Genomic DNA, 42,690 nt, shown 5'->3' with positions numbered 1-42,690 from the left:
AGATCCTAGAATCAAGCAACGGAGTAATGAGGGTTTCGGGTTATCCCGAACTCAGGTTAAATAGCTAAATTACAGGAATATAAATTATAAAAGTATTTAGCAAATACTAATTCACAAATATTTTCAAATTAAAAGTTATCTAAATCATTGTCAGAGTATGTAGTACCCACAAATGCAGGAGTAGCCGCAGATTGCTTCTCAATCAGTTCTAGCAGAGCATTATTGCAGCGTTCTGCAATTTCTGGATATTTATTGGCATACCATTCTAGTGATGTTACAGCACAAGAATCGCTAATATCAAAGCCAAGTTTCATCAATTCTTCGGTTTCTTTCACAGCAAGATTAAAAATTGCGTCAAGGTCAACGAAAGGTTCAGGCATATTTTAAATCCTTAGTTTCAATCCCTAATAGGGATTTTAATTAATTGGAACCATTAATTCTGCTAGTTGTCCGCACTTGTTATTGGTTTCAATCCCTAATAGGGATTTTAATTAATTGGAACTTTGACGAAAAAAGTTGCAGAGGTTCCGCCTTGGGTTTCAATCCCTAATAGGGATTTTAATTAATTGGAACCTATAAAGGTGAAATAGAATGCATAGAAGTACATAGTTTCAATCCCTAATAGGGATTTTAATTAATTGGAACAATCCATCATGGTGCCGAATAGCTGGCAAAAAACGTTTCAATCCCTAATAGGGATTTTAATTAATTGGAACCGTCCACAGTTGAAAGCATTGATATATTTGGTTTTCAAGGTACAGTTGCGTCAACTTGAATAAAATATAGCATTTTCAGGCTGAATGTGTTTGGGCAAAGCAATACATTATGGCTTAAATCAATTTATATCAAAGCTTACAGAGTTTGCGTCAACCTCGACCTTTGGCATTTACACTTCGTTTTGATGTCGCATTGTATCTAAATTATTGCTCGGCTAAGCGTTGAATATGGGCAATAATTTCCTCTTTGTTGATGGTTGACTCTGGTGGTACAAGCCAGTTTGGGTAAAGATACACTTTATGATTTAACTTATTTGTTTTGCGCTTGTCTAGAACCCTTCCCCAATGGTCAGGGAAAATGAACCATCTAGTACTCAGCCTATTTGGAGGAGTCGGAGGAATAGCACCCCATGCAAGCCGAGTTGCTGAACAATACCAAATAATGGCAGATGAGGGGTTAAACCATTGCTTGCTTTCAACTTCGCCACACATCCAGCCTCGATACCCTACAGGAAGAACACGAGGATCTTCAACCCGACTAGCTACACTTTTGACTGATATCCAAAATAACTTACGCTGATTATCGGTACTGTATACAGGAATGTCTTCATCTGTACCAAATTCGGTAATGATAGACTCTCTAACATTAATACCTCGATTGCGTAAACCTATACGAACTATCTCAACTGCATGTTTTCCTTCAGCTAATAATTTTTCCCAATCAGATAAGGACATAATTAAAATAAAATTATTCTGATAATTTAAAATAGCATTAATTAGTAAACCATGTTATTCCCTCTTATTTAATTGTTGCTTATGGCTTTATTAAGCTAGTCGGTATTTAAATAATTACTTAATAAATAATTTATACATCTGTGTAGTGTAATCAAATATCTGTATATGCATTTAGTAAAATAGAAAATATTTTTGATGATAGTAGAGGAAAATATATTGCTGAAATGTGCATTTAGAAAATGAGCCTTAGACCTTGTATATTCTCTTTTTTCGCTGGTTCAGGGTTTCTTGATTTAGGTTTTGAAAGTAGTGGTTTTAATATTGTTTATGTCAGTGAAATTTTTTCCCCATTTATCACTGCATATCGCTATTCACGAGAGATTCTGAACCTACCATTGCCTGAATATGGATATCATGAAGCAGAAGCAGCAGATGTAACTAAACTTCTTAAAGGAAAACAAGCACAACGCCTTTGGGAATTAGTCCAAGATTGCCGCAAATCTAATATTATTGGCTTTATTGGTGGACCGCCTTGCCCTGATTTCTCTATTGGAGGAAAAAATCAAGGATATTTAGGAGATAATGGTAAACTTTCAGCCTCCTATATTGAATTAATTTGTCGGAATCTACCAGATTTCTTCTTATTTGAGAATGTCAAAGGTTTGTGGAGAACAAAAAAACACCGTTTATTTTTTGACTCTTTGAAGCAACAGTTAAAACAAGCAGACTATATATTAACAGAGCGATTAATTAATTCTATTGAATACGGTGTACCGCAGGATAGGCAAAGAATTATTCTTCTTGGATTCCACAATCGCTTAATTAAGGAAATAGGCATCAAAATTGGTAGTGAAATATTACTACCTGAAAACCTATTTCCTTGGGGAAATCATATTTTATATCCTCAAGAAAAAGTCTTTGCTTACCCTTGGCGAAAGTGCGAACCTTTTCAAGAAAATTCTGTAATTCCTTGTCCTGAAGATATTCCTCAAGAGCTTACAGTTGAATACTGGTTTAGAAAAAATGATGTGTCGCAACATCCGAATGCGGAACAATATTTTCAACCAAGAGCAGGTATTAGGAAATTCGCTTCGGTTGATGAAGGTGATGATTCTAAAAAATCTTTCAAACGGTTGCACAGATGGCGCTACTCACCAACTGCTTGTTATGGTAATAATGAAGTACATTTACATCCCTACAAAGTAAGAAGAATTTCTGTGGCGGAAGCTTTAGCGATCCAATCTTTACCTGTAAATTTTATACTTCCAGAAAATATGTCACTCACCAATATGTTTAAAACTATTGGCAATGGTGTGCCATATTTAGCATCAAAGGCATTAGCTCAAAGTATTCTTAACTTTTTAGCAACTGGTATCTGAAATTCTGGTGATCTGAATAAGGTTAAAAGTTTCTAAGGCTAACTAAACTACGTACGTGATTTGGGGCTACCTGCAAAGCCGACATCTCAGACCTATTCTCCAACCCAGTTTTCAGAATAAACTCGTAATAAATATGGTTTAATATATATATAAGAAATGTTTTAATTTTTTATAAAGATTAATAATCAATAACTGGCAAAAGGCACGATGGCAGCAGACTATCCAGACATTGATATTGCGCCATTTATCGATCACGCCCTGTTAACGCCAACGGCTACCCCAGAGCAGGTTGAGCAATGGTGTGAAGAAGCAGACAGATTTCATTTTGCGGCGGTTTGCCTATCTCCCGCCTATGTGAAGCAAGCAGCGGAACTCCTCCACGGTAAAAACCCAAAAGTCTGTGCAGTGATTGGCTTTCCTACAGGGGCGACTACTTCAGCAGTAAAGCTGTATGAGGCTCAAGAAGCAGTAGAAAATGGTGCCACTGAACTGGATGTGGTGATCAACTTGGGCTGGTTGAAGGCTGGCAAAACTGAAGAAGTCCACCGGGAAATTGCTGAAATTTGTGAAGAATCCGGGCAACCTGTTAAGGTAATTTTAGAAACTAACCTGTTGACGGATGCGGAAAAGAAACTGGCAGCAGAAATCTCTATGGAAGCAGGGGCTGCATTCTTAAAAACCAGTACAGGTTGGAATGGGGGTGTAACGGTGGCAGATGTGCGACTTTTGAAGGAGATCGCACGAGAAAGGGTAGGAATTAAGGCCTCAGGCGGTATTCGTACCATTAATCAAGCCTTAGAATTAATCGTGGCGGGTGCTACTAGATTAGGCACATCTCGCGGTATCGATTTAATCCGCGAGCGCAATAACCCGGAAAAGGTGGAATAGTCATTTGTACTCAGATCAATAACTCATGACTTGCGACTAATGTACGGGCGGTTTAAACGAAATATCGCGTCTGCCCTTAGATATGCGGGTTTAACCCGCTCCTACGGACTCTTGGCTAATGAGTAGAACTTATCAAGTAACTGGAATTAATCTTAAAGCCCAGGCGCTGGGAGAATCAGATAAAATAGTAACAATTTTGACACGAGAGTTCGGTTTAATCCGAGCAGTTGCCCCAGGGGCACGCAAGCATAATTCTAGCCTGGGTGGTAGGAGTGGGATGTTTGTAGTGAATGAACTACTGATTTCTAAAGGGCGATCGCTCGATAAAATTACACAAGCGCAAACAATCAAAACTTATCCAGGTCTAACTAAAGATCTAGGTAAATTAGCTGCTAGTCAATATTTAGCTGAAATAGTTCTATGTCAAGCTTTAAGCGAACAACCCCAAGAAGAACTTTATGAGTTGCTCAATGAACACCTCAATCGGTTGGAGGCATTATCTAGTACCGAAGCAAGTATTTTAGCTCATCTATCTCATGGAGTGTTTCACCTTTTAGCTTTAGCAGGACTCACACCTCAGGTACAAGTCTGTTGTCTAACGCAACGTCCCCTGATACCAAATTTTACAGACCCCAACTGGCAGGTAGGATTTAGCGTCTCTGCTGGTGGAACAGTTTGCTTGGATACTTGGGAAGACTTACGAAAACAAAGAGATAAGGAGAGAAAAATCAATTCTTCTGTTCCGCGATCGCCTCATTCTCCTACAACCTCAGCCTCTCCCATCTCTGGCTACCAAACAGTTGTGCATCGGCAAGAAATACCTGTGATTTCTAATCGCTTGAATGCTACAGAACTTGAGATACTCCAGCAGCTGTCGCAACCAGAGATAATGCTTATTAATGCAGTCAAAGATGATGGCTGGTTATCTGTTGAGCAAATTCTGCGCCAGTATGCTCAGTATCATTTGGGTCGTCCAATTCGCTCCGCCACTTTAATTGATTCTTATTTTGCTGCTAACCATGATGCAACCGTCTGATTTGGATAAAAAAATCTTGCCTTTGTCACCGAGCTACGCCAAAAAACAGAGTAGAGCATCAGATTCTACAGCACCTAGTCACTTGAGTGCTGTTCCTAAGCCTCGACCTAGTCAAATCAATAACCACGAAATGTCCTCAAAAGACATTTCTCAAAGTAATAAAAATTGGACATCGGAAAAATCAAACTCTCATGCCACTGAGGAACCTGGCAAACAATTAGCAGATACATCAACCAAGACTGAGGCTAATGGCCAAGCAGCTATTACCTCAGAAAAAGATCTGCCAGGTGTCAATGGGCCTAACTCAGGGGCAGAACAAGAATTAAGTGATGTGGCCCAGAAGGGGTTTTTACCTGTATTAAAAAACCCTAATTTCCTGGCTCTTTGGGGTGGTCAAGTTTTTTGCCAGCTAGCAGATAAAGTTTATCTGGTGCTAATGATTGGCTTAATTAATACTCAGTTTCAAGCTAGTCATCAAAGCATTAGTGGTTGGGTATCAGCTTTAATGATGGCTTTTACAATTCCCGCAGTGCTATTTGGTTCCGTGGCAGGTGTATTTGTAGATCGCTGGTCAAAAAAGACGGTGCTAGTAGCAACAAATGTTTGGCGGGGAATTTTGGTGTTGGCAATTCCCCTACTCTTATGGTTGACTCATGATTGGAAACCAGTAGGAATGTTGCCAGTAGGTTTTTTGATCATTTTAGGTGTGACTTTTTTAGTGTCCACGCTGACGCAGTTTTTTGCACCAGCAGAACAAACAGCCATTCCCTTGGTGGTGGAAGAACAACATCTACTCTCGGCGAACTCCTTGTACACAACAACCATGATGGCCTCAGTGATTGTTGGCTTTGCTGTTGGAGAACCACTGTTAGCGATCGCCGATCAACTATGGCTGCAACTGGGTGCAAGTGGGGGATTGGGTAAGGAAATCGTGGTCGGTGGTAGTTATGCGATCGCTGGGTTGATTTTAGGCTTTCTAGTAACTAACGAAAAACCCCACGACTCAGCAACAGAATTTCCTCATGTTTTCTCTGACCTGCGGGATGGACTACGCTACCTCAAAGACAATCATCGTGTTCGCAGTGCTTTAGTCCAACTGATCATATTGTTTTCCATCTTTGCAGCATTAACTGTTCTAGCAGTGCGGATGGCAGAAATAATTCCTAACTTGAAACCCTCTCAATTCGGCTTTTTACTAGCAGCTGGTGGTGTTGGTATAGCTGCTGGGGCGACAATTCTTGGTCAGTTTGGTCAACGCTTCTCTTACACTGGGCTAAGTCTGTGTGGTTGTATAGGTATGGCAGCTTCGCTGATTGGTTTATCCATATTTACAACACAGTTATGGATTGTCCTTTTGTTAATAGCACTGTTGGGCGTGTTTGGTTCACTAGTGGGTATACCTATGCAAACTGCAATCCAAACAGAAACCCCAGCAGAAATGCGGGGTAAAGTCTTTGGTCTACAAAACAATGTGATTAATATCGCCCTTTCGTTACCCTTAGCATTAGCTGGTGTTGCAGAAACATTTATTGGATTACAAGCAGTCTTTTTGGCATTAGCTGTAATTGTCTTTTTTGGAGGTATCTTTACTTGGTATAACTCTCATCGGTAATGATTAATCATTAGTTTGTCATAATTAATCATTTACTGAAAGCTGAAGTTTTCGTGGTAGACTTAACTGAGCCTTAAATCACCATAGGCTCAATTACGGGATCGTTGTGAATCCTGGCTAAATGAGTTTTTATTAACTCACATCTATTAACCATCCTTACTAGAATCACTAAAGCCATAAATAAGCTACTGTTGCTTTACAAAATTGAAAAAGTTGATAATTTAGTCTTTTCATATGTTTGGAATGTTAGCTTTATTCCCATGTCATTTACTACTTAAATAAAGCTTATATTTGGCTATTTTAGAAGGATAAAAGTATCAAGTTTGATAATAACTAAAAAAATGGAGTTTGATAATAACTAAACAGGTAGTGATGATAAGAAGTTAAAAGCAAAACCATAAAGGAAAGATAACTAAATATTAAACCCGCTGTTCTTATAACTAAATAAAGAATGCGTATAGCCTGGATTGGAAAAAAATCACCCTTTTGCGGCAACGTCACCTACAGCCGAGAAATTACAAATGCCTTGCTAGACCGAGGGCATGAAGTTAGCTTTCTCCACTTTGCCCAAGAAGAATCTGAACCTGACAACTGGCCAAAATTCCAAGAAGTTCCCTTACCCTTCATTTACAAGTCCCAGGTTTACACAATTCCCACTTTCAAAGCAACCAAAGTATTAACTGATTCGTTGCGGGAAATCAAACCAGATATCGTCCACGCTTCCTTGACTTTATCTCCCTTGGACTTTATTCTTCCAGAGATTTGTGAGCAACTGAATTTGCCCTTAATTGCTACTTTCCATACGCCATTTGCAGGCAAGGGGGCAAAACTCATCTCTGGAACACAACTTTTGGCCTATCAGCTGTACGCACCTTTTTTGGTTAACTACGATCGCGTCATTGTATTTTCCCAAATTCAGCGAGAGTTATTGGCACGGATGGGCGTACGGGAAGAAAATGTCGCCGTCATTCCCAATGGAGTAGATACTACTAAATATTCTCCTGGACCTTCTCAAATCAAAGCAGAATTTCAAGCCGAACGCCTATTTGTCTATCAAGGTCGGATTGCTCCAGAAAAAAATGTCGAACCTCTTCTGCGCGCTTGGAAGCAGTCGGCAATGGAAATCGATAGCAAGTTGCTAATTGTTGGTGACGGGCCTTTGAAGCCTTCTTTACAACCATTTTATGGTGCAGATGAAGGCATTATTTGGTTAGGATTTATTGCCGATGAAAATCGACGTATCGAAATTTTACGAGGAGCAGATGTCTTCATTTTGCCTTCATTGGTAGAAGGGCTATCTTTATCTCTGTTAGAAGCAATGGCATCTGGGTTAGCTTGTTTAGCTACAGATGTGGGTGCAGATGGAGAAGTGTTAGAAAAAGGAGCAGGAGTAGTTTTAAATACTAAGACAGTGCGATCGCAATTACGAACCCTCTTACCACTATTCCAAGACCATCCTGAGTTAACAACTGTGTTGGGGCAGAAAGCCAGAAAGCGTGTACTAGAGCGCTATACCCTCAGTAATAATATTACTCATCTCGAACAGTTATATCGCGAAGTCTTACTACAGCGACCTCTACCGCTAAGTCATAGATTATAAGCAAAGGCTCTACTCTAAATTTTAGTTAGCTGCGCTGAATCTTAGATCATACAAGGGTGCAGCTATACTGCTGAACTTGGCTAATTTAAGTGCATATTCATCATTTACAGATGCTTTCTGGTAAATGTACTATCAAGTATAGATATGCCAACTGCTGGCGTTTGGCTTGCAAAAACTGAATAAATTCTTAAACGAACTTCCTTGCACAATAAAAGAGCTAACTCTTTTCCACAGGGACTTTCAACGTTTGTTGAATCGCTCTTACTGGGTAAAATTGTCAAAGAGGCTGGCGAAGCGAGCTTGAGGCGTTGACTCCTAATTTTTAACTTACATCAGTTTTATTAACAATTACAGAGCTTACATAAGTACACTTATAGTTGCGCTAAGAGCTATATTGATTGCACAGCAATGATTTAAGGGCTGTGTAGTAGATTTACATCGGCGTAAGTTGAGCCAAAATTTTCGCAAAATTGTGAAATCAGCTACCTCTTTGCTGGTACTTCGACTCCCACTAAAGGCAAATAAAGCACTTCACTCAGCAGAAAGACAATTAGCTTAGGAGGCAAGTTTTGACAAATTTCGTTACATCTTTTCAAAAAACTTTACAAAACTAAAGATTTATTGTTACACTTCTTTACATAACACCTAAACCTCTGATGAGAGGACTGCATAACTAAGTGCAGTATCGTTGTAGCCCACTGAGTTTGAGCTAACACTTTTGCCATTAAACCAAATATGTACTTGTAAGACAGTCCTGAGACTGGCTTCAGTTCGTATGCAAAAAACTTAATCTTTGCAAGTATTTTCAGGTTGATAATGTTTCACTTTCAGCACTGGAAATCTTGACTGAAGAGAGTTTATTGGGTTTTTTGTTGGCTTTTCTCAGCTTTAAGATGCTTCATTGGAATTTTGAAAGCAGCTAATTCATAAACAGTACTGGAGATTCTGATCATGGCTTTGACTATCGAGTCCGCTCAAAGTATTTTTTCTAACACTCAAGTTCCTAGCCCGATTCCAGCAACTATAGCTCTGTTCGATCAACTCAGCGTTGAAGATCAGCTAGCATATCTCTGGTATGCCTACACCGAAATGGGTCGTACAATTACTCCCGCAGCGCCTGGAGCAGCACGCCTGCAACTAGCAGAAAGTCTGCTCACCCAAATTAAGTTAATGTCTCCTGAAGAGCAAACGCAAGTTATGCGGGATATTGCTAGCCGTGCTGATACTCCTATTAGCCGTTCCTATGGTTTTTTCAGTGTAAATACCAAGCTAGCTTTTTGGTACGAGTTGGGAGAGTTGATGAAACAGGGTATTGTCGCACCTATCCCGACTGGTTATCAAATGTCTCCCGGTGTAAAAGTAGTGCTAGAAGCTACCCAGAAACTTGATCCAGGTCAGCAAATTACAGTACTGCGTAACACAGTAGTAGATATGGGATTCGATACTTCAGAGCTTGGTCCCAGTAGTTATCCAAAAGCTGTTGCAGAACCTGCATTCCCACGTACAGCTCCAACTGCTACTACCTCAGTCAAGATTGATGGCATCACAGAACCTGCTGTATTAAAGTACATTGAAGCCATGAACGCAGACAACTTTGATGCTGCTATTGATCTGTTTACTCCTGAAGGTGCGCTACAACCACCATTCCAAAAACCGATTGTTGGTCGTGAGGCGATCTCTAAATATATGCGTGAAGAAGCGCAAGGGCTGAACATGATGCCAAAGCAGGGCATTATGGAAGTTAAACCAGATGGCTCTAAACAGTTGAAAATTACAGGTGTAGTACAAACTCCTTGGTTTGGTGTCAATGTTGGGATGAATATTGCTTGGCGGTTTTTAATCAATCCCCAAGGCAAAATTTTCTTCGTGGCAATTGATATGCTGGCATCTCCTCAAGAACTACTGAGCCTGCGTCCTGTTTAGAAAGCATCTACTTAAGAAATAATAGGCTGTTAAAACCGCAAATCTACAAACAAAACCCGCATAGGCGGGTTTTATTCATTTTGATAGTTCTTTATCTCCCAAGACCAAAGCATTTCCCAATTTTTTAAGCGATAATTTTACACTAATTGAGTTTAGTAAATTTAGGATTGATTTATAAACGGCACCACTCACATTAAATAATAAATTATAAGCAAAGGTTATGCTTTAAATGTCCGTTAGCTGTACTGAATCTGAAAGCATAGAAGGGTGCAGCTACACTGTTAACCTTCGCTAATTTCAGTATATTTTTAACATTTATAGATGTTTTCAAGTAAATGAACGCATTTTTTGCCTCAGGCAAAAGCGCAAAGGCGCAAAGAAACAAATAGTTTGTGATACCTAATTTTGTTTTTTAAATTTTAAATGAGCAAGTGTAAATGCAGATTTATCTCCTAAAATATAGTATTTAATTCTCCTATGAATTATGCCAGGAATGTTAGAAATAAGATGAACAAAGAAATATGGATTATGTACTATTTGAATTAAAAACTCCAAGTATTGCCTTTTTTTTATAGTCTCAACAACACGGTAATAAGCTAAATACTTTTGGCTAATTGTAAGTTTCTTAGTTAAAGCTTGAGCTAAATTAGGATGGCGATTAATTATATCCTCAATAGCCATAAAATCTTTAATTTTTCGGCAAGTTAATTCAAGATTTTTATTCAACTTTGAAGACACTAACGAACCTAAACGAGAGCGATAAAAATAATATGGCTCTGGTAGAAATATGAATTTTGCTCTATACACTAAACACTGCAAAGCTAGCCAAAAGTCTTCACTTATGGTTAGTGTTTCATCGTATGCAATATCATTACTAATTAAAAAATCTCGTTTAAATATAGGCTTCGATAAACCAAGATGTAAACCCTGTTGTCCATATATATCTGTGGCAACAAAAAAGGCTGGGTCGATTAATTTTACTTGGTTAATAGACTCCCCACTTTCACTAATTAATGTACTCCAGGGATAGTCTTGTCCATTTTCTATAAAATATAAGTTATCGGCAACTATATCAGCGTGTTCTGAGTATGCCATCTGTAAAAGTGTTTCTAATCGTTCTGGTGCATACCAATCATCAGAATCAAGAACAGCAACCCATTTACCTTTAGCTGCTTTTAGAGCGCGATTACGCGTACCAGACACACCTAGATTCTTTTCATTTACTAATATCTTCAATCGCTCATCATTAAACTTTTTTAATACCTCTAATGTACTATCATTAGAGGCATCATCAACCACAATTATCTCAATATTACTTAGAGTTTGTCTCAAGGCTGAATCTATAGCTTTAGAAATATAATTTTCAGTATTATATGATGCAATAATTATAGATACTTCAGGTTTCATTGTAATTATGTTTAAGATTTACGATCGGTAGGAGTGGTCTCTACATTTGCAGACTCTCTTAGTTTCTTTGTAATGAAGGCAGATTTACTTCTTGCTGAAGGCAGATTTACTTCTGTTTAAGCTGTCGTTAAATATACGGTTCAAAATTGTCAATCAGTGAAACAATTAAAGGCTGTATTGCAACAAAAAATACCCTAGCATAGGTACTGGTGAGAGCTTGTTTTTTTAATTGGGGTTCTGTTAGCAATGGAATAGAAATGTACGCTAAAGTTGAAATCATTGCTATAGCTAAGTTTTAGCCCTCACTCACCGATGAGTTTTTTCCAATTATGAAAATTGTTACTATAGGAAAAATGCACTCATTGCCTAAATACACGGTGATCGTGAGGCGTTAAAGAAAGTAGAAATTTTATTGTTATCGCAGCAATCAGTCGGAATGCGTACATTTTGGTTCCATTGCTACTCGCACGCGATTAGCGTAATGCTGTCAATAGATTTAAAACTAAACTGCGTCTACTGGCGTGATAAAACTAAAATAGTGCATTAGATTTATTTATTGGAAGGCGCTAAAGCGCAACTACAAACATTTTTTATTGCAACATCTTAGTTGTGTCGCGCTACTACTTTGAAACCCATAGTTTTTTATCGATCGGGTTGTGCTCCCAAATCCTATGCTCTCACCAGTTCCCTGTTCCCTTTTGAAAAACTCTAGTTCTCAACTTGGACGAGGTTTATGTTGTTTTGTTTAGTGAAATATATGAATTTGCTTTAGCCCCGACCGTGCAAGAACGTTGAATATTATTGACTAGCTCAAACCTTGGTAGATCTAGCTTTGGAGTGATCTAGAAAATTCTATAACTTACTTTTTTCATAGCCGCTAAAACTCAAGCGACTATAAAGACCATCCCAAACTGGTTGGCTGTTCATAAACCCGCTTCAAGGTATTCACATCTCTAGCAGAAATAGGCGGCGGTTGGCGAACTTGAGAAAAGTATAAGGCATCGGTTTGTAGCGGACTATGTCCCCAAATTCCCAAGGCGTGGCCGAGTTCGTGGCGGACTGCGGCAAGGAGATAATTACCAGTCTGGCTAGGACTCAACAATATTGTGAAGCGGTGCAATAAAACTTTGTTGTGGGTATATAACTCGTAGGTAGTTAAGGCGGAACGCGCACGAGGAATTTTATCGTTAGGTGAAATTTTGAGAGGTGGTGCTTTTCGCAAAATACTAATATCTGCAACCTGTGGTTGTTCCACTACCAATAAGGGCAAATACACATTCCACTCTTGCACAGCCTGTAAGACGCTATTAACCCATGCTTGAGCTTGCTGGCTGTTAATTGCTGTTGGTGTTTCTACGTAAACTCGAATGGGAAACTGTGACCAAACAAGATAGCCTACTTGGGTTGGTGTAATTTGAGAAAAGTAATCACCACTGTTTGTATTATCTTGCCATTGCGCTAGTGTTGGCGGTAGAGGATGGGGTTTTGGAGAAGGTAGAGAAAGGGAGATTGAGTAGTCGCTATGCTGGAATTTTGTGGAAATACCACTAGACTGGGTGTTGCAAAAAATAACTAGCAGCCCTGTACCTATAGCTAAGGCAAGAACTGCTAGTAACTGTCGTATAAATACATTTTTCAGGATCTTGGGTTTTGGGTATTGGATTTTGTTCCCCATATCCCTATCCCCTATGCCTACTTAGGTAACCAGCCAGCACTTAAAACCACTGTTAAACCTAGAAAAATTACTGTCAGCGCCCAAGTAATTCGGTTTAAGGTATTTTCTGCACTCTTGGTGCTGCTAAACAGTTGAGCTTGTCCACCAATGGCTCCAATACCATCACCTTTGGGACTATGCAGCAACACTAAGACAATTAAACCAACGGCGGAAAGTGCCCAAATGCTTTGAACAATATTAGAAACTGTCATGGTAGCAATCTCAATAGATAGTCAATTTCAAAACAGAAGTGTCTGGGTTAAGGTAACAGTTAACTGTTATCTGTTTTACAAACCTACTTGCGCGGGAGTACGACTGCGTTGCACATCATATCCTGCTGGTACAACTAGCGATCGCCCTGTCATTTCGGATGGTTGAGGCAGCTGTAAAATCTCTAGAATTGTGGGAGCAATGTCGGCTAGCTTGCCATCGCTTCGTAGTTCGACATTTGTACCATGTCCAGGGATTTTTACTTTTTCGCCTTCCAGCAAAATTAAGGGGACTGGGTTGGTGGTGTGGGCTGTCCAAGGATTACCCGCATCATCAAGCATATACTCAGCATTACCGTGGTCAGCAGTAATAATTGTTGTTCCCCCGACTTTAATAATGCTAGCAAGTAGGCGACCCAAACAGCGGTCAACCTTTTCAATTGCTTCTATCGTAGCTTCTATCTGACCCGTATGCCCTACCATGTCTGGGTTAGCATAGTTAATCACAACTAACGAGTAGATACATTTTTCAATCGCCGCGATCGCTACATTTGTGACTGCTTCTGCTGACATCGCCGGGGCTTTGTCATAGGTTGCTACCATTGGACTGCTTACCAGTTCTCGGTCTTCACCAACAAAAGGTTCTTCTAGACCGCCATTAAAGAAGTAGGTGACGTGGGCGTATTTTTCGGTTTCAGCAGTGCGAAACTGCTTGAGATCGTGATTGGCGATTACCTCTCCCAAAATATTAGTAAGATTTTGAGGCGCAAACGCTACAGCCACTCCCAAGTCTGGATCGTACTGAGTAAAAGTAGCAAAAGACAGTGGCTTAATTAACTGCCTTTCAAACCCGGTAAATTTGGGACTGACAAAAGCTTGTGTGAGTTGTCTAGAGCGGTCAGGACGGAAGTTGAAAAATATCACCCCATCCCCTGGTTCTATTGCACCGGGAGCAATGCGTATTGGGAGGATAAACTCGTCTGTCACCCCTGCGGCGTAAGATGCTTGTAAAACTTCTACAGCCTGGTGACTGTCAGCTACTCCATCTTGTGTCATCACGTCATAGGCACGTTTAACGCGATCCCAGCGATGATCGCGATCCATCGCATAGTAGCGACCGCTGAGGGTAACTATGCGCCCAATGCCTATGCGATCTAGGTAGTCTTGCAGCAACCCAATCGCTTTTACACCCTCTGTTGGTGCAGTGTCACGTCCATCGGTGATGGCGTGGATACAAACTTGGGAAATTCGCTCTTGCTTGGCTAAGTCAAGTAGTCCAAATAAATGGGTGAGATGGGAATGTACCCCACCCTCGGAACAAAGACCTACTATGTGAAGCTTGCCATTGCGATCGCGAACTTCCTGGCAAATTTTGACAAGTGCTGGGTTGCTGAGGATAGAACCGTCTTCGACAGCATCTGAGATGCGTACCAATTCTTGGGGTACTACCCGCCCAGCGCCAATGTTCAAATGACCAACTTCCGAGTTGCCCATTTGACCCTCTGGCAACCCTACGGCTTTTCCTGATGTGCGGATGAGGGTATGCGGATAAGCTGCCCATAAACTGTCCATGACTGGAGTCTGAGCATTAACAATAGCGTTTCCTCGCTTCTCCTCACAGTAGCCCCATCCGTCTAAAATGACTAGCACCACAGGAGCAACAGGTGCTTTGGTCATAGTAAAATTGCCCTTTACTTTTTGTAATACCCGAATGATACCACTGCTAATCACCGCTGCAAGCGGAATTTCTGCTCATTAAAGCCTTTTATTCAAGACCTAGACTTTTTTTAGATATTTGTGTCAGATTTTTGTAGGTAACCCCGGTGAAAGACCGGGGCGTAATTTATGCGGTATGCAGCATTAAGCTATCTTCTGGTTCGGCCGTATAGGCTGAGATTGCTCTGGTAGATGCGGGTCAATGAGACAGCCTTTAGAATGACCATCTACAACTACGCGCCCGCTGAATGGTTTAATTTCAACGGTAACTTTACCATTAAACCCTGTTAGCACTGCCGCTAGCGTTCCGAGCAAAGCTAAATAAGCAAAGAGCGTTAAGTTGCGGCTGTCGAATAGATTCACTTTCATGTTGGTTTTCCTTTGTTGGCTAGTGAATCCCTTCTCCCAGCTACTCTCAATTGGATTGCCAGTATTTGTTCAGTTATCCCGAAAACAGTTAAGTTCTATATTTCGTGATAACTTGGTTGTTGGAATAATATATTTGGCTCGAATCCCTGAGTAATAGCTTGGGCGTCGGGCTTTTTTTTGTACTGCTTTTTTTGTACACCACTACACTACCACTGCTAATCACCGCTGCAAGTGAATTTCTGCTTATTAAATTCTTTTATGAATGATTTCAGTATTTTTTAGATTTTTTTTAATTTTAGTAACTTTTGCGTATTTTTAGTGATGATTGGCTCCAGACAATTATCACTAAAAAAGCTTTTAATCAACTTCAGCAGTCAGTAATTCCTCGTCTGGGGCACTGACAATTTTTCAATAATGACTGACGAATTTAATACTGTTATTTGATTTATCTCTAGCAATTTATTGAGAAAGTGCTTGAGTTATAAGTAGCATATTAAAGATTATATATTTATTAATTTAGAATTCTGAGTAGAAGTTGCAAAACGCGGCAGCATGAGGTGCTTTTATTGGGGAAAGGTGTATAAGGCTTCGCCTTACACACCCTACAAAAACAAAATTTTTGGACTTTATTTAATCCACTACCCTATAAGTTACTAGAACTTCTTATTTGCGTTTCGCTGACGCTTTAGAAGCTTTAGCAGCTTTCTTAGCCGCTTTTTCGGCAGCTATGGCAGCTAACTTTGCTTGTTCTTTTTCTTCAGCAATTTTATCTAGATAGTAATGATAATTGCCTAAATAAACGCGGAATTCTCCATCCCGAATTTCTACAATTTTATTGGCTACCTGAGAGATAAAATAGCGGTCGTGGGAAACAACAATCGCTGTGCCATCGTAGTTCTGGAGTGCTTCTTCCAACATTTCTTTGGCTGGAATATCTAGATGGTTTGTCGGCTCATCTAAAATCAATAAATTCGCTGGACGTAACAGCATTTTTGCTAAAGCCAGACGCGCTTTTTCTCCCCCACTTAGTGCGCCAACTTGCTTAAATACCGTATCTCCAGTGAATAAAAACCGTCCTAAAAGCGTGCGAACTTCTTCATTTTTCCAGTCAGGAACTTCATCATGAATAGTTTCCATGACTGTTTTTTTCAAATCTAAAGCTTCCGCCTGATTTTGCTCAAAGTAACCAGGAATAACATTATGTTCGCCTAATTGAACACTACCTTCTGTGGGTGGTTCCATACCCATAATCACCCGCAGTAGCGTAGATTTTCCTGCACCGTTGGGGCCAAGAAAAGCAATGCGATCGCCTCTTTCAATTAAGAGATTTGATGCCAAAAACAAGATTTTGTCATCATAGATATGAGTTAAATCTTTAATGCTGACAACTTCTCGTCCGCTACGAGGTGCATCAGGGAAGCGGAAATGCAGAGTTCTGACTCCACCCGTAGGTGCTTCAATCCGCTCAATTTTTTCTAGTTGTTTTTCACGGCTTTTTGCTTGAGTACTGCGGGTAGCGCTGGCGCGAAATCTGTCAACAAACGCTTGCTGTTTTTCTAGTTCTTTTTGCTGGCGTTCATACGCACTCAGTTGTGCTGATTGATTTTCGGCTTTTTGTTGTAGGTATGCGGAGTAATTACCAAGGTAAGTAGTAGAAACACCGCGTTCAGTTTCTACAATTTGAGTGCAGAGGCGGTCAAGGAACTCCCGGTCATGGGAGACTATCACCATTGGAGTAACCAAACTTTTCAGGTAATTTTCCAACCACTCAATAGTTTCCAAGTCTAAGTGGTTAGTTGGTTCGTCCAGTAACAATAAGTCGGGTTTTTGCAACAGGATTTTACCTAAACTCATCCGCATCTGCCAACCACCAGAAAAGGCACTAACGAGGCGATCGCCATCTTCTGGTTCAAACCCCATCTCTGGTAAAATTTTCCCGATGCGTGCTTCTAAGCCGTAGCCATCCAAAGCTTCAAATTGGCGTTGCAAGCGATCCAATTTGTTGATCAATTGATCTAGTTCTTCTGGAGTTGCAGTTTCCATGTCTCTTGTCACCTGTGCTAGAGACAACTGCACTTGATTAGCTTCTTTGAAGACAGTCCAAAATTCTTCTCTCACAGTGCGACTGGGGTCTACTTCAAACTCTTGGTTGAGGTAGGCTATGTGTAAACTCGCAGGACGAATAATCTCTCCAGCCGTGGGTTCAATTTCTCCAGAGATGATTTTCAATTGGGTAGATTTTCCAGCACCGTTGACACCGACTAAGCCGATGCGATCGCCTGGTTTGACTTCCCAGTTGATGTCTTTGAGAACTTCACCTGTGGGATAAATTTTACTAATATGTTCTAGTCGCAGCATCAAGTTTCTCTCAGGGTAGGAAATGGGTAGTTGGGGGATGAAGTGCTAACGCCGTGTCAATCTTAACAAAATTTAATTAATATTTCGTCGGGGAAAATTTCCAAATGATAGAAAAATAGTTGTGGATTCTCACGCTGAAAGCTAATTTAGTTATATATACTCAATGAAATACACCTATTTCGACATTGGCTTACCCTAGCATTTAATTGTGCCGCTATTTTTCCCTGGAGCTGCCTGAATCAGAAGACTGCTATTGTACTGCCTGCCTGACTTCCTTTACACTCAATTCCAAAGCTTCGGCTATTTGCTCTTCTATAGTTAACCCAGCAGCCAAAATTGGTAGTAACGCTTTTAACTTACCACTGCGCTCACCTTCTTCTTTGCCTTCCTAAAAAGCTTCCTAATAAAATCGCGGTTGCTTTAACTCGTTTAAGCCAAACATAGCCTCGATTTCATCCCGACTTATGTCTGGAAAGTTACAACCCAAGATAGTATCTATATTCTGATTTCAACTAAGGAAAATTGATAATTGTTTACCTTTGCAAGAGCAAGGCTAATGGTTTACAAGAAGTTGTTGGGCAATTTTTAAAACAATCTTTCAAATAGACTATCAGTTTTTACCAAGTTCTAATTATTTTGGATAGTTGAAAATGTATTAATTTATTCTTCAACACCATCTCGCACTTCTAGTAGTTGCTCTTTTGATATCCCTAATATTCGTGAAAGTGGCGCTAACAAACTATCATCTATTGGTTCTCCAGCATAAATATTATTTAGTTCAGAAGGAGAAACTTTAAATGTATCGCAGAATTTAGTAAACTCCTGACTACTCAAATCCAGTTCCTTTTGCCTTTCTCTTAATAAAAGTGTGATCGCTCTAGTTCCGTATTTTGGACGTTCACTAATTTTTATATATTTTTTCATTAAATTCTTGACTTGGTTGGCATCGCCACCAGTTTTTTTAATTACATCAGTGCAGGCTAATCTAAGAGCTTTATTTAAAACTTCTTGCTCATTTAAAAACCTAATAATTTCATCTGCATAGTCTTGTTTAAAAAAACCAGTTAAATTACCTTGATAATAAACTGGCACAAAAGCCTCGCTTGATTCTGCTTGCCAATCTGAAGGTTCGTTGTATATCGACATAATATGCACCTCTAAAAAATTTAATTGTATAAAAATTTACTAATTTTTTCAGATAAAGGTGCTACTTCTAGCATCTTTACTGCAAGTTATTACTAAGTATTTTCACTATATTATATGTTATAAATTAATCAATTTAAGTCCCGTTATACCATTTTAGATTTTGAATTGGGAAGGGCTTTCTGTATCTCGCTTCTGGGAATCCATCTATCGCATTCTTTTGTCAAATTTGTATTAGCTTTGTACGTCAGTGGGAATCTCAGATAAAAAACCGCTTATGTGTGTTACAAGCAACAGCACAACAAGCGGTTATCCACATTTTATAAAAAAGCCGATTAGCTTGTAGCTCCAGAAGCCGCTAACTCTGCTAAACGTTCCTGCTGGTCTTGAGAGATACAAGATTGAATAACTGACTCTAAATCACCTTCCAACACCGGGTTAAGGGAATAGTTTTGACCTAAACGGTGGTCAGTAACGCGGTTATCTTTATAGTTGTAGGTGCGAATTTTTTCGGATCGCGACCCTGTACCAACTTGCGATCGCCGCATTGAAGTTACAGCTTCTTGTTGTTCGCGTAACTTCATTTCGTACAGTTTTGCTCGCAAAATTTGCATCGCCCGTTCTTTGTTTTGTAGCTGGCTGCGTTCTTCCGTACAGAAAATCCGAATTCCTGTTGGTTTGTGCATCAAGTCAACAGCAGTTTCCACCTTGTTGACGTTTTGTCCACCAGCACCACCAGAACGAGCTGTGGTCATTTCAATATCCTTGGGGTCAATGTGAATTTCCACATCATCGACCTCTGGCATGATTGCGATTGTCGCGGTGGAAGTGTGAACTCTTCCCCCGGCTTCGGTTGCAGGTACACGCTGTACGCGATGTACTCCCGCTTCAAACTTCAGTTTACTATAAACGCTCTCACCCTGAATTTCCAGGATCACTTCTTTAAAACCGCCCATTTCACCTAGTGACTCGCTCACTAGTTTCACTTTCCAGTTCTGGCTATCAGCATAGCGAGAGTACATCCGCAGTAAATCACCTGCCCAAATACTCGCTTCATCCCCGCCAGTACCAGCCCGAATTTCCAACATAATGTTTTTGTCATCGTTGGGATCGCGGGGTAACAACAATATTTTTAAGCGGTTCTCTAAATATTCCAGCTTTTGCTCTAGCTCGTCTACTTCCAAAGCTGCCATTTCTTGCAACTCTGGGTCACTCGCAGATTCTTTATAAACCTGACGCGCTCCGATCAAGTCTTCTTGGGCTGCTTTCCAAGTTTCATAGGTATTAACTACCTCTTCCAAAGAAGAACGAGACTTAGCAATTTGTTGATACTCATCAGGATTGCTAGCGGTATCGGGGTCACCAAGACGACGCGTTAATTCATTAAAGGTTTGTTCAACGGATTTTAGTTTGTCCAGCAGGTATGATTCAGCCATGATGAGTGCGATCGCTCCTTAAAATAACAAATTGGCTCGAGCATTAAATGACAATCGACCCAGCTGATTGCAGGGTCGTCGTTAACAGCAGAGCCAACCCGCTACTTTTTGTCTGTGTCGCCTGAGGTTTGAGTGCTGCTCATACCGTACTTGCGAAGGAAGCGCTCTACTCGACCCTCAGTATCGATAATCTTCTGGGTGCCGGTGTAAAATGGATGGTTTCCAGACCAAACATCTACGTGCAGTTCTGGCTTGGTAGAGCCAACAGTCATGACAACTTGACCGTTGCAGTAAACTTTAGCATCTGGATACCACTTGGGATGAATTTCAGGTTTAGCCATTGTTCCTTTTGTGGTGAATCTATATCAATTATAACTTCAGATGGAGTCTGGGACTGGGGTTTAGCACAAGAAAGACAAAGGGAAATACCCAATACCCAATGACGCCAGTTGCAAACAAAGCGGAAGCCGCCCAACGCACTGGCTCCCCAATGCCCTCCTATCGTTTTGAGTACTGAGGTGCTTTCCGAGCTTTGTGCAAACCGTATTTTTTCCGCTCTTTGGCTCGTGGGTCACGAGTTAGGTAGCCTTCTGTTTTTAAAGGTGAACGGTTATCTGGGTCTAGTTGACACAAGGCACGAGCAACTCCCAGGCGAATAGAATCAGCCTGTCCAGTCAAGCCACCACCTTCAGCTTTCACCAAAATGTCATATTCGTTCTCTAATCCCAGAGTTTCTAGAGGTCCTCTGATCACGCCCAGGTAGTTGGCGTTGAATTGAAAGTACAAGTTTCCATCTTTACCATTCACGGTCAGTTGACCGCTACCGGGAATCAAGCGTACTCTGGCTACTGCGGACTTACGACGGCCAGTACCCCAGTAGACGGCACGACCGCTAGTAGTTTCTGCTACTGCTACCATTAACTTTCTGCTCCAGGAATTGTATTAACTTTTAATTCTTTGGGTTTTTGCGCTGCATGGGGATGAGTTGGTCCCGCATAAACTTTCAGCTTGGTGAACAACTGCCTACCCAGGCTATTTTTAGGTAACATGCCTTTGATAGCTTGTTCTACTATTCTTTCTGGTAGACGCTGTTGCAACTTGGCGAAGGTTTCTGTCTTCATCCCACCAGGACGACCTGAATGGCGACGGTAGAGCTTTTGGGTACGTTTTTTGCCTGTGACTGCTATCTTCTCGGCATTGATGACAATCACAAAATCACCTGTGTCAAGGTGGGGAGTATACTCGGCTTTCTTTTTACCTCTGAGGATCATAGCGATTTCAGTGGCGAGGCGACCGAGGCGTTGGTCTGTAGCATCTACTATGTACCACTCACGCTCAAGAGACTCTTGAGGAGGAAGGTATGTTTTAGTCATTTGTCATTTGTCCTTTGTCATTTTTGTCTCTTACAAAGTTCTGATGCCTGCGGCAAGCCCTTCGGTGTACGGAGGTTTCCTCCGCTCAACGCCAGTTCGTTCAAGTCGGGAGACCCTTTCGGCAGTTCCTCCTGGGGAACCCCCAAGAGCGGACTGCCTCACCACACGACTGGCTCGACTTTGCGCTTTGTCATTAGTCATTAGTCATTAGTCATTAGTCATTAGACTTGTGCCTATTGCCTGTTGACTTTTAACTCTTGACTCTTGACTAAAAACGAATTTTGGCAGATTCTCATACCAAACATCTGGGGAAAAGGGGAAATCTGGATAGCCGACTCGCAACAAGCACAAGCCTTGAGGAGGAGCGGCATATTTCACTTCTTCCCGGCGTTCTGCTTTCCACAGTTCAGTAAAGTTAGCTAGGGTGATCTGTCCAGAGCCTACTTGTACCAGCATCCCTACTAACAGCCGGACCATACCATACAAAAATCCATCTGCTTGGATTTCAATATGAAGTAATGACCCACTGCGATGGCACTCTGCTGCTTGTACTTCTACCCAAGAATGCGATCGCTTTGATCCTGCACGATGAAAAGCAGCAAGATGATGCTTTCCCAGCAAGGGTTTTAGGGCAGCCTTAATTAAGGATTCATCTAGGGGTGCATAATAATAATGCCAACTGAAGGGTCTGACGAACAAGTTCGGTTGATCTTCAGTGTATATCGTGTAGCGATACCGTCGATAGGCTGCACTAAAGCGAGCGTGCCAACGATTACCTACACCTGCTGAAGCCCTGATCAATATATCATTGGGCAAATAGCTATTTAGGATGGCTGCCCACTTGTGAGATGGAATTAAACCTGTGGCTTCAAAATGAGCTACTTGCGCTGCGGCATGAACTCCAGCATCAGTTCTGCCTGCACCATGTAGTGTCACGTGATACCCAAGAATCTTGGCGATCGCTGTTTCTATCTCTTCTTGAACTGTACGCTGCTGTTTTTGCCGTTGCCAGCCATGAAAATGAGTGCCCAAGTATTGGATTACTAGGGCCACTCTGTGAGTTACTTTAGGCTGGTGGCTTTCTAACATACAGATTTTGTCTTTTGTCCTCTCTTACAAAGTTCTGATCGCTGGAAACCGGCGCTCCGACTTTGCGCTTTGTCATTTGTTCAAAATTCTTGACGAATGACGAATGACGGACGAATGACTTAAACTAGTTCAATAATGGCCATCTCAGCATTATCGCCACGACGAGGCACTGTATGCAGGATGCGGGTATAACCCCCCTGACGGTTAGCATACCGAGTAGGAGCTTGCTCAAATAGAGCATGAACTAGTTGTTTGTCATAGATGTAGCCTAGAGCCGCCCTGCGTGCTGCTAAGGAGCCGTCTTTGGCTAAGGTAATCATTTTATCTACTTCAGTTCGCAGTACTTTAGCTCGGATTAAAGTAGTAGTAATCCGTCCATGACGAACTAGCTCAGTGGTTAGCGCGCGCAACAAAGCACGACGCTGGTCTGCTGGTTTACCAAGTTTTTTGACCCGACAACGGTGACGCATAATAATGCACTATCAATTACTAACGGTTTTGATTTAGCTGTGTTTAGAGCTTCTTTCTTGAGGCAGGGTAATACCTAAGCGTCGCTGTAAAGCTTCAACTACCTCTTCCGCTGACTTCTGACCAAAGTTTTTAATTTCTAACAGGTCTTCTTGGGTATAATCCAACAAGTCTGCTACAGAGTTAACTTGTGCTCGCTTGAGACAGTTATACGCCCGTACTGAAAGCTGCAACTCTTCGATCGGAATTTGAGCGGTTGGGTCGTCTGGAATATCTGAACCTGTATCGGTAGGTTCCAGTGAGATATCTTTTAAGGGATTAAATAGATCTACCAGAATTCCAGCGGCAGATGATAGGGCTTCTTGGGGAGAGAGACTACCATTTGTCCAAACTTCCAACAGTAGTCGGTCTTTGGTGATCGAGCCATCTCCACGCGCTTCCTCGACACTATAGTTGACTTTCCGTACTGGCATAAACACCGAGTCGATTTGCAGAAAGTCCAAAGATGTGGCTTCTTCGCGTCCTCGCTCCACAGTGCGATAACCTTTACCTTTCTCAATCCGAAATTCCATTTCCAGCTTGCCGCCTTCAGCTAAGGTGGCTACATACTGGGTCGGATCAATTATTTCTACTTCACTAGGTAAATCAAAATGTGCCGCAGTAACTGTTGTCGGACCGTTAACGAGTAACCGCCCAATTTGGGGTTGAGAGGAGTAGCTTTTGAGAATAACTTCTTTCATTCTCATTAAGATTTCCAGCACGTCTTCCCGCACACCTGGAACTGTAGCAAACTCGTGTGAAACGCCTGCAATCCGCACTGCTGTAACTGCCGTTCCCTCTAGATTAGACAGTAAAACGCGCCTTAAGGCGTTGCCAACTGTCGTTCCTTGACCGCGTTCTAGAGGCTCTAGGACAAATTTACTGTAATGGCTTCGACTTTCCTCAGTATTCGACTCTACACATTCAATTTGAAACTGCGCCACGGAGTTGCCTCCCTCGTTTTAAGGTGCTGCTAGTAGGCAAACCAATTGCCTCCTAAAAGTTAGTTTTTGCCCTGAAGCTTAATTGAGTTGTATCAATCAGCCAACTAAGAATGTTGGTATTTGATACTCTGATTCCGCTCGCGAGCGCTAATAATTAATTCTGGGTTTTCCAAAGTTGGGCGAACCTCTTTTGGGGAGGAACGCTGATGGTCTTCTAATCACCCAATCCGTCCGAAGTTCAAAAGCCTTTATGTTGCAACACAGTTTTCGCGCTCAAGGTTCAAGCAGGCTTTACAGGTGACTTTCAGGTGCTAGAACTTCTCGCTTTGACTGCCCCACAGGTTGGGTTTAAACTCGACGGCGCTTAGGTGGACGGCAACCATTGTGAGGAATCGGAGTAATGTCCCGAATCAGTGTAATTTCCAGTCCGGCTCCTTGGAGTGCCCGAATGGCAGTTTCTCTACCTGCACCTGGACCACTCACCATTACCTCAATTTGGCGCATTCCTTGATCGATGGCTCGACGGGCAGCACTTTCAGCAGCGGTTTGTGCTGCAAAGGGAGTTCCCTTTTTGGCACCTTTAAAACCGCTGGAACCAGCGCTGGCCCAAGAGATTACATCTCCGTTTTGATCGGTAATGGTGACAATGCTATTGTTGAAAGTAGACTGGATGTAAGCCATACCGTTGGGTACGTTCCGTTTCTGCTTTTTGCTCCCGGATTTTTTTGTTGGTTGTCGCGCCATAGTTGTGTAGTGAATTTAAGGTAAACCTTGCTCTGATGAGCAAGTATAGACATATTACTTGCCTGGTGCTTTCTTTTTCCCAGCCACAGTCTGCCTTCTACCACGACGGGTTCTGGCATTCGTGCGAGTTCTTTGTCCTCTGACTGGTAAACCCATGCGATGACGACGCCCTCTATAAGTACCTATGTCAATTAGGCGTTTGATGTTCATCGCTTCCCAGCGGCGCAAGTCCCCTTCGACTTGATAGTTACTTTCTATTTCTCCTCGCAGGGCAGCAACATCAGCATCACTGAGTTCTTTAACGCGGGTGTCTGGGTTAACACCTGTAGTCGCTAAAATTTCTTGCGACCTAGATAAACCAATTCCGTAGATATAGGTGAGACCAATTTCAACACGCTTATCGCGTGGAAGGTCTACTCCGGCAATACGTGCCACAATGAATTTCTCCCTCTTGTTCTCGCAATTGCTGTTATAAAAATGCGATTAATCGCATTTTGGGCTTTGTCTAGCGTCTTTGTCTCGCATTTGTCTGGTGGTGATAATCAGAGTGCTAGCCTTGACGTTGCTTATGCTTAGGGTTAACACAAATCACCATGACGCGACCACGGCGTTTGATCACGTTACACTTTTCGCAAATCTTCTTGACTGAGGCTCGGACTTTCATGCCTTTTGTAATTAACTCCAAATAGTGAATTATAGCATTTTTAAGGAAATTAGTCAGTTAAATGACTAGGGAACACCCCAAGAGGTGATTTTATGGTAATATTCTCTACATAACCTTACTTTTTGCGCAGTCGATAGGTGATTCTGCCCTTTGTCAAGTCGTAGGGAGTTAACTCCACTTTGACGCGATCGCCAGGTAAAATCTTAATGTAATTGCGGCGGATTTTGCCAGAAATGTGTGCTAGGACATTAAAGCCATTATCCAAGTCAACGCGAAACATCGCATTGGGCAATGACTCGGTGACCGTGCCTTCCATTTCAATCAAATCTTGCTTAGACAATTTATCGTTTCCTCAACTCAATAATCTCCTGTTCTGTTGCCGTACCTTCACCTGCAAGAGAACATACTTTACGAAATATATCAACCGTTTCTTAATATATCTTAGCTAAAATTGCCATCTGCCCTACCGACAGAAACAGCAGTGAATTTTATTTGGGATCTGAAATTGGGGCTATGGGAGAAATGTGAAATTGGGATTTCTCCCTGCTAACCCTTATTTGCCTTAATTAAGACGCTATTACCTTTTGCAGTTCCGTAGTGACTTCTTCTTGGGACTGATTGCCATTGACTGTGAGAAGTTTTTGGCGATCGCCATAATAATCAATCAAGGGTGCAGTTTCTGAGCGGTAAACTTCTAGACGACGACGAATCACGTCTTCGCTGTCATCTTTTCTGCCCCGTGCCAATAACCGTGCTACGACAATATCATCTGGCACATCCAGGTTTACTACCTTTTCACCACCCTGATGTATTGTTTCTAGTAATTGTGCCAAAAACGCAGCTTGCGTTACTTTGCGCGGAAAGCCATCTAGAATCCACCCAGATTTTGCATCCGGTTGACCTAGTCGCTCCTGTACCAGTTCCTGTACTAGCTGGTCAGGCACTAGCTCGCCGCTATCAACATAACCTTGAGCTTTAATCCCCAAAGGCGTTTGGTCTTTCATGGCTTGCCGCAAGATATCACCCGTAGAAATATGGGGAATATGCAAGTGTTCAGCCAATTTTTGAGATTGCGTTCCTTTACCAGCTCCAGGTGGTCCCAAGAAGATTAATCGCGTCACTATTGTTTCACCATTCCTTCATAGCGCTGAGATATGACGTAGGTTTGGACTTGCTTAGCTGTGTCAATAGCTACACCAACCAAAATTAACAAAGATGTAGCACCTAATCCCTTAAAGGTTGGTACTCCTAAAGCACTTTCCACAGCTGTCGGGATAATCGCAACAAAGCCCAAAAATATTGCACCTAAAAAAGTCAGTCGGTTGATCACTCGTTCGATGTACTCACTAGTCGCCTTACCTGGACGAATTCCAGGAATACTCGAACCCATCTTCTTCAAGTTCTGCGCTACATCTACTGGGTTAACAATTAACGAAGAATAGAAATAGCTAAAGAAAACAATAGAAATTAAGTAGACCAAGGCATAGGCCCAAGCCTGAGACCCACCGGGACTGAGATAAGTGTTAACTATATTTGCCAAGTCCGGATTTTTGGTGAAATTTGCAATTAGTAGTGGCAAACTCAGAATGGCTGCCGCAAAAATAATTGGCATGACGCCACCAGAGTTGAGTCGCAGAGGTAGGTAGCTACGTTGCTCAGCCAAAACTCGTCGGCCCACTTGACGACGTGCCGAAATAATTGGGATGCGACGAATTCCTTCTTGAACAAATACAATACCAACAATTGTTGCCAGAAAAACTACTACTAAAACAATGACGCGACCCACTATCTCTCGACCGCCTACTTGAACCAAATCGATGGTATCACCCAAAGATTTTGGTAGTGATGCCACAATGTTGACGAAAATCAACAATGATGCTCCATTGCCAATACCGCGTTCGGTAATTAGTTCGGATGCCCACATAACGAACATCGAACCAGCAGTAAGCGCGATCGCCGTTTCAGCTACAAATAAGGGGCTTGGCTGTAAGGCAAATTGCTGAAGGAATAGAGCCGAAAAAGCCGTACTTTGAATAATTGCCCAACCTACAGTGACATAGCGTGTAATTTGCGAAATTTTTCGCCGCCCCGCTTCACCTTCGTTTTTCTGTAAGTTTTCTAAAGATGGTATAGCCGCAGTGAGCAATTGGATAATAATGGACGCATTAATGAAGGGCAAAATACCCAAGGCAAAGACTCCCAAAGTCGAAAGTCCTCGTCCGGAGAATATATCCAATAAGCCGAAGATGGAATTATTTCCCGATATAGCTTCGTGAAACCTAGCTCTATCAATACCTGGTACAGGCAGGAAAATGCCCAGGCGAACCAAAATTAAAATACCGACAGTGACAAGCAGCCTACCTCTGAGTCCAGCTGCTTGAGCCATCTGCATAAAAGTTTCTTGAGCCGTTGGGGCTTTGTCTCGACTGATCATAGAGTGCTACCTTTATCGTGAACCAGGCGCTGGAAGCGAGTTGGCTAGCATTTAAGTGCGCTATTCTGGCTCACTCTGGGACTTGACAACTTCCTCCAGCCGCCTCAATTTTGCTACGAGCTTGACCCGTGAAAGCCGCCGCTTTTACTGTAAGCGGAACGTTCAATTCCCCGTTACCCAAAATTTTCAATGGACCTTTGACAGCAGTAAGAATACCTGCTGCTTTTAAGGACTCCAAAGTTACTTCAGTATTGGCAGGGAGAGAAGCTAGCTTATCTACATTAATCGTAGTGTAAATTTTCCGATTAACTATCGGAAAACCCTTCAACTTAGGTAGGCGGCGGTACAATGGCTGTTGACCACCTTCAAACCCTGGCCGGGTACCACTACCAGAACGGGATTTTTGACCCCGCATCCCTAAACCGGCGCTTGCACCTTGTCCGGCTGAAATACCTCTACCTACACGCTTACGGCGTTTTTTTGAGCCTTTTTGAGGCTTAGCATCATTGAGTCTCATGATGTAAATAGTAATTTTTTACACAAACGAGGAGGCAAAATTGGCTCTACTAAACCATGTAGAGATTTTCAAGAGGAACACCCCGATCTTCAGCGACTTCAGACAAGGTACGCAGTGTTGATAAAGCGTTGACTGCGGCTCTAGCATTATTGAGTGGATTGTTGGAGCCGAGTTGCTTTGCTAAAACGTTACGAACTCCTGCTAATTCCAGTACAGTCCGAACAGCACCACCAGCAATTACTCCAGTACCAGGTGCGGCCGGTCGCATAATCACCTTAGCGCCGCCACCAACACCATCAATGGGATGGGGGATGGAATTGGATTTGGTAATGGGGATGTCAATCAGATGCTTTTTACCATCAGCTACGCCCTTTTTGACCGCACCAATTACATCTGAAGCTTTGCCTACTCCTACACCAACTTGACCGCGTTCATTACCGACGACCACGATCGCTCGGAAGCTGAGTTTTTTACCTCCTTTGACGACCTTGCTCACCCGTCGAATCTGAATGACCCGTTCTTGCCAGTTAGTTTCTTCTTTTTTTGCGCGGTTTGCTTTACGACGACCAGTTGCCATAATCAAATGCTCTCTATTAGTCAGTTGTCAGTTGTCAGTTGTCAGTTGTCAGTTGTTGTTGAACTAATGACTAATGACCAATGACTTTAGAAATCTAAACCAGCCTCACGTGCTGCATCAGCCAGTGCTTGAATGCGCCCGTGGTATAGGTTACCACCGCGATCAAAGACTACTTTGGTGATGCCTTTTTCTAGCGATCGCGCTGCTATCAGTTTGCCAACTTGCACTGATGCGTCCCGGTTAGCACCTGACGCTAAACCCGATTTCAACTCTGGTTCTACGGTTGAGGCTGATACCAAAGTATGATGTTGAGTATCATCAATCACTTGAGCGTAAATATGCTCATTAGAGCGAAATATGGCTAGGCGTGGGCGTTCTGGAGAGCCTTGAACTTTCCCACGGATGCGTCGATGGCGACGCGTTTTTGATTCTCTACGAGTAAGTTTCATTTTTACTTCTTACCACTCTTACCAGTCTTACCAGCTTTACGTCTGACCACCTCACCGGCGTAGCGAATACCCTTGCCTTTATAAGGTTCTGGGGGACGAACGGCACGAATTTTTGCTGCTGTGTTGCCTACCACTTCTTTGTCATAGCCACTGACTATGACATTAGTTGTACCTTCCACTGCAAACTGAATCCCATCTGGTGGAGCAATTTGTACTTGATGGCTATAACCCATATTTAAAACTAGGTTACGACCTTGAACTTGTGCCCGGTAACCAACACCTTGAATTTCTAAACGGCGCTGAAAACCTTGAGACACGCCCTCAACCATGTTGGCCACTAAAGTGCGGCTCAAACCGTGCAATTGTTTAGATGTACGGGTTTCATCTCGACGGGCTACTAATAATGTTTCGCCTTCTTGAGAGACGGTAACATTCACAGGCAGATCGCGAGAAAGTTCGCCTTTGGGCCCTTTGACGACAACTTTTGTGCCATCTATCGCCACTTGCACTTTGGCAGGAATAGTAATTGGACGTTTACCAATACGAGACATGACTTTTTGTCCTTTGTTATTTGCCCTTTGTCTTTTATCCTTTGTCTTTAACTAATGACAAATGACTAATGACTAATGACTACCAGACATAGCACAGTACTTCCCCACCCAGATTCTGACGACGCGCTTCGCGGTCAGTCATGATCCCACTGGATGTTGAAATAATGGCAATGCCGATACCACCCAGTACTCTGGGTAAGTCTTTTCTATTCGAGTAAACGCGCAAACCTGGTTTACTGACCCGCTTGAGGGCAGTTATTAGAGGCTGACGATTTTTACCCTTGTATTTCAAGGAAACCACCAAATTGCGCTTTATCCCTTCTCCTGATTCTTCAAATTCAGCAATAAAGCCTTCTTCTCGTAGCACTTTGGCAATACTACGGGTGAGTTTTGTTGCGGGCACTAGTGTAGTTTGATGCCTCGCCAAGTTGGCATTGCGGATGCGCGTCAGCATATCTGCAATTGTGTCGTTAGCCGCCATCGTTCCCTCTTTAGATGAACTTATTGATCGCGAAAAGGCATTCCCAATTCTTTGAGTAGGGCGCGGCCCTCTTCGTCATTTTTCGCTGTGGTAATGATGGAAATATCTAAACCACGGATTTGATCGATGCTGTCGTACTCGACTTCTGGAAAAATTAGCTGTTCTCTAACACCCAAAGTGTAGTTACCGCGACCGTCAAAGCTTTTAGGGCTAACGCCGCGAAAGTCTCGAATTCTAGGCAAGGACAAGCTAACTAGTCGGTCGAGAAAGGCATACATTCGTTCGCCTCTCAGGGTCACCATGATCCCAACAGGCATACCTTGACGAATTTTAAAGCCGGCGATCGCCTTTTTAGCCCTTGTTACAACTGGTTTTTGACCAGTGATTGTGGCAATTTCGTTTAGAGACGCGTCCAGTGCTTTAGCATTGGATGCCGCTTCTCCCAAACCTCTGTTAACAGTAATTTTGACCAACTTCGGCACTTGATGAACGTTGGTGTATTGAAACTGATTGATCAGTTTGGGGACGATTGTCTCTTTGTATAAGCTTTTGAGTCTTGTTGTCGCCATAATTTCTTGTCCTGTTTATCCCTGGGCTTGGTCAGGGAATCTTGAATTTTAGATTTTGGATTTTAGATTGAATTTAAAATCTCATCTAAAATCGTCCCTTGGTCGATGACTATTTATCCAGGATCTCGCCGGTTTTCTTCAGCTTCCGCACTTTTTTACCTTCAGCGGTGAAGGTGTAGCATACGCGACTGGCGACGTTTTGCTTAGTGGAGTAAAGCATCACGTTGGAGCTATGAATCGGGAATTCTTGTGTAACTATTCTTCCTGATTCCCCTTCTTGCTGGGGCTTCACGTGCTTAGTTTTAATATTGACGCCTTTGACAATAACTTTACTTAGTTGTGGCAGTGCCTGGATCACTTCACCAACTTTTCCTTTGTCCTTACCAGCAATCACTTGCACAGTGTCGCCAGTTTTGACGTGCATTTTATGAAAGACCTTGGGTTGTGGCTGTTTTGTCATTACAGCACCTCCGGAGCCAGAGAAACAATTTTGGTGAAGTTTTTATCGCGCAGTTCCCGTGCGACTGGGCCAAATACCCGTGTGCCTCTGGGATTACCATCTTTGTTGATGATCACCGCAGCGTTATCGTCAAAACGAATACTCATGCCGCTATCTCGATTTATACTTTTACGAGTGCGAACAATTACTGCCTCTACAACATCAGACTTTTTTACAGCCATGTTGGGTTGGGCATCTTTGACAACGGCAATAATTTTATCACCCACGCCACCATAACGGCGGTTGCCAGCACCTAATACGCGGATGCACATTAGCTTCCGGGCACCACTATTATCTGCGACATTCAGGTAAGTCTGGGGTTGAATCACAATTTGTCTCCCTTGTTAAGTTGTTAGTTTTATAACAACTATTAAGTTGTAGCTTTGGCGTTGAGAATTTCTGTGACTTGCCAGCGCTTAGTTTTACTCAGGGGTCTAGTTTCCTGAATGCGAACGCGATCGCCGACTTTGCACTGATTGTCTTCATCATGAACTTTATAGCGCCGGGTTTGAACTACAATCTTGCCGTACTTGGGATGGGGAGCGCGGTTTTCCACAGCTACTACCACCGTTTTTTGCATTTTGTCGCTCACCACCAAGCCAACTCGTTCTTTGACTGCCATAATCTCCTACTTTTCTTCTTGAGCCGGTTGAGTTGCTGCCCGTTGGCGTTCACCCTCTACCGTTAGCAATTGCGCTAGGCGATGTCGGGCGTGTTTAAACTGATGGGGCTTGTCTAATTGTCTGGTTGCTTTTTGCAAGCGCAACTGAAATAGTTGTCTTTTAACAGCAATAATTTCCTCAGCCAGTTTCTCGTCAGTTAATTCTCTAGCTTCTGAAATCTTGGGAAGAGGCATAACCTACTCCTGCTCCTGTGGTTGAGGGCGCACAATAAATTTGGTTTTAATTGGCAGCTTATATGCAGCCAAGCGCATAGCTTCGCGGGCAGTTTCTTCGGAAACACCAGCGATTTCAAACAAAATTCGCCCAGGCTTAACTACCGCTACCCAAAACTCCGGCGAACCCTTACCGGAACCCATCCGGGTTTCAGCAGGACGCATGGTTACGGGTTTATCAGGGAAAATCCGAATCCAGATTTGTCCACCCCGACGAATATAACGAGTCATAGCTCGGCGAGAAGCTTCAATTTGCCGGGAGGTAATCCACGCAGGCTCTTGAGCTTGGAGTGCAAAATCACCAAAGTTAAGGGTACTGCCACGGTGGGCTAAACCCTCCATCCGTCCGCGTTGTTGTTTGCGGAATTTAGTTCTTCTAGGACTTAACATGATTTGTCACTTGTCATTTGTCATTTGTCATCTGTCATTTGTCATTTGCCATTTACTAATGACTTATGACTCATGACCAATAACGGTTTACCCTTCATTTGATCTGTCTTCAAATTGTTGGCGTCGACGCTGTTGTTGACGGCGACGAGGTTCGCGCTCACGGGTTGTGGGTGGGGCTGGAGTTTCTTCCTGTCCTGGGATGATTTCTCCCTTGAATACCCATACTTTGATGCCCAGAATTCCATAAACCGTTTTGGCTGTACAGTAAGAGTAGTCAATGTCAGCCCTTAAGGTATGTAGAGGTACTCTCCCTTCACGAGTCCATTCTGTTCGGGCAATTTCCGCACCGTTTAGCCGACCGCTAACTTGGACTTTAATGCCTTGAACACCAGCACGTTGAGCACGTTGAATCGCTTGGCGTACCACTCGTCGGAAAGAGACCCGGCGTTCCAATTGTTGAGCAATGTATTCCGCAATTAAGTAGGCATCAGCATCAACTCGTTGCACTTCAACTACATTAATGCGAATTTGGCGATTGCTACCCAACAGTTCTTGGAGTCCAGTACGTAAGGATTCGATCCCTTGCCCACCACGGCCTACTACTACGCCAGGTCTAGCTGTACGTACTTCTAAGTCGATTTGGTCAGCTTTGCGCTCAATCCGCACCTCTGAGATGCCAGCGTTGTTTTGAGCCAGTCTTCCGAGCTTTTGTTCTATATATTTACGGAGTTTGTGGTCTTCTTGGAGAAGCTCTGGATATCTGTCAGGAACAGCAAACCAGCGAGATTGATGTTCTTGTGTAATACCCAGCCGAAAACCAACTGGATGAATCTTTTGTCCCACAAATGCTTCCTCTAAAATTTCTTACTTTACGCAATTTTTTCGTGTCTTGTAATTATTCAGCAGCAGCGCCAGCAGCTACAGCTACAGTGATATGACACGTCGGCTTGCGAATTTGGTAAGCTCTACCCTGCGCTCTGGGTTGGAACCGTTTGAGTACTGGGCCTTGATCGGCATATGCCTGGGTAATCACTAGCTGTGCACGGTCTAGACCAGCATTATGCTCGGCATTGGCAGCAGCACTTCTTAGAACCTTTAAAACTGGTTCACAAGCTCTATAAGGCATGAATTCTAGGATAATCAGCGCTTCTCGGTACGACCTTCCCCGAATTTGATCGAGTACACGACGCACTTTATAGGGAGAAATGCGGATAAAACGAGCGATCGCTTTGACTTCAGTAGTATCAGTAGCCATAATTTTCTCCGTTTTTGTCATTTGTCATTGGTCAGTTGTCATTTGTCTTTAGCTAATGACTAATGACTGATGACTCATGACTACCTACCTGATTTTTTGTCGCTTTTTCCATGCCCCCTGTAGGTACGTGTGGGGGCAAATTCTCCCAACTTATGTCCTACCATCTGCTCATTCACAAAAACGGGGACGTGTTGGCGTCCGTTGTGGACAGCTATGGTGTGACCTACCATTAAGGGTAAAATTGTCGATGCTCTCGACCAAGTTTTAATAACTTGTTTTTCGTTTCTGGCGTTCAGCTTTTCAATTTTGCTGAGCAAGTGATCGGCAACGAAAGGACCTTTTTTTAGAGAACGACCCATATTTTTAAGTTCTGAGTTCTGAGTTTTAAGTTTTAAGTTTTGAGTGTTAAGTGTTGAGTTTGACAATTCTACTCAGCACTCTTTACTCACTACTCACAACTAGTTAAGATTCACGACCACCGCGACCGCGTTTAGAAGACTTACGACGACGGCGCACAATTAATTTACTGCTAGCTTTCTTGGGCTTGCGTGTCTTTGCACCCAAAGTCGGTTTACCCCAAGGAGTAACTGGTCCTGGTCTCCCGATTGGTGCTCTACCTTCACCACCACCGTGGGGATGGTCAACGGGGTTCATCACACTACCTCTAACCTTGGGACGGCGTCCCTTCCAGCGATTTCGTCCAGCTTTACCTGCACTTAAGTTTCTGGCGTCAGTGTTACCTACTTGGCCAATAGTGGCATAGCATTCGCGGCGAATTAAGCGAACTTCGCCGGAAGGCAGTTTCAGGGTAACGTAATTACCTTCTTTAGCTACAACTTGTGCGGTAGCTCCAGCAGAACGCACGATTTGACCACCCTTGCCAGGAGTCATTTCTACATTATGAACACCAGTACCCAAGGGAATATTCGCTAGGGGTAAAGCATTGCCATCTTCGATCGGAGATTCCGGTCCAGCAATGATTCTTGTCCCAACTTTTAAGCCATTGGGCTGGAGAATGTAGCGTTTCTCCCCATCTTCATACACAACCAGGGCAATTCTCGCATTCCGATTTGGATCGTACTCAATTGCTGTGACTGTAGCAGCAATGTTCCGTTTGTCTCTCTTAAAGTCGATGATGCGGTAAAGCTGTTTATGTCCGCCACCCCGGCGACGGCTGGTAATCCGGCCTTGATTGTTACGGCCTTTGGGACGATGTACGTTCTTGGTTAAGGATTTTTCTGGCTCAGTTTTAGTGATTTCCGCAAAGTCAGAGATTGTAACTTGGCGAGTACTAGGGGTATAGGGGCGATAAGAACGAGTACCCATTTTTGTTTTATACCTCTGGGAATAGAACTTGTCTAACCTTTTCTACATCCCCAGGTGCGATGGTAACAATCGCTTTCTTGTATTGGGGCTTGTAACCAATAAATTTGCCCACACGGCGTTTTTTCCGGGGTGGGTTCAAAGTATTGACTTTGACAACCTTTACCTGAAATAAGTCTTCGATCGCGGCTTTAATTTCTGGTTTGGTTGCCTTTGGAGTTACTTCAAAAGTATATTTGTTTAACTCCATCAAAATTGTCGCTTTTTCGGTAACAATTGGGCGACGAATTAAGTCAGCTAAGTTGCGGGGGTCGAAGTTAGGCACTGTAGACCTCCTGAATTTTTGCTATGGCTGATGCTGTAACTACAATCTTGTCAGCGTGCAGCAAATCGAAAACATTTAACTGATTTGCAGCAATTACCTTTAAATTTTCTATATTGCGGGCTGACAAATGAATGTTATCCGCAATTTCAGACAAAATTAACAGTGTCTTATTTTCAGGCGCAGCTCCCCAACGAGCTAGTGCTGCGACTAATTCTTTAGTCTTGGGGCGGGATAGCTGTTCGCTAAATTCTTCTACTACAATCAAATCGTCAACACGACCCACAAAAGCTGTTCGCAGTGCTAAGCGCCGCTCTTTGCGGTTCATCTTTAAATCATAATCTCTGGGTTTTGGTCCAAAGATTACACCACCACCACGCCACAGAGGTGAACGAATTGACCCTGCACGAGCGCGACCTGTACCTTTTTGCCGCCAGGGTTTGCGACCACCACCTCTGACTTCGGAACGGGTTTTTGTACTGGCAGTTCCTTGACGAGCATTAGTCTGTTGTCTAACCAAGGCTCTATGCACAATATGAGCTGCTGTTTCTTCTTTGGCAACCCGCAACTCAAACGAAGTCTCTCCGACTTGTTCTCCTTGCCAATTTTTAACTATACTCTCAACCATCTTTGTCACTTGTCCTGTGTCATTTGTCCTTGGTCACTTGTCCTTTGTCACTTGTCCTTAGCCAATGACTAATGACTAATGACTCACAACTAATGACTCTTGACTACTTACCAACTAGCTTGGCAGGTACGATACTCACCAGCGCACCCGGTTTGCCAGGAATGGCTCCTTTGATTAGCAGCAAATTGCGCTCTGCATCGACTCGTACTACAGTCAACTTGCGGATTGTGACGCGGCTACCGCCCAAACGTCCTGCCATCCGTTTTCCAGGATAAACACGACCAGGGGTAGTACCAGCACCAATAGAACCTGGTGCTCTATGGTTTTTAGAACCATGTGACATGGGTCCGCGACCAAAGTTGTTGCGCTTTTGGTTGCCCGCAAAACCGCGACCGATACTTGTACCGATTACATCTACAATTTGACCTGCACTAAAAATATCTGCTTTAATTTCTTGACCTAAAGCATAATCGCTGGAAGTATCTGTGTGATACTCGCTCAGGTGACGTAACGCTGGGGCAGATGATTTTGCTAAGTGGCCTAAGAGCGGTTTGTTTAACGCTTTAGGTTTGACTTCGCCAAAACCAACTTGAATCGCGGCGTAACCGTCGGTCTGTTTCGTTTTAACTTGGGTAACAGTGCATGGTCCCGCTTGGATGACGGTGACAGGAATTGCTACTCCTGCATCGTCAAATATTTGGGTCATGCCCAGCTTGGTGCCGAGAATACCTACAGACACAGTAACTGGTTCTCCTTATCTACTTGCTAACCTTGGAATCGGACTCTAAAAGACAGGCTTTTTATATACCGGTTGAGGTTAGACGAGCCTCTGAAATTTAGAGATGCATTGGCACTCTAACTCCTCCGGGACACAAAAAACTATGTCCTTACTGTTTGGTGAATCCGTTTACTTTCACTCACTTATTCACCAGAACAGCCATCAGCACCTTCGTTTTGGGAAGGAATAGCTTCTGGAATCAAGGCAAGGCTTTAGAGCTTTGCGCTTTGTGCAGCAATGCTTTCATCCAAGCGATTGCTTAGGCACTTTCTGGAGGCAGGCGCTAACAGCGGATTTCCCGACGCTCAGCGACAGCCGTGTTGTAGTGGGACTTAAGCAGCTTCATGCCACTCAGTATCCTTTAACTAAGACTGACGTAATGCCATCAAACCAACATTACTGCTCAGTTTCTACTCCGACTAAATTACCTTAAACTATTGTTCAAGGTTTTGCCTACTTTTTCAGGACTACAGGAGTGAATGTAGTCTGGAACTTAGGGTTGGCTTTAATTTTCCAGCCATAAGTTCTATATTTGACCTGAAAGCTTTTTCAGTGTACCAGTCTCCGATCGCTCTTTTGCTAGCTTTCTCCAAATTTGGAATCAAGTCATTAACTCTTGATGCTCACACTAGCTCAGAATGCCAATAAGAGGGCAACTTAATTTGCGTATTTGGTCACAATCTAACAATATAAATGATTTATTTAGATTTGTCTATAAAATTTGATCGAGTTACCGCCAAGTATTTCTAGTGGATGAACTAGAAACTAGGAAGATAGGCAGGACAAGCGATCGCCACCACTACATAATTTCCACTTGGAAGAGAACTCTGGCAACATACAAGGCTTATTGATAATCAAAGCATTATCCAAGAGACTGAAGGGAAGAAATCTCTTTGGCTAGCGATCGCCAGACAATCACTGTCATTTATTCTCTAGTCCTAACTTAAACTTCAAGCGATCGCAGCGCGATTTGTCTCTGGTTGATGTTATGTTCCGATCAACTTACGCCAAAATCCGCAAATTGCAGCGGTGGTGCCTCAGCCTAATATGGATCATAAGTTAATTGTTGAACCGAATTTAGGGTTCGCAGTAAATAATAGAGATATCTAAGTGAGATAGAAAGAATATCTATGGCACTACTTACCACTGGCAACGCTTTTATTCGCGAACTAGAAAAAGTTGGCTCTCTTGGTGTTTATGTACCTCCAGAAGGAGGTTATGAAGGTCGGTATCAACGTCGACTGCGTGCAACTGGCTACGTCACCCTCCACATTACCGCTAAGGGGCTGGGAGATTTGGCTGCCTATCTCACAGGAGTTCATGGAGTCAGACCGCCTCATTTAGGTAAAAAAAGTACTGGTACGGGTGCGGCAGTGGGTTATGTGTATTATTTACCACCTACGATCGGTTCTCACCTCGAACAGTTACCGCCAAAGTCCAAAGGATTGGTGTTGTGGATTATTGAGGGGCATATTCTTTCCAATCAGGAAATCGATTTCTTAACCGCTTTACCTCGTTTGGAACCAAAAGTGAAAGTAGTAATTGAGAGGGGTGGCGATCGCGCCTTCCGTTGGACTCCTCTAGAAAAAACACTTTTAGCTAGTTAGTTCTTGGCCATTAGTCATTAGTCATTAGTCTTTTGACTCTTGGCTTTTGACTTTTGATAACCATTAATTCAACTCCATCAGCATTTCTACCGTGCTGATGCGAAAACCACATGATGCAAATAACCGCCGCGCCGCTTCGTTAATAGCTGCGGTATCTAGCCTGATTTGCTTGATTCCTATGTCATCAAAGCGTTCAATAGCCAGCATTACCATCTGTCGTGCTACTCCTTGTTGGCGATATTCTGGCTCAACCCAAATATCATGAATAAAGGCAAATTCTTGTAACCGATAAATTGGGATTTCGCGTTCAACTGTCGCTACTAAAAACGCTACCAAGTCATCTTCATCTTCAGTTACCAAAAATACGCTTCGCTCATTATTTGCCAACCGCCCCAACCATTTTTCATAACGCTGTTCTGGATAGGGAAGAAAACCATATTTGGCAGAATCCCAAGAATCATGCAAAGCACAAATCTTAGCAACCATCGGTAAAACTTGAGGTACGTCGGCTGGTGTAGCGGTGCGGATTAACATAAACTCTAAAGGCACAAATAGGCTAAAAAATGCCAGATCGCTCTGATTATTTTATCTTTTCCTCGGAATCACTTGCTTTATTTCTATCGTTGTCTTGGAGAAAATAGTTTTGCAGTTCCTACTGCTGAATTTGTTGAAGAAGCAATTGTGTTTTTCGATACCCAGGTGTGTTTCCTTGCTGCTTAAATAAATTTGCAGCTTGCTGGAGGTCTGTAACTGCACTTTTGCGATCGCCTAAGACAGATAGTGCCAATCCTCTGTTACCGTAAGCATCAGCTAAGGTAGAGTCGATTTTAATTGCCTGAGTAAAGTTAGATATGGCTTGTTGATGCTTCCCATCTCTCAAGTGGGTGAGTCCTAAGTTGTAGTATCCGTCTGGTGATTGCGGATCTATGTTTACTGACTGGTTAAAATCAGCAATAGCTTTTTGAAAGTTTCCCAATTCTACATGGGAGATACCGCGACCATTGTAAGCATCTGCGTGCCTAGAATTAAGTTGTAGTGCTTGACTATAGTCAGCGATCGCTGATTGAAAATCTTTTAATTGAGTTCTTGCTAAACCCCGTAAACAAAAACCTTCATAAAATTCAGGGTTTAAGCGTACCACTTTGTTAAAGTCTGCAATAGCTCCCTTGAAGTTACCCTGTGCTAGCTTTTGTACGCCTTGGTTATAGTGCTGTTGAACATCCACCGATTTCTCTAGTTTTGGTGAAGCTTCAGCATAGATGGTAGGAGACATCACACCAAGTAACATCGTTATTCCCAGGATGGTGAATGCTTGCTGAATCGGTTTCATATTTTTCCTCCAGCGCTATCTGCCTCTATTAATCATTGTAGTTAGGAAGCAAAAATTAGCTTTGAATGTCTTATCTGTTACAAACGTTTTCACATTCAACTCAGTTTGTAACAAAAACTGTAACAACGATGTATTTCAGGATTTATCCGTATAAATTGATGTAAAAACTCCGAGTAATCCCTGAGTAGACGGGTAATGTTGCTTAATGATATCCGAGATTATCAAATTCTCTTTCTTTCCATATTCTTAGTTTTGGGAATTGGTACAAGAGATTGGACGCTGCGACCAGAGTTGATAGGGGTGGCGATCGCAACCTGTCTATTAACGCAATGGTTTTTGTCATCGATTATTAGCCAAGAACAAAAGCTAAATATTCGCAGTGCCCTAATTACCTCACTAGGACTCAGCTTACTGTTGCGGGCCGATCATTGGACAACAATGGTTTTAGCAGCAGCAAGTGCGATCGCTAGTAAATTTTTCTTCCAAGTTGGTAATAAGCATTTCTTCAATCCAGCAAACTTTGGCATTATTACTGCTTTACTACTTACCTCTGATGCTTGGGTTTCACCAGGACAGTGGGGAGAAGACTGGTGGTATGGGCTGTTGTTTGTTGGGACTGGTGGCATGATTGTGCAGCGAGTTGGTCGCTGGGACACTACAGCCGCGTTCTTGGGTTCTTACGCAGTGCTAGAGGCGATTCGTAATCTCTGGCTGGGTTGGACTTGGGATGTTTACTGGCATCGTTTGATGAGTGGATCTTTGTTGTTATTTGCCTTATTTATGGTTACCGATCCGCGGTCAATTCCCAATGCCAGAATCGGGCGGATCATTTGGGCAGTCTGCATTGCCATATTGACTTTTATACTGCGGAATTATTTCTTTATTTCCAGCGCAGTTTTCTGGGCACTGTTTATCCTAGCGCCGTTGACTCTTCTGTTCGATGCCTTCTGGTCAGCCCCAGAATATTCCTGGTTGAGAAAAGATGGGAACACTAGTGTTACTGAAATTTCTCCAGTATCAAGTCCCCAGCCTCTAATGCCCAGTCCGTAAATGTTTTAAACACTGAAAACAATCGAGAAATAAAATGAAACCTTTAAGATTCTTCATCCCAATAGTGATGGCATTGATAGCTGTGCTATGCTTTGCCCCTACAGCATGGGCATTCTGTGGATTTTATGTCTCCAAAGCTGATACCAAGCTGTATAACAAAGCTTCTCAGGTGGTGATTGCGCGGGATGGCGATCGCACTGTCCTGACAATGGCTAACGATTTTCAAGGCGAAGTCAAAGATTTTGCGATCGTTGTACCTGTACCCACAGTGCTGCAAAAGGAGCAAGTTCATGTTGCCGAACCCAAGATTATCGAGCGTTTAGATGCTTTTAGCGCACCGCGATTGGTAGAATATTTCGACTCAGATCCCTGTGCTCAACTTTATGAATATGACAAACCTCAAGCAGCGCCTGCACCAGCATCCAGAAATGAAGCAGGGGGTACGAGAGGGCGTGCTGATAGTTTGGGTGTGACTGTTGAGGCGCGTTTTAACGTTGGCGAATATGACATTGTGATTCTCAGTGCCAAAGAATCTGGAGGATTGGAAACCTGGCTGAATCGTAATGGCTACAAAATTCCAAAAGGGGCAAAAGAGTTACTTAAACCCTATGTCCGCTCCTCTATGAAATTCTTTGTTGCTAAAGTCAACCTAGATAAATTTGAGAAATCTGGCTATCAGTTACTTCGTCCTCTACAAATTTCCTATAAATCACCCAAGTTCATGCTGCCTATTCGTTTAGGCATGATTAACGCTGCTAGCGAGCAGGATGTCATTGTCTACATCCTATCGCCAAAAGGGCAAGCAGAAACTACCAACTACCGAACGGTCAAAATTCCCTCCAATACCAACATTCCGCTTTTTGTCAAAGATGAATTTGGCGAATTCTATAAGTCCATGTTCCAGACTTCCTACAATAAAGAAGATCGGAAAGTGGCTTTCTTAGAATATGCCTGGGATATGAGTAGTTGCGATCCTTGTTCTGCCGAACCCTTATCTCAAGAGGAACTCAAGCAAGCAGGTGTATTTTGGTTGGATGGTGATTCCGCCAATGGTGTTCCAGCGCCTCGTAGTTTCCGTCCTCCTGTTTATAGCAGTAGTGTCTTCATCAGTAGATTGCATATTCGTTATACCCGCAACAAGTTTCCCGAAGATCCGATGTTCCAAGACACTTCCAATCGCGAATCTTTTCAGGGGCGCTACATTTTACAACATCCATTTTTAGGTGAAGTCAAATGTCCAGCTGGGCGAGAATATAAGCAGTCCTTGCCTAAGCGTTTTGAACAAGAAGCACAAACTCTAGCCAAGCTAACCAACTGGAATATTCAAGACATTCGCCGCAAGATGAAGTTGACTGTTGGTGAGATCACAACATCTTGGTGGCAAAGTTTCTTTTCTTGGCTGGGGTTATAGATCAATACGGTTCAGTTAAGAAAATTCTTCTGTGAAGGCAAGGGAACAGGGAACAGGGAACG

51 protein-coding genes and 1 CRISPR repeat array are annotated in these 42,690 nt (G+C 42.7%); of the genes, 9 read left to right on the top strand and 42 right to left on the bottom strand.

The features are described 5' to 3' along the window. Positions 1–128: 128 nt before the first annotated feature. A complete protein-coding gene (locus BV372_RS22750) occupies positions 129–380 on the bottom strand; it encodes a hypothetical protein (protein ID WP_256973405.1) in 252 nt (83 codons plus the stop codon). A 14-nt stretch (positions 381–394) separates the two neighbouring features. Further along, positions 395–716: direct repeats of the CRISPR family, unit length 37 nt; unit sequence GTTTCAATCCCTAATAGGGATTTTAATTAATTGGAAC. 204 nt (positions 717–920) lie between these two features. After that, positions 921–1,451: a hypothetical protein gene (locus BV372_RS22745; RefSeq protein ID WP_086688767.1), complete on the bottom strand. Its 531-nt coding sequence runs from the start codon at positions 1,449–1,451 to the stop codon at positions 921–923. Positions 1,452–1,690: 239 nt separating this feature from the next. Here BV372_RS22745 and BV372_RS22740 point away from each other — a divergent pair, with 239 nt between their 5' ends. From BV372_RS22740 to BV372_RS22715, 6 genes are all read left to right on the top strand, one after another. Beyond that, the gene (locus tag BV372_RS22740) at positions 1,691–2,830 is read left to right on the top strand and encodes a DNA cytosine methyltransferase (RefSeq protein WP_086688766.1); all 1,140 of its coding nucleotides are present in this window, start codon (positions 1,691–1,693) and stop codon (positions 2,828–2,830) included. A 207-nt stretch (positions 2,831–3,037) separates the two neighbouring features. Further along, positions 3,038–3,718 (top strand): deoxyribose-phosphate aldolase, encoded by a 681-nt coding sequence (gene deoC / locus BV372_RS22735; RefSeq protein ID WP_086688765.1) that lies wholly within the window; start codon positions 3,038–3,040, stop codon positions 3,716–3,718. A gap of 118 nt (positions 3,719–3,836) precedes the next feature. After that, on the top strand, positions 3,837–4,754 hold the full coding sequence (recO, locus tag BV372_RS22730; protein WP_086688764.1) for a DNA repair protein RecO: 918 nt from the start codon (positions 3,837–3,839) through the stop codon (positions 4,752–4,754). Next, entirely contained in the window at positions 4,741–6,366 is a 1,626-nt protein-coding gene (locus BV372_RS22725) for an MFS transporter (protein WP_086688763.1), read from the top strand. Before recO ends, BV372_RS22725 begins: the two co-directional genes overlap by 14 nt. Before the next feature lie 451 nt (positions 6,367–6,817). After that, complete coding sequence (locus tag BV372_RS22720; protein ID WP_086688762.1) at positions 6,818–7,966, top strand: glycosyltransferase family 4 protein; 1,149 nt, start codon at positions 6,818–6,820, stop codon at positions 7,964–7,966. 951 nt (positions 7,967–8,917) lie between these two features. Continuing rightward, positions 8,918–9,889, top strand: coding sequence for an orange carotenoid protein N-terminal domain-containing protein (locus BV372_RS22715; protein ID WP_086688761.1), 972 nt, complete (start codon positions 8,918–8,920; stop codon positions 9,887–9,889). A gap of 399 nt (positions 9,890–10,288) precedes the next feature. Here the strand turns inward: BV372_RS22715 and BV372_RS22710 are convergent, their stop codons facing one another. The 38 genes from BV372_RS22710 to rplC all read right to left on the bottom strand — a co-directional run bounded on the left by BV372_RS22710 (position 10,289) and on the right by rplC (position 37,191). Next, positions 10,289–11,296 (bottom strand): glycosyltransferase family 2 protein, encoded by a 1,008-nt coding sequence (locus BV372_RS22710; RefSeq protein WP_086688760.1) that lies wholly within the window; start codon positions 11,294–11,296, stop codon positions 10,289–10,291. 892 nt (positions 11,297–12,188) lie between these two features. Further along, on the bottom strand, positions 12,189–12,971 hold the full coding sequence (locus tag BV372_RS22705; RefSeq protein WP_086688759.1) for a peptidase: 783 nt from the start codon (positions 12,969–12,971) through the stop codon (positions 12,189–12,191). Positions 12,972–12,988: 17 nt separating this feature from the next. Further along, on the bottom strand, positions 12,989–13,222 hold the full coding sequence (gene secG / locus BV372_RS22700) for a preprotein translocase subunit SecG (protein ID WP_086688758.1): 234 nt from the start codon (positions 13,220–13,222) through the stop codon (positions 12,989–12,991). A 75-nt stretch (positions 13,223–13,297) separates the two neighbouring features. Then, positions 13,298–14,896: a 2,3-bisphosphoglycerate-independent phosphoglycerate mutase gene (gpmI, locus tag BV372_RS22695; RefSeq protein WP_086688769.1), complete on the bottom strand. Its 1,599-nt coding sequence runs from the start codon at positions 14,894–14,896 to the stop codon at positions 13,298–13,300. Between the two features lie 183 nt (positions 14,897–15,079). Continuing rightward, complete coding sequence (locus BV372_RS22690; RefSeq protein ID WP_086688757.1) at positions 15,080–15,304, bottom strand: hypothetical protein; 225 nt, start codon at positions 15,302–15,304, stop codon at positions 15,080–15,082. 663 nt (positions 15,305–15,967) lie between these two features. Further along, complete coding sequence (locus BV372_RS22685; RefSeq protein WP_086688756.1) at positions 15,968–17,662, bottom strand: ABC-F family ATP-binding cassette domain-containing protein; 1,695 nt, start codon at positions 17,660–17,662, stop codon at positions 15,968–15,970. A 660-nt stretch (positions 17,663–18,322) separates the two neighbouring features. Beyond that, positions 18,323–18,808, bottom strand: a complete 486-nt coding sequence (locus BV372_RS22675) for a hypothetical protein (protein WP_086688755.1) — start codon at positions 18,806–18,808, stop codon at positions 18,323–18,325. Between the two features lie 332 nt (positions 18,809–19,140). Further along, complete coding sequence (gene prfA, locus BV372_RS22670) at positions 19,141–20,241, bottom strand: peptide chain release factor 1 (protein WP_086688754.1); 1,101 nt, start codon at positions 20,239–20,241, stop codon at positions 19,141–19,143. A 101-nt stretch (positions 20,242–20,342) separates the two neighbouring features. Next, on the bottom strand, positions 20,343–20,582 hold the full coding sequence (rpmE, locus tag BV372_RS22665; protein WP_045870350.1) for a 50S ribosomal protein L31: 240 nt from the start codon (positions 20,580–20,582) through the stop codon (positions 20,343–20,345). Positions 20,583–20,739: 157 nt separating this feature from the next. Next, positions 20,740–21,159 carry a 30S ribosomal protein S9 gene (rpsI, locus tag BV372_RS22660; protein WP_086688753.1) on the bottom strand — a complete coding sequence of 140 codons (420 nt, stop codon included), beginning with the start codon at positions 21,157–21,159 and terminating at the stop codon, positions 20,740–20,742. After that, positions 21,159–21,614: a 50S ribosomal protein L13 gene (gene rplM / locus BV372_RS22655; protein ID WP_086688752.1), complete on the bottom strand. Its 456-nt coding sequence runs from the start codon at positions 21,612–21,614 to the stop codon at positions 21,159–21,161. Before rplM ends, rpsI begins: the two co-directional genes overlap by 1 nt. Before the next feature lie 207 nt (positions 21,615–21,821). Then, positions 21,822–22,703, bottom strand: a complete 882-nt coding sequence (gene truA / locus BV372_RS22650; protein WP_086688751.1) for a tRNA pseudouridine(38-40) synthase TruA — start codon at positions 22,701–22,703, stop codon at positions 21,822–21,824. A gap of 119 nt (positions 22,704–22,822) precedes the next feature. Continuing rightward, positions 22,823–23,173 (bottom strand): 50S ribosomal protein L17, encoded by a 351-nt coding sequence (gene rplQ / locus BV372_RS22645; protein WP_086688750.1) that lies wholly within the window; start codon positions 23,171–23,173, stop codon positions 22,823–22,825. A 33-nt stretch (positions 23,174–23,206) separates the two neighbouring features. Continuing rightward, on the bottom strand, positions 23,207–24,154 hold the full coding sequence (locus tag BV372_RS22640; RefSeq protein ID WP_086688749.1) for a DNA-directed RNA polymerase subunit alpha: 948 nt from the start codon (positions 24,152–24,154) through the stop codon (positions 23,207–23,209). A gap of 348 nt (positions 24,155–24,502) precedes the next feature. Beyond that, positions 24,503–24,898: a 30S ribosomal protein S11 gene (rpsK, locus tag BV372_RS22635; protein ID WP_010998331.1), complete on the bottom strand. Its 396-nt coding sequence runs from the start codon at positions 24,896–24,898 to the stop codon at positions 24,503–24,505. A 54-nt stretch (positions 24,899–24,952) separates the two neighbouring features. Further along, positions 24,953–25,333 carry a 30S ribosomal protein S13 gene (gene rpsM, locus BV372_RS22630; protein ID WP_086688748.1) on the bottom strand — a complete coding sequence of 127 codons (381 nt, stop codon included), beginning with the start codon at positions 25,331–25,333 and terminating at the stop codon, positions 24,953–24,955. A 115-nt stretch (positions 25,334–25,448) separates the two neighbouring features. After that, positions 25,449–25,562, bottom strand: a complete 114-nt coding sequence (gene rpmJ, locus BV372_RS22625; protein WP_015129703.1) for a 50S ribosomal protein L36 — start codon at positions 25,560–25,562, stop codon at positions 25,449–25,451. A 115-nt stretch (positions 25,563–25,677) separates the two neighbouring features. Continuing rightward, positions 25,678–25,902 (bottom strand): translation initiation factor IF-1, encoded by a 225-nt coding sequence (gene infA, locus BV372_RS22620; RefSeq protein ID WP_006276978.1) that lies wholly within the window; start codon positions 25,900–25,902, stop codon positions 25,678–25,680. A 226-nt stretch (positions 25,903–26,128) separates the two neighbouring features. After that, positions 26,129–26,683, bottom strand: a complete 555-nt coding sequence (locus BV372_RS22615; RefSeq protein ID WP_086688747.1) for an adenylate kinase — start codon at positions 26,681–26,683, stop codon at positions 26,129–26,131. Next, positions 26,683–27,996: a preprotein translocase subunit SecY gene (gene secY / locus BV372_RS22610; RefSeq protein ID WP_086688746.1), complete on the bottom strand. Its 1,314-nt coding sequence runs from the start codon at positions 27,994–27,996 to the stop codon at positions 26,683–26,685. Before secY ends, BV372_RS22615 begins: the two co-directional genes overlap by 1 nt. Before the next feature lie 70 nt (positions 27,997–28,066). Continuing rightward, on the bottom strand, positions 28,067–28,513 hold the full coding sequence (rplO, locus tag BV372_RS22605; RefSeq protein WP_086688745.1) for a 50S ribosomal protein L15: 447 nt from the start codon (positions 28,511–28,513) through the stop codon (positions 28,067–28,069). A 49-nt stretch (positions 28,514–28,562) separates the two neighbouring features. Then, positions 28,563–29,090, bottom strand: a complete 528-nt coding sequence (rpsE, locus tag BV372_RS22600; RefSeq protein WP_086688744.1) for a 30S ribosomal protein S5 — start codon at positions 29,088–29,090, stop codon at positions 28,563–28,565. 86 nt (positions 29,091–29,176) lie between these two features. Continuing rightward, positions 29,177–29,539: a 50S ribosomal protein L18 gene (gene rplR / locus BV372_RS22595; protein ID WP_086688743.1), complete on the bottom strand. Its 363-nt coding sequence runs from the start codon at positions 29,537–29,539 to the stop codon at positions 29,177–29,179. Positions 29,540–29,541: 2 nt separating this feature from the next. Next, a complete protein-coding gene (gene rplF / locus BV372_RS22590) occupies positions 29,542–30,090 on the bottom strand; it encodes a 50S ribosomal protein L6 (protein WP_086688742.1) in 549 nt (182 codons plus the stop codon). Between the two features lie 79 nt (positions 30,091–30,169). Beyond that, a complete protein-coding gene (gene rpsH, locus BV372_RS22585; RefSeq protein WP_086688741.1) occupies positions 30,170–30,571 on the bottom strand; it encodes a 30S ribosomal protein S8 in 402 nt (133 codons plus the stop codon). Positions 30,572–30,591: 20 nt separating this feature from the next. Beyond that, positions 30,592–31,140 (bottom strand): 50S ribosomal protein L5, encoded by a 549-nt coding sequence (gene rplE, locus BV372_RS22580; protein ID WP_086688740.1) that lies wholly within the window; start codon positions 31,138–31,140, stop codon positions 30,592–30,594. A 109-nt stretch (positions 31,141–31,249) separates the two neighbouring features. Further along, positions 31,250–31,600 (bottom strand): 50S ribosomal protein L24, encoded by a 351-nt coding sequence (gene rplX, locus BV372_RS22575; protein ID WP_086688739.1) that lies wholly within the window; start codon positions 31,598–31,600, stop codon positions 31,250–31,252. Next, positions 31,600–31,968: a 50S ribosomal protein L14 gene (rplN, locus tag BV372_RS22570; RefSeq protein WP_015129713.1), complete on the bottom strand. Its 369-nt coding sequence runs from the start codon at positions 31,966–31,968 to the stop codon at positions 31,600–31,602. Before rplN ends, rplX begins: the two co-directional genes overlap by 1 nt. A gap of 41 nt (positions 31,969–32,009) precedes the next feature. Then, positions 32,010–32,261, bottom strand: a complete 252-nt coding sequence (gene rpsQ / locus BV372_RS22565) for a 30S ribosomal protein S17 (RefSeq protein ID WP_086688738.1) — start codon at positions 32,259–32,261, stop codon at positions 32,010–32,012. A 6-nt stretch (positions 32,262–32,267) separates the two neighbouring features. After that, a complete protein-coding gene (gene rpmC / locus BV372_RS22560) occupies positions 32,268–32,495 on the bottom strand; it encodes a 50S ribosomal protein L29 (RefSeq protein WP_086688737.1) in 228 nt (75 codons plus the stop codon). Between the two features lie 3 nt (positions 32,496–32,498). Next, complete coding sequence (rplP, locus tag BV372_RS22555; RefSeq protein ID WP_086688736.1) at positions 32,499–32,924, bottom strand: 50S ribosomal protein L16; 426 nt, start codon at positions 32,922–32,924, stop codon at positions 32,499–32,501. An 87-nt stretch (positions 32,925–33,011) separates the two neighbouring features. Beyond that, positions 33,012–33,767 carry a 30S ribosomal protein S3 gene (gene rpsC / locus BV372_RS22550; protein WP_086688735.1) on the bottom strand — a complete coding sequence of 252 codons (756 nt, stop codon included), beginning with the start codon at positions 33,765–33,767 and terminating at the stop codon, positions 33,012–33,014. A gap of 52 nt (positions 33,768–33,819) precedes the next feature. Next, positions 33,820–34,179 (bottom strand): 50S ribosomal protein L22, encoded by a 360-nt coding sequence (rplV, locus tag BV372_RS22545; RefSeq protein ID WP_086688734.1) that lies wholly within the window; start codon positions 34,177–34,179, stop codon positions 33,820–33,822. Between the two features lie 80 nt (positions 34,180–34,259). Continuing rightward, positions 34,260–34,538 (bottom strand): 30S ribosomal protein S19, encoded by a 279-nt coding sequence (gene rpsS / locus BV372_RS22540; protein WP_086688733.1) that lies wholly within the window; start codon positions 34,536–34,538, stop codon positions 34,260–34,262. 103 nt (positions 34,539–34,641) lie between these two features. Beyond that, on the bottom strand, positions 34,642–35,505 hold the full coding sequence (rplB, locus tag BV372_RS22535; protein WP_086688732.1) for a 50S ribosomal protein L2: 864 nt from the start codon (positions 35,503–35,505) through the stop codon (positions 34,642–34,644). Between the two features lie 7 nt (positions 35,506–35,512). Further along, entirely contained in the window at positions 35,513–35,827 is a 315-nt protein-coding gene (locus BV372_RS22530; RefSeq protein ID WP_086688731.1) for a 50S ribosomal protein L23, read from the bottom strand. Further along, on the bottom strand, positions 35,820–36,452 hold the full coding sequence (gene rplD / locus BV372_RS22525; RefSeq protein WP_086688730.1) for a 50S ribosomal protein L4: 633 nt from the start codon (positions 36,450–36,452) through the stop codon (positions 35,820–35,822). The genes BV372_RS22530 and rplD overlap by 8 nt, the downstream gene beginning before the upstream one ends. A 103-nt stretch (positions 36,453–36,555) precedes the next feature. After that, positions 36,556–37,191: a 50S ribosomal protein L3 gene (rplC, locus tag BV372_RS22520; protein WP_086688729.1), complete on the bottom strand. Its 636-nt coding sequence runs from the start codon at positions 37,189–37,191 to the stop codon at positions 36,556–36,558. A 1,169-nt stretch (positions 37,192–38,360) separates the two neighbouring features. Between rplC and BV372_RS22515 the strand changes: the two genes are divergently transcribed. Then, entirely contained in the window at positions 38,361–38,837 is a 477-nt protein-coding gene (locus tag BV372_RS22515; RefSeq protein ID WP_086688728.1) for an NAD(P)H-quinone oxidoreductase subunit N, read from the top strand. A 63-nt stretch (positions 38,838–38,900) separates the two neighbouring features. On the opposite strand, the gene BV372_RS22510 is transcribed toward BV372_RS22515, so the two are convergent. Together BV372_RS22510 and BV372_RS22505 are read right to left on the bottom strand one after the other, a co-directional pair. Continuing rightward, positions 38,901–39,386: a GNAT family N-acetyltransferase gene (locus BV372_RS22510; protein ID WP_256973403.1), complete on the bottom strand. Its 486-nt coding sequence runs from the start codon at positions 39,384–39,386 to the stop codon at positions 38,901–38,903. 103 nt (positions 39,387–39,489) lie between these two features. After that, positions 39,490–40,167, bottom strand: coding sequence for a tetratricopeptide repeat protein (locus BV372_RS22505; protein ID WP_086688727.1), 678 nt, complete (start codon positions 40,165–40,167; stop codon positions 39,490–39,492). 195 nt (positions 40,168–40,362) lie between these two features. Here BV372_RS22505 and BV372_RS22500 point away from each other — a divergent pair, with 195 nt between their 5' ends. Together BV372_RS22500 and BV372_RS22495 are read left to right on the top strand one after the other, a co-directional pair. Further along, on the top strand, positions 40,363–41,217 hold the full coding sequence (locus tag BV372_RS22500; protein WP_086688726.1) for an RnfABCDGE type electron transport complex subunit D: 855 nt from the start codon (positions 40,363–40,365) through the stop codon (positions 41,215–41,217). Positions 41,218–41,251: 34 nt separating this feature from the next. Beyond that, positions 41,252–42,628: a DUF2330 domain-containing protein gene (locus BV372_RS22495; RefSeq protein WP_086688725.1), complete on the top strand. Its 1,377-nt coding sequence runs from the start codon at positions 41,252–41,254 to the stop codon at positions 42,626–42,628. The last annotated feature ends 62 nt before the right edge of the window (positions 42,629–42,690 follow it).

The organism is Nostoc sp. T09 (assembly GCF_002154695.1).
Taxonomy (GTDB): domain Bacteria; phylum Cyanobacteriota; class Cyanobacteriia; order Cyanobacteriales; family Nostocaceae; genus Aulosira.
Note: the sequence above shows the minus strand (reverse complement) of the source record. Positions and strands in the feature narration are given on the sequence as shown.

Coding starts and splice junctions, on each gene's coding strand:
- prfA (WP_086688754.1), bottom strand. CDS start 20,241: ATGGCTGAATCATACCTGCTGGACAAACTAAAATCCGTTGAACAAACC.
- rplM (WP_086688752.1), bottom strand. CDS start 21,614: ATGACTAAAACATACCTTCCTCCTCAAGAGTCTCTTGAGCGTGAGTGG.
- secY (WP_086688746.1), bottom strand. CDS start 27,996: ATGATCAGTCGAGACAAAGCCCCAACGGCTCAAGAAACTTTTATGCAG.
- BV372_RS22745 (WP_086688767.1), bottom strand. CDS start 1,451: ATGTCCTTATCTGATTGGGAAAAATTATTAGCTGAAGGAAAACATGCA.
- deoC (WP_086688765.1), top strand. CDS start 3,038: ATGGCAGCAGACTATCCAGACATTGATATTGCGCCATTTATCGATCAC.
- rplQ (WP_086688750.1), bottom strand. CDS start 23,173: ATGCGTCACCGTTGTCGGGTCAAAAAACTTGGTAAACCAGCAGACCAG.
- rpsQ (WP_086688738.1), bottom strand. CDS start 32,261: ATGGCAGTCAAAGAACGAGTTGGCTTGGTGGTGAGCGACAAAATGCAA.
- rplP (WP_086688736.1), bottom strand. CDS start 32,924: ATGTTAAGTCCTAGAAGAACTAAATTCCGCAAACAACAACGCGGACGG.
- rplR (WP_086688743.1), bottom strand. CDS start 29,539: ATGAAACTTACTCGTAGAGAATCAAAAACGCGTCGCCATCGACGCATC.
- rpsK (WP_010998331.1), bottom strand. CDS start 24,898: ATGGCGCGACAACCAACAAAAAAATCCGGGAGCAAAAAGCAGAAACGG.
- rplO (WP_086688745.1), bottom strand. CDS start 28,513: ATGAGACTCAATGATGCTAAGCCTCAAAAAGGCTCAAAAAAACGCCGT.
- rplV (WP_086688734.1), bottom strand. CDS start 34,179: ATGGCTACTGATACTACTGAAGTCAAAGCGATCGCTCGTTTTATCCGC.
- BV372_RS22720 (WP_086688762.1), top strand. CDS start 6,818: ATGCGTATAGCCTGGATTGGAAAAAAATCACCCTTTTGCGGCAACGTC.
- BV372_RS22725 (WP_086688763.1), top strand. CDS start 4,741: ATGCAACCGTCTGATTTGGATAAAAAAATCTTGCCTTTGTCACCGAGC.
- BV372_RS22505 (WP_086688727.1), bottom strand. CDS start 40,167: ATGAAACCGATTCAGCAAGCATTCACCATCCTGGGAATAACGATGTTA.
- BV372_RS22740 (WP_086688766.1), top strand. CDS start 1,691: ATGAGCCTTAGACCTTGTATATTCTCTTTTTTCGCTGGTTCAGGGTTT.
- BV372_RS22515 (WP_086688728.1), top strand. CDS start 38,361: ATGGCACTACTTACCACTGGCAACGCTTTTATTCGCGAACTAGAAAAA.
- rpmC (WP_086688737.1), bottom strand. CDS start 32,495: ATGCCTCTTCCCAAGATTTCAGAAGCTAGAGAATTAACTGACGAGAAA.
- BV372_RS22715 (WP_086688761.1), top strand. CDS start 8,918: ATGGCTTTGACTATCGAGTCCGCTCAAAGTATTTTTTCTAACACTCAA.
- BV372_RS22675 (WP_086688755.1), bottom strand. CDS start 18,808: ATGTCGATATACAACGAACCTTCAGATTGGCAAGCAGAATCAAGCGAG.
- rplD (WP_086688730.1), bottom strand. CDS start 36,452: ATGGTTGAGAGTATAGTTAAAAATTGGCAAGGAGAACAAGTCGGAGAG.
- secG (WP_086688758.1), bottom strand. CDS start 13,222: ATGACAGTTTCTAATATTGTTCAAAGCATTTGGGCACTTTCCGCCGTT.
- rplB (WP_086688732.1), bottom strand. CDS start 35,505: ATGGGTACTCGTTCTTATCGCCCCTATACCCCTAGTACTCGCCAAGTT.
- rplE (WP_086688740.1), bottom strand. CDS start 31,140: ATGGCGACAACAAGACTCAAAAGCTTATACAAAGAGACAATCGTCCCC.
- BV372_RS22750 (WP_256973405.1), bottom strand. CDS start 380: ATGCCTGAACCTTTCGTTGACCTTGACGCAATTTTTAATCTTGCTGTG.
- rpsS (WP_086688733.1), bottom strand. CDS start 34,538: ATGGGTCGTTCTCTAAAAAAAGGTCCTTTCGTTGCCGATCACTTGCTC.
- rpsE (WP_086688744.1), bottom strand. CDS start 29,090: ATGGCAACTGGTCGTCGTAAAGCAAACCGCGCAAAAAAAGAAGAAACT.
- BV372_RS22710 (WP_086688760.1), bottom strand. CDS start 11,296: ATGAAACCTGAAGTATCTATAATTATTGCATCATATAATACTGAAAAT.
- rplF (WP_086688742.1), bottom strand. CDS start 30,090: ATGTCTCGTATTGGTAAACGTCCAATTACTATTCCTGCCAAAGTGCAA.
- rpmE (WP_045870350.1), bottom strand. CDS start 20,582: ATGGCTAAACCTGAAATTCATCCCAAGTGGTATCCAGATGCTAAAGTT.
- recO (WP_086688764.1), top strand. CDS start 3,837: ATGAGTAGAACTTATCAAGTAACTGGAATTAATCTTAAAGCCCAGGCG.
- rpsI (WP_086688753.1), bottom strand. CDS start 21,159: ATGGTAGCAGTAGCAGAAACTACTAGCGGTCGTGCCGTCTACTGGGGT.
- rplX (WP_086688739.1), bottom strand. CDS start 31,600: ATGACAAAACAGCCACAACCCAAGGTCTTTCATAAAATGCACGTCAAA.
- BV372_RS22685 (WP_086688756.1), bottom strand. CDS start 17,662: ATGCTGCGACTAGAACATATTAGTAAAATTTATCCCACAGGTGAAGTT.
- BV372_RS22705 (WP_086688759.1), bottom strand. CDS start 12,971: ATGGGGAACAAAATCCAATACCCAAAACCCAAGATCCTGAAAAATGTA.
- BV372_RS22495 (WP_086688725.1), top strand. CDS start 41,252: ATGAAACCTTTAAGATTCTTCATCCCAATAGTGATGGCATTGATAGCT.
- truA (WP_086688751.1), bottom strand. CDS start 22,703: ATGTTAGAAAGCCACCAGCCTAAAGTAACTCACAGAGTGGCCCTAGTA.
- rpsH (WP_086688741.1), bottom strand. CDS start 30,571: ATGGCGGCTAACGACACAATTGCAGATATGCTGACGCGCATCCGCAAT.
- BV372_RS22690 (WP_086688757.1), bottom strand. CDS start 15,304: ATGAAAGTGAATCTATTCGACAGCCGCAACTTAACGCTCTTTGCTTAT.
- gpmI (WP_086688769.1), bottom strand. CDS start 14,896: ATGACCAAAGCACCTGTTGCTCCTGTGGTGCTAGTCATTTTAGACGGA.
- rpmJ (WP_015129703.1), bottom strand. CDS start 25,562: ATGAAAGTCCGAGCCTCAGTCAAGAAGATTTGCGAAAAGTGTAACGTG.
- BV372_RS22500 (WP_086688726.1), top strand. CDS start 40,363: ATGTTGCTTAATGATATCCGAGATTATCAAATTCTCTTTCTTTCCATA.